The 57671-nt window shown below is 61.6% G+C and carries 52 protein-coding genes (1 of these 52 running past the window's edge); 36 read left to right on the top strand and 16 right to left on the bottom strand.

Features of this window, described 5'->3' with window-relative positions; genetic code table 11:
* The 3 genes from J2X53_RS17500 to J2X53_RS17490 form a co-directional block, all read left to right on the top strand.
* Positions 1-938: the 3' portion of an aspartate aminotransferase family protein gene (locus tag J2X53_RS17500; protein ID WP_349038787.1), read on the top strand. Its footprint begins 400 nt before the window's first position; the window shows 938 of its 1338 coding nt (coding positions 401-1338); its start codon lies off the left edge, out of view; it ends in the stop codon at positions 936-938.
* A 273-nt stretch (positions 939-1211) separates the two neighbouring features.
* On the top strand, positions 1212-2669 hold the full coding sequence (locus J2X53_RS17495; RefSeq protein WP_349038786.1) for an aldehyde dehydrogenase family protein: 1458 nt from the start codon (positions 1212-1214) through the stop codon (positions 2667-2669).
* 210 nt (positions 2670-2879) lie between these two features.
* On the top strand, positions 2880-3779 hold the full coding sequence (locus J2X53_RS17490) for a GNAT family N-acetyltransferase (RefSeq protein ID WP_349038785.1): 900 nt from the start codon (positions 2880-2882) through the stop codon (positions 3777-3779).
* Between the two features lie 38 nt (positions 3780-3817).
* Here J2X53_RS17490 and J2X53_RS17485 read toward each other — a convergent pair whose 3' ends face one another.
* The 8 genes from J2X53_RS17485 to J2X53_RS17450 all read right to left on the bottom strand — a co-directional run bounded on the left by J2X53_RS17485 (position 3818) and on the right by J2X53_RS17450 (position 14686).
* Positions 3818-4987, bottom strand: coding sequence for an alanine racemase (locus tag J2X53_RS17485; RefSeq protein WP_349038784.1), 1170 nt, complete (start codon positions 4985-4987; stop codon positions 3818-3820).
* Between the two features lie 41 nt (positions 4988-5028).
* Positions 5029-5907: an ABC transporter permease gene (locus J2X53_RS17480; RefSeq protein WP_349038783.1), complete on the bottom strand. Its 879-nt coding sequence runs from the start codon at positions 5905-5907 to the stop codon at positions 5029-5031.
* Positions 5908-5939: 32 nt separating this feature from the next.
* Positions 5940-6890, bottom strand: coding sequence for an ABC transporter permease (locus tag J2X53_RS17475; RefSeq protein ID WP_349038782.1), 951 nt, complete (start codon positions 6888-6890; stop codon positions 5940-5942).
* Between the two features lie 118 nt (positions 6891-7008).
* The gene (locus J2X53_RS17470) at positions 7009-8676 is read right to left on the bottom strand and encodes a peptide ABC transporter substrate-binding protein (RefSeq protein WP_349038781.1); all 1668 of its coding nucleotides are present in this window, start codon (positions 8674-8676) and stop codon (positions 7009-7011) included.
* Positions 8677-8712: 36 nt separating this feature from the next.
* Positions 8713-10377: an ABC transporter ATP-binding protein gene (locus tag J2X53_RS17465; RefSeq protein ID WP_349038780.1), complete on the bottom strand. Its 1665-nt coding sequence runs from the start codon at positions 10375-10377 to the stop codon at positions 8713-8715.
* 599 nt (positions 10378-10976) lie between these two features.
* On the bottom strand, positions 10977-12251 hold the full coding sequence (locus J2X53_RS17460) for an FAD-binding oxidoreductase (protein ID WP_349038779.1): 1275 nt from the start codon (positions 12249-12251) through the stop codon (positions 10977-10979).
* 79 nt (positions 12252-12330) lie between these two features.
* Positions 12331-13197: a GNAT family N-acetyltransferase gene (locus J2X53_RS17455; RefSeq protein WP_349038778.1), complete on the bottom strand. Its 867-nt coding sequence runs from the start codon at positions 13195-13197 to the stop codon at positions 12331-12333.
* Between the two features lie 178 nt (positions 13198-13375).
* A complete protein-coding gene (locus J2X53_RS17450; protein ID WP_349038777.1) occupies positions 13376-14686 on the bottom strand; it encodes an FAD-binding oxidoreductase in 1311 nt (436 codons plus the stop codon).
* Positions 14687-14953: 267 nt separating this feature from the next.
* On the opposite strand from J2X53_RS17450, the gene J2X53_RS17445 reads away from it, so the two are divergent.
* The 5 genes from J2X53_RS17445 (at position 14954) to J2X53_RS17425 (ending at position 19815) form a co-directional block, all read left to right on the top strand.
* Positions 14954-15409: a cupin domain-containing protein gene (locus tag J2X53_RS17445; RefSeq protein WP_349038776.1), complete on the top strand. Its 456-nt coding sequence runs from the start codon at positions 14954-14956 to the stop codon at positions 15407-15409.
* 7 nt (positions 15410-15416) lie between these two features.
* Entirely contained in the window at positions 15417-16541 is a 1125-nt protein-coding gene (gene argE / locus J2X53_RS17440; protein ID WP_349038775.1) for an acetylornithine deacetylase, read from the top strand.
* A 121-nt stretch (positions 16542-16662) separates the two neighbouring features.
* Entirely contained in the window at positions 16663-17493 is an 831-nt protein-coding gene (locus tag J2X53_RS17435) for a GNAT family N-acetyltransferase (protein ID WP_349038774.1), read from the top strand.
* Between the two features lie 16 nt (positions 17494-17509).
* Positions 17510-18898 carry an aminotransferase class III-fold pyridoxal phosphate-dependent enzyme gene (locus J2X53_RS17430; RefSeq protein ID WP_349038773.1) on the top strand — a complete coding sequence of 463 codons (1389 nt, stop codon included), beginning with the start codon at positions 17510-17512 and terminating at the stop codon, positions 18896-18898.
* Positions 18898-19815, top strand: a complete 918-nt coding sequence (locus tag J2X53_RS17425; RefSeq protein WP_349038772.1) for a glyoxylate/hydroxypyruvate reductase A — start codon at positions 18898-18900, stop codon at positions 19813-19815. The genes J2X53_RS17430 and J2X53_RS17425 overlap by 1 nt, the downstream gene beginning before the upstream one ends.
* 38 nt (positions 19816-19853) lie before the next feature.
* On the opposite strand, the gene J2X53_RS17420 is transcribed toward J2X53_RS17425, so the two are convergent.
* On the bottom strand, positions 19854-20348 hold the full coding sequence (locus J2X53_RS17420; RefSeq protein ID WP_349038771.1) for an Lrp/AsnC family transcriptional regulator: 495 nt from the start codon (positions 20346-20348) through the stop codon (positions 19854-19856).
* A 177-nt stretch (positions 20349-20525) separates the two neighbouring features.
* Between J2X53_RS17420 and J2X53_RS17415 the strand changes: the two genes are divergently transcribed.
* The 4 genes from J2X53_RS17415 to J2X53_RS17400 all read left to right on the top strand — a co-directional run bounded on the left by J2X53_RS17415 (position 20526) and on the right by J2X53_RS17400 (position 26472).
* Positions 20526-21851, top strand: coding sequence for an FAD-binding oxidoreductase (locus tag J2X53_RS17415; protein WP_349038770.1), 1326 nt, complete (start codon positions 20526-20528; stop codon positions 21849-21851).
* A gap of 33 nt (positions 21852-21884) precedes the next feature.
* Complete coding sequence (locus tag J2X53_RS17410) at positions 21885-22931, top strand: tartrate dehydrogenase (RefSeq protein ID WP_349038769.1); 1047 nt, start codon at positions 21885-21887, stop codon at positions 22929-22931.
* Entirely contained in the window at positions 22931-24370 is a 1440-nt protein-coding gene (locus J2X53_RS17405; protein ID WP_349038768.1) for an NAD-dependent succinate-semialdehyde dehydrogenase, read from the top strand. The genes J2X53_RS17410 and J2X53_RS17405 overlap by 1 nt, the downstream gene beginning before the upstream one ends.
* A 365-nt stretch (positions 24371-24735) precedes the next feature.
* Entirely contained in the window at positions 24736-26472 is a 1737-nt protein-coding gene (locus J2X53_RS17400) for a phosphoenolpyruvate hydrolase family protein (protein WP_349038767.1), read from the top strand.
* A gap of 3 nt (positions 26473-26475) precedes the next feature.
* On the opposite strand, the gene J2X53_RS17395 is transcribed toward J2X53_RS17400, so the two are convergent.
* A complete protein-coding gene (locus J2X53_RS17395) occupies positions 26476-27144 on the bottom strand; it encodes a phosphoenolpyruvate hydrolase family protein (RefSeq protein ID WP_349038766.1) in 669 nt (222 codons plus the stop codon).
* A gap of 170 nt (positions 27145-27314) precedes the next feature.
* Between J2X53_RS17395 and J2X53_RS17390 the strand changes: the two genes are divergently transcribed.
* The 13 genes from J2X53_RS17390 (at position 27315) to J2X53_RS17330 (ending at position 40346) form a co-directional block, all read left to right on the top strand.
* Positions 27315-28208 (top strand): branched-chain amino acid ABC transporter permease, encoded by an 894-nt coding sequence (locus tag J2X53_RS17390; protein WP_349038765.1) that lies wholly within the window; start codon positions 27315-27317, stop codon positions 28206-28208.
* On the top strand, positions 28205-29221 hold the full coding sequence (locus J2X53_RS17385; protein ID WP_349038764.1) for a branched-chain amino acid ABC transporter permease: 1017 nt from the start codon (positions 28205-28207) through the stop codon (positions 29219-29221). Before J2X53_RS17390 ends, J2X53_RS17385 begins: the two co-directional genes overlap by 4 nt.
* A 112-nt stretch (positions 29222-29333) precedes the next feature.
* A complete protein-coding gene (locus J2X53_RS17380) occupies positions 29334-30599 on the top strand; it encodes an ABC transporter substrate-binding protein (RefSeq protein WP_349038763.1) in 1266 nt (421 codons plus the stop codon).
* 58 nt (positions 30600-30657) lie between these two features.
* On the top strand, positions 30658-31428 hold the full coding sequence (locus J2X53_RS17375; protein ID WP_349038762.1) for an ABC transporter ATP-binding protein: 771 nt from the start codon (positions 30658-30660) through the stop codon (positions 31426-31428).
* The gene (locus J2X53_RS17370; RefSeq protein ID WP_349038761.1) at positions 31428-32135 is read left to right on the top strand and encodes an ABC transporter ATP-binding protein; all 708 of its coding nucleotides are present in this window, start codon (positions 31428-31430) and stop codon (positions 32133-32135) included. The genes J2X53_RS17375 and J2X53_RS17370 overlap by 1 nt, the downstream gene beginning before the upstream one ends.
* Entirely contained in the window at positions 32125-33327 is a 1203-nt protein-coding gene (locus J2X53_RS17365) for a Tm-1-like ATP-binding domain-containing protein (RefSeq protein ID WP_349038760.1), read from the top strand. Before J2X53_RS17370 ends, J2X53_RS17365 begins: the two co-directional genes overlap by 11 nt.
* Positions 33324-34169 carry a phosphoenolpyruvate hydrolase family protein gene (locus J2X53_RS17360; RefSeq protein WP_349038759.1) on the top strand — a complete coding sequence of 282 codons (846 nt, stop codon included), beginning with the start codon at positions 33324-33326 and terminating at the stop codon, positions 34167-34169. Before J2X53_RS17365 ends, J2X53_RS17360 begins: the two co-directional genes overlap by 4 nt.
* Positions 34170-34182: 13 nt before the next feature.
* Positions 34183-35097: an SRPBCC family protein gene (locus J2X53_RS17355; protein WP_349038758.1), complete on the top strand. Its 915-nt coding sequence runs from the start codon at positions 34183-34185 to the stop codon at positions 35095-35097.
* 267 nt (positions 35098-35364) lie between these two features.
* Complete coding sequence (locus J2X53_RS17350) at positions 35365-35817, top strand: MarR family transcriptional regulator (RefSeq protein WP_349038757.1); 453 nt, start codon at positions 35365-35367, stop codon at positions 35815-35817.
* Between the two features lie 285 nt (positions 35818-36102).
* The gene (locus J2X53_RS17345) at positions 36103-36282 is read left to right on the top strand and encodes a hypothetical protein (RefSeq protein WP_349038756.1); all 180 of its coding nucleotides are present in this window, start codon (positions 36103-36105) and stop codon (positions 36280-36282) included.
* A complete protein-coding gene (maiA, locus tag J2X53_RS17340; protein WP_349038755.1) occupies positions 36279-36938 on the top strand; it encodes a maleylacetoacetate isomerase in 660 nt (219 codons plus the stop codon). Before J2X53_RS17345 ends, maiA begins: the two co-directional genes overlap by 4 nt.
* Positions 36939-37342: 404 nt before the next feature.
* The gene (locus J2X53_RS17335) at positions 37343-37903 is read left to right on the top strand and encodes a type 1 glutamine amidotransferase domain-containing protein (protein ID WP_349038754.1); all 561 of its coding nucleotides are present in this window, start codon (positions 37343-37345) and stop codon (positions 37901-37903) included.
* Between the two features lie 136 nt (positions 37904-38039).
* Positions 38040-40346, top strand: coding sequence for an FdhF/YdeP family oxidoreductase (locus tag J2X53_RS17330; RefSeq protein WP_349038753.1), 2307 nt, complete (start codon positions 38040-38042; stop codon positions 40344-40346).
* A 126-nt stretch (positions 40347-40472) separates the two neighbouring features.
* On the opposite strand, the gene J2X53_RS17325 is transcribed toward J2X53_RS17330, so the two are convergent.
* Both J2X53_RS17325 and hppD read right to left on the bottom strand, forming a co-directional pair.
* Positions 40473-40829, bottom strand: a complete 357-nt coding sequence (locus J2X53_RS17325; protein WP_349038752.1) for a Rieske 2Fe-2S domain-containing protein — start codon at positions 40827-40829, stop codon at positions 40473-40475.
* A gap of 58 nt (positions 40830-40887) precedes the next feature.
* On the bottom strand, positions 40888-42000 hold the full coding sequence (hppD, locus tag J2X53_RS17320; protein WP_349038751.1) for a 4-hydroxyphenylpyruvate dioxygenase: 1113 nt from the start codon (positions 41998-42000) through the stop codon (positions 40888-40890).
* Positions 42001-42115: 115 nt separating this feature from the next.
* Here hppD and J2X53_RS17315 point away from each other — a divergent pair, with 115 nt between their 5' ends.
* Complete coding sequence (locus J2X53_RS17315; protein ID WP_349038750.1) at positions 42116-42610, top strand: Lrp/AsnC family transcriptional regulator; 495 nt, start codon at positions 42116-42118, stop codon at positions 42608-42610.
* 76 nt (positions 42611-42686) lie between these two features.
* Positions 42687-42824 (top strand): hypothetical protein, encoded by a 138-nt coding sequence (locus J2X53_RS17310; RefSeq protein WP_349038749.1) that lies wholly within the window; start codon positions 42687-42689, stop codon positions 42822-42824.
* Between the two features lie 65 nt (positions 42825-42889).
* Here the strand turns inward: J2X53_RS17310 and J2X53_RS17305 are convergent, their stop codons facing one another.
* From J2X53_RS17305 to J2X53_RS17290, 4 genes are read right to left on the bottom strand one after another with little or no spacing between them, the layout of a single operon-like run.
* On the bottom strand, positions 42890-44608 hold the full coding sequence (locus J2X53_RS17305) for a sulfotransferase (RefSeq protein ID WP_349038748.1): 1719 nt from the start codon (positions 44606-44608) through the stop codon (positions 42890-42892).
* Positions 44605-46839: a glycosyltransferase gene (locus J2X53_RS17300; RefSeq protein WP_349038747.1), complete on the bottom strand. Its 2235-nt coding sequence runs from the start codon at positions 46837-46839 to the stop codon at positions 44605-44607. The genes J2X53_RS17305 and J2X53_RS17300 overlap by 4 nt, the downstream gene beginning before the upstream one ends.
* Positions 46829-47263, bottom strand: coding sequence for a hypothetical protein (locus J2X53_RS17295; RefSeq protein WP_349038746.1), 435 nt, complete (start codon positions 47261-47263; stop codon positions 46829-46831). Before J2X53_RS17295 ends, J2X53_RS17300 begins: the two co-directional genes overlap by 11 nt.
* A 10-nt stretch (positions 47264-47273) precedes the next feature.
* Entirely contained in the window at positions 47274-47447 is a 174-nt protein-coding gene (locus tag J2X53_RS17290; protein ID WP_349038745.1) for a hypothetical protein, read from the bottom strand.
* Between the two features lie 301 nt (positions 47448-47748).
* On the opposite strand from J2X53_RS17290, the gene J2X53_RS17285 reads away from it, so the two are divergent.
* From J2X53_RS17285 to J2X53_RS17245, 9 genes are all read left to right on the top strand, one after another.
* Positions 47749-49587 (top strand): SUMF1/EgtB/PvdO family nonheme iron enzyme, encoded by a 1839-nt coding sequence (locus tag J2X53_RS17285; protein WP_349038744.1) that lies wholly within the window; start codon positions 47749-47751, stop codon positions 49585-49587.
* Between the two features lie 46 nt (positions 49588-49633).
* A complete protein-coding gene (locus tag J2X53_RS17280; RefSeq protein WP_349038743.1) occupies positions 49634-50896 on the top strand; it encodes an extracellular solute-binding protein in 1263 nt (420 codons plus the stop codon).
* A 395-nt stretch (positions 50897-51291) separates the two neighbouring features.
* Positions 51292-51414 carry a hypothetical protein gene (locus J2X53_RS17275; RefSeq protein WP_349038742.1) on the top strand — a complete coding sequence of 41 codons (123 nt, stop codon included), beginning with the start codon at positions 51292-51294 and terminating at the stop codon, positions 51412-51414.
* 202 nt (positions 51415-51616) lie between these two features.
* On the top strand, positions 51617-52603 hold the full coding sequence (locus tag J2X53_RS17270) for a hypothetical protein (RefSeq protein WP_349038741.1): 987 nt from the start codon (positions 51617-51619) through the stop codon (positions 52601-52603).
* Between the two features lie 82 nt (positions 52604-52685).
* Positions 52686-54230 (top strand): hypothetical protein, encoded by a 1545-nt coding sequence (locus J2X53_RS17265; RefSeq protein ID WP_349038740.1) that lies wholly within the window; start codon positions 52686-52688, stop codon positions 54228-54230.
* Positions 54227-54688: a hypothetical protein gene (locus tag J2X53_RS17260; protein ID WP_349038739.1), complete on the top strand. Its 462-nt coding sequence runs from the start codon at positions 54227-54229 to the stop codon at positions 54686-54688. The genes J2X53_RS17265 and J2X53_RS17260 overlap by 4 nt, the downstream gene beginning before the upstream one ends.
* A 312-nt stretch (positions 54689-55000) precedes the next feature.
* Complete coding sequence (locus J2X53_RS17255; RefSeq protein ID WP_349038738.1) at positions 55001-55447, top strand: N-acetylmuramoyl-L-alanine amidase; 447 nt, start codon at positions 55001-55003, stop codon at positions 55445-55447.
* Positions 55444-55635, top strand: a complete 192-nt coding sequence (locus tag J2X53_RS17250; protein ID WP_349038737.1) for a hypothetical protein — start codon at positions 55444-55446, stop codon at positions 55633-55635. Before J2X53_RS17255 ends, J2X53_RS17250 begins: the two co-directional genes overlap by 4 nt.
* 51 nt (positions 55636-55686) lie before the next feature.
* Entirely contained in the window at positions 55687-56955 is a 1269-nt protein-coding gene (locus J2X53_RS17245) for a hypothetical protein (protein WP_349038736.1), read from the top strand.
* Positions 56956-57671 lie beyond the last annotated feature (716 nt).

Raw genomic sequence — 57671 nt, 5'->3', positions numbered from 1 at the left:
GGATTGCGCGCCTTGTCAGCGGCAAGGAAGGGGTGATCGTCTCGGACTACGCCTATCATGGCACCAGCGCTGCCGTTGCCGCAGTCTCACCGAACCTTGGCGCTGCGGTCATGCTCAGCCCCAACGTGCGCATGGTTCCGCTGCCTGGCCCGGCCGGTATTCCCGACGCGCAGGCGGCGGATTTCTTCGAGGCGCAGGTGCGCGCCGCGATTGAGGATCTGAACCGGCGCGGCATCGGTGTGGCCGCGCTGTTGTTCGACAGCATCTTTTCCAGCGACGGTGTCTGCATTGACCCGCCCGGATTTATCGCCGGGGCGGTGGCTGCCGTGCGCGAAGCTGGCGGGCTGGTCATCGCCGATGAGGTTCAGCCGGGTTTCGGACGTACCGGCAGCCATATGTGGGGATTCCAGCGGCACGGAATCGTGCCGGATCTTGTCACCCTTGGCAAACCGATGGGCAACGGCTTTCCGATTGGCGCTGTCGTCTGTCGCCAGGTGCCGATGGACCGTTTTGGCAACACCGCCCGCTATTCGAACACCTTTGCCGGCAACACGGTCGGCATCGCAGCCGCCGACGCGGTTCTGTCGGTTCTGCAACGGGACCGGATCCCACAGAATGCACTTTCCATGGGTCTGCACCTGCGCGCCGGGCTGGACCAGCTGGCGCATCGGCAGCCGGGACTCCGGGCCATCCGCAACGCCGGGCTGTTCTTTGGCGTGGATATCGGCACCGATGGAATGGCCCCGGCGGCCCGCCGCGCCATGGCACTGGATGTGGTGAATGCGCTGCGCGACGACAGTGTGCTGATCAGCACCACCGGCGCCAATGAGGATGCGCTGAAAGTTCGTCCGCCTCTGATCTGCCAGGCCGAACATGCCGACCTTTTCCTTGCGGCGCTTGAACGGGCGCTGATCAAGGTGAGCCTGCCAAAGGCCTGACCAGCCATGGCGTAACTGTGCATAGCACCTGATCTTGTGCTCTCGGGTCACCGACTGAGGGTCTGCCATTCCTGCCATGCAGCGGGGTCAATTCACGCATTTATGCTGCAGACAGGGAGGCTTTCAGCAAGTTTCCCCGCTGTACCCTCGGTAACCTTGAGAGGATGGCACTTGCGCTGACGCACAGGCCCGGTCTGTCCGCGTGCCCCGGCCAGCAACTCTGTGACACCTGTCCCCATTTGGCCGCGAGGGCCAAAGCCGAAGGAAGCTCTCATGACCAATGGTACTCAAATCCATTCTGCGACCCTACGCATCCGACAGTTCTATATCAACGGGTCGTGGGTCGATGCGTCGGGCGGTGACCGGCTTGATATCATCAACCCGGCGACCGAAGAGGTCATCGGTCAGGTGGCGCTTGGCACCGTCGCCGAGACGGATGCCGCCGTTGCGGCGGCGCGCTCTGCCTTTCCGGGCTGGGCTGCAACACCACCCGGCGACCGCGCCGACCTGATCGACCGGCTGCGGGCGCTGATCCTTGAGCATCAGGATACTCTGGCGCATGCCATATCCGCCGAGATGGGGGCCGCGATCAGCTATGCGCAGGCGGCTCAGGTTCCGCTGGCCGCCGAGCATCTGCGGGTCGCAAGCGAGGTGCTGCGCAGCTACCCCTTTCTGAAGCGGCGGGGTCAGACCGCTGTTGTGCGCGAACCCATCGGTGTGTGCGGGCTGATCACCCCGTGGAACTGGCCCTTGTTCCAGATCACGGCCAAGGCGGGATCTGCCTTGGCAGCAGGCTGCACGGTGGTGCTGAAACCCAGCGAGGTGTCGCCGCTCAGCGCGGTGCTGTTTGCGGACCTGATCGACCGGGCCGGGTTTCCGCCCGGCGTGTTCAACCTGATCAACGGGACCGGTCCGGTGGTCGGGGCGCGGCTGGCCGAACACCCGGATGTCGACATGATCTCCATCACGGGCTCAACACGCGCCGGGGTTCAGGTGGCGCAGGTTGCCGCGCCCACGGTCAAACGGGTCTCGCAGGAGCTGGGTGGCAAATCCCCCAACGTGATCCTGCCCGATGCAGACCTGTCCCGCGCTGTTGCGCCGGGCGTTGCCGCGGCGATGCGCAATGTTGGCCAGTCGTGCAGCGCACCGACGCGGATGATCGTGCCCCGCGCCCGTCTGGCCGAGGTTGAAGCGCTGGCCATCGCAGCGGTGGAAGCGATCAGGGTAGGGGATCCGGCTGACCCGGCGACGACGCACGGGCCGTCCTCTAACCGGGCGCAATATGCCCGCGTGCAGGCCATGATCCGGACCGGCATGGATGAGGGGGCGAAACTTCTGACCGGTGGCCCCGGCCGCCCTGATGGCCTGTTGCGCGGCTTTTTCTCAAAGCCCACCATCTTTTCCGAGGTTGCCACAGGCATGGCGGTTGCACAGGAAGAAATCTTCGGCCCGGTTCTGGTCATCCTGCCCTATGATGACGTGGAAGAGGCGATCGCCATCGCCAATGACACAGTTTACGGCCTTGGCGCGCAGGTGCAGGGCACTGACCCCGCGCTGGTCAGGTACACCGCTGTGCGCATCCGTGCCGGTCAGGTGCATCTGAACTATCCCGCATGGGATCCGCATGCACCCTTTGGCGGTTACAAGCAGTCCGGCAATGGCCGCGAATACGGAACCGAGGGGTTGGAAGACTACCTTGAAACCAAGGCGATCCTTGGCTACTTCGACTGAGGATGCGCACCAGCGTCTGCACATCGGTGCGACGTGGGTCTGTGGTGTAGACTGCACCGGCGGATGGGCGTTTCAAAGCCAAAGATTGTGCCAAAGATGACCAGAGCAGCTGAAAATGCTGGCGTTACTATGTCACCCTCGGCAAAACACCTGTGGTAAGCATTCGTGCCCGCAACATGAGCAGCCGCACAATTGCGATAGGAACGATGCATGAATAGCGGATCAACTGGCTTGCACCGATCAGTACAACTGAAGTCTTTCGAATTGTTTGCCCGCGACATCACCGAGGTCGATGTCGAACTGCTGCACGCGCTGACTGTTGCCGTCCGGTGGCCCCATCGTCCCGCCGACTGGGAGTTTCTCAGACAAGTCGGGCAAGGTATTGTCGCCGTTGATGGCATCGGGCGGGTTTTCGGCAGTGCCATGTGGTTTCCGCAGGGAGACGACTTCGCCACCGTCGGTCTGGTGATCACCACGCCGCGCACCCAGGCGCAAGGCGCCGGAAGATGGCTTATGACTCAGGTGTTCGAGCGGTGCGGCAAGCGGCACCTTGCCCTGAATGCCACCCATGCCGCCTATCCGCTGTATGTGTCTCTGGGCTTTGCCAGCGAAGGTATTGTCTCCATGCGGCAGGGGAAGATCGGCAAAGACCTTCCGCCGCTGCCAGAGCTTGATGGCGAAGTGACCGAAATGCCAACGGACAGACTGGCTGACATCGTGACGTTGGACGCGCAGGCGTTTGGCGTAAACCGCGAAGGCCTGATCAGATCACTGGCCGGGATTGCCTCGGCCATGGTCTTGTGGCGGGGCGGCGCAATCGTGGGCTTTTCCATGTGCCGGGAGTTCGGGCGCGGTCACCTGATCGGCCCGACAATTGCCCGCAACGATCTGGACGCAGCCCATCTGACCGCAGCCCATCTGCAGAGTTTGCCGGGCTGTTTCGTGCGCGTCGACACCCGCGAAAACGACGGGCTGTATGCCGGGTTCCTGGACCAGAGCGGGTTGGGCGCTGCTGAAACCGTTACCACAATGTCGAAAGGCCGCCAATTTCTGAACCGCGAAAACGGTCAGCCTTGGGTCTATGGCCTGGCCGGGCACGCACTAGGCTGAATTTTGTCAATGCCCCGGCAAGGCTGTCAACCGCAAGTCTACCAGCCGCGGATTCTTTCCCACCGGGCAACAACCTCGGCGCTGTCACCGTTGACGACACTGTAAAACGCGTGCTGGGCCGCCATTGCGCAGGCATGGTTGGGCAGAATGCGGACCCGCGTGCCGACGGCAAGCTCTGGCATGGATTTGTCCGAACCGGGACGGATCGTCAGAATGCCGTGTTCCTGGCTGGCCTGAGACACGATCACATCTTCCAGCACCCGCAAAGCCTCGTCACAGACCATGCCGTAGCCCTGATCCACCGTCTGGCTTGCCGTGCCACGATCCCGCGAAAGCGCCATCCAGCCGGCATCGACCAGCACCCAGCCCTTTTCCGGCTTGGTGCCGATCACGGTCGCCAGCACCGACAGTGCCAGATCATCGACGCTGCAGACGCCAACGCCATGCTGCACCAGATCAAAGAACATGTAGACCCCGGCCCGCAATTCGGTAACGCCATCCAGATTCCGGGCGAAGTGGGCGGTGGGGGTAGACCCGATGCTGACAATCGGGCAGGCATGACCATGCGCGCGCAAAAGTTTCGCCGCGCGCACTGTGGCCAGCCGCTCGTTTTCGGCGGCCTGCTCCAGCGCCTCTGGCGTGCTGAGCCCGTAAGACTCTCCGGCATGTGCCAGCAGACCGGCAAGCGTGGCACCCGTCGCGACAATCCGGTCTGCCACTTCAGGCAGTCTCGGATCGTCCGGCTTCAGCCCGCCACGGTGGTCGTCGCAATCCAGCTCGATGAAGACGGAAGGGGTCACGCCGGTTGCAACCCGCACCTCTGTCAAAGCGTCGGCTTGTTCAACCGTATCAAGCAGCAGTTTCACCTCCGCCCCCGTGCGGGCGCTGATCTCCATCGCGCGCCGCGCCGATGCCGGTGACAGGCCGACCGCATAGGTCATGTCGCGGTAGCCGTGGCTGGCGAAGTATTCGGCTTCGGCGAGGGTGGAAACCGTGATTGGCCCCGGCCCGCCGGGGAAAACCCGCCGGGCAACATCAATGCTCTTGGCCGTCTTCATATGCGGGCGCAGCACAACGCCCAGATCTTTGGCATGCCGGGCAAGTCGCTGGATGTTGCGGTCAAGCCGTGTCTGGTCCAGCAGCAGCGCTGGGGTGATCAGTGCCTTAATCGTCCCGGTGGGTGCGCTTTCGGGCAGGTCTGTGGTCATGGCTTTCATGTTCCGGTTCAGTAACTGAGGTCTGATATTCATCAGACAGTATCAATCCGCACGTCCAGCGCGTCGCGCAACCCGTCGCCGATGAAGTTGAAGCTGGATACAGCTATGGTGATCGCAATGCCCGGAATGATCGCAAGCCAGGGGGCACTGGCCAGATACTGCTGCGCGCCGTTCAGCATATTGCCCCAGCTGGGCAGCGGCGGCTGAATGCCGAAGCCAAGAAAGCTGACATAGGCCTCCAGCAAAATTGCCCGCGCCACGGTCAGGGTGGCCGCGACGATGATCGGCCCCATGATATTGGGCAGAATCTCGCGGAACATGATATGTGCGCGGCTCAGACCCAGCATACGGCCGGCAAGAATGAACTCCCGCTCCTTGAGCGAGCGCACCTCGGCTTCGACGATGCGGGCCACCTCCATCCAGCCGGTCAGCGCGATGATGACGGTGATCATCATGGCACTGGGTTTCAAGGCCGCCGCAAGCGCCAGCAGCAGAAAGATCGACGGAAACGACAGGAACCCGTCAACCGTGCGCATCAGGATAATGTTGATCCAGCCGCCGCGATACCCCGCGATCACGCCCACGATCATTCCCACCACAATGGCCAGGATCATCGAGATGAACCCGACCAGCAAGGACACCCGCCCCGCCATCAGCAATCTGGCCGCGATGTCACGGCCAAGCGGATCGGTGCCCAGATAATGCTCGCCGGTCAGCGGCGGGGCAAAGCGCGCGCGCAGGTCAATGTAAAGCGAGTCGTAGGGCAGCAGGTAGGGGCCGAACGCGCAGGCCAGCGTCAGAAAAACGATCATGACAAGGCCAAGCAGCGCAAGCTTATGGCGGATGAAGCGCTGAACCACCCGGCTTTGCCACCAGCGGTTTGCAGTCGGTTGTACGGTAAGAGCAGTCATTTCGCGGCCTTCCTCTGTTCTTGCCGGCCGAGTCAGGCCAGGCGGATGCGCGGATCGACCAGCGCGACAATGATATCTGCGATGAGATTGGCGATGATTGTCAGGATGGCTGAAAACATCAGCAGGCCCATGACCACCGGGTAATCGCTGTAGCTCAGGCTATCCAGAAACAGCCGCCCCATTCCAGGCCATGTAAACACCGTTTCGGTCACCAGCGCGCCGGTCAAGAGTGACGGCAGCTGAACCCCGGCCAGCGTAATCATGGGCAACAACGCGTTGCCGACAACGTGTTTCATGATGACCCGCCGCTCACTGACGCCCTTGGCCCGCGCCGTTTTCACAAACTCCTGGCTGATCGCATCAAGCGTCGCCGCCCGCATGAACCGGCTCCAGATCGCGATATGGACCAGGGCAAGCACCACAGACGGCAGGATAAGATGGTGCAGGTAGTTCAGAACAGAGCCATCCCCGATGGTGTACATGTTCCCGGCTGGCAGCCAGCCCAGTTTCAGCGCAAAGACATAGATCCCGATCAGCCCGAACCAGAATGTGGGGATTGACAGGGCGACCATGGCTCCGATGGTTGCAACATAGTCAAAGATCGAATGGCGGTGGGTGGCACCGCGAATACCGATCCAGGTTCCGATGCCAACGGCAATGGCGGTTGAAGAACCCATCAGCAGAAGCGTCGCGAACATGTGCCGCCCGATAACGGTTGTCACCGGATTGCCGTCACGGAATGACGTTCCCCAATCCCCCTGCACAAGCCGTCCTGCCCAGTCGAAATACTGCACCCAGAGCGGCCGGTTCAGGCCGAGTTGTTCGGCGATCCGGTTTCTGTCGTCCTGGGTCATGCCAGGATCAAGGGCATATTGCGCCATTGGTCCGCCGGGCATCAGGTTCAGCACGACGAAGCCGATGATCGACACGATCACCAGCAAAAAGATGCTCTGAATAAGACGTTTGAGCAGGAATGCGGGCATCATCTTCTCCCTTCGGGGCAGTCGGCTTTGGGCAGTCGGCTTTGAGCAGTCGGCCCGGGTCAGCGGTGCGTCGGATTGTTGTCCGCGACCCCAAGGCCGCGGACAACAGGGTGTCAGATCAGGCCCAGTACCAGCCTGCCGCGTGCCAGGATTCGGTCCGGGTGTTGGCATTGGCGACAAAACCTTCGACACCTTGCTTGATGCCAAAAACCGAGGTGTTTGCGAACAACGGCAGGAACGGCAGATCCTGGCGGATGATCTCCTGCACTTTAACGTAAATTTCGCGCCGCTTTTCAGTGTCAAACGTGCGGCTGCCCTCTTCCAGCAGCGCATCAACCTCCGGGTTGGAATACTGCGCGTTGTTGGACCCGCTGCCGCCTTTGGCCGCAATCGCCTTGGTGTGGAACCGGTTGGTCACGTCAGGATCGGGACCGATCAGGAACGTGATCCCCACCATGGCAGAGTCGAACTGCGACAGGATCCAGAAATCGCCCCACATGACAGCCGCCGGCAGGTTCTCAATCTGCATTTCCACGCCGATCTCGGCCAGCGTCTGCTGAATGAACTGCTGTGCCTGTTCGCGCAGGTGGGCACCCGAGGTGGTCGAATTCTTGAACGACAGCCGCACCCCGTCTTTGGCGCGGATACCGTCAGCACCGGGCACCCAGCCCGCATCGTCCAGCAGTTTGCGCGCCTGGTCGAGATTGAATTCATGCTTCGGCAGATCCGGGTTAAAGAAGTAGGACTGCTTGGGCATGAAGGTTTCGGTTTCGGTCGGCACGCCATAGTTCAGGGCGTCGATGATGGCGTGCTTGTCTATCGCTGCATAGATCGCAGCGCGGACCGCTTGATCCTTGAACTGGGGCAGCTCCATGTTGAGGTATATCGCCTCGACCGATGCTTTCGGAACCAGCGTCACAACCCGTTCAGCAAGGGTGCTGGCCTCGGCGTAATTGTCCGGGGTAATGTAGGCCTGCCCCACGATGTCGATATCGCCGCTGCGGAACTGGGTATACAGCACCGTCATGTCGGGGATGTACTTGAAGATCAGATCCTGAATATACGGACCCTCGCCGTAATAATCCGGGTTGGCGACCAGTTCCAGCCGGTCGCCCGCAATGCGCTGCCCCCATTTGAAGGCGCCGGTTCCGATCGGCGCCTGATGGAAGGGGCCCGCGTTCAGATCGGCTTCCTTTTCCAGAATGTGCTTGGGCACAATAAAGGTTTCGGTCAGGAACGAGACATAGGGTGCAAACGCCTCTTCCATGCGCCAGGTGATCTCGGTCGGCGAAACCACGGTGATATCGCGGACCAGAGAATGCCCGCTTGTGCGCCATGCCCGGAAGTCGGGGTTGGTGATCAGGTCCAGCGTGAATTTGACGTCTTCGGCCGTGAAGGCCTCGCCATCATGCCAGCGCACGTCATCGCGCAGGCGGATACGCCAATTCAGCCCGTCTTCCGAAATCCCGCCATTGGTCTGGTCCGGCACTTCGACGGCCAGGTTCGGCACGATCATGCCATCAGGATTGACCCGGAACAGCGCATCGAACACCGAGAACATGACACCATCGTCGGTTTCGATATGCGCCATCAGCGGATGGAACACCGTCGGCTCCTGCGAGATGCCGACAATCATCCGGCCCGTGGGGGCGGCCGGCGGGGTCTGGGCGAAAGCAGGCTGCCCCAGCAGATTGGGCACCATTAGCCCCACAGCGCCACCTGCCATCATCAGGCGCAATGCGGCGCGGCGCGAATAACCTGACGTTTCAGTGCTATTCCTGTTCATTTTAGAACCTCCGTTGTTGATCTTCAGAATTGTAATTCAATGGCTCGCTGAAACCGGCTGCGGGCCACGGGCGCTTTCCCCCGGGATGGCGGCAACCAGTTCGCGCGTGTAGGGCGATTGCGGGTTGAGAAAGATCTGCGATGGCGGGCCCTGTTCCACGATCCTGCCCTTTTGCATCACTGCGATCTGGTCGCAGATCTGGCTGGCAACCCGCAGATCATGGGTGATGAAGATCATCGACACCCCGGTCTCGCGCTGGATCTTGTCCAGAAGCTGCAGGATCTGCGCCTGAATCGACACATCGAGCGCCGAGACAGCCTCGTCAGCGACAAGCAGCTTTGGCTTGAACATCAGCGCGCGGGCAATGCCGACACGCTGGCGCTGCCCCCCGGAAAATTCATGCGGAAAGCGGTCAAACGCCCCGGCATCAAGGCCGACAAGGTCAAGCAGCGACCGGGCCTCATGGCGCGCCTTTGCATGCGGCATCCCGTGCGCGACAGGTCCGACGGTCAGAATGCGGCCAATCGTCATGCGCGGATTCAGCGATGCGAACGGATCCTGAAAGATCATCTGGATCTTCTGGCGCAACGTGCGGAAATGAGGTTCCGGCATCGGTGCGATATCGGTGCCATCAAACAGGATACGGCCTCTGTCGGCTTCGGTCAGCTTGATCAGGAGCCGCCCCAGGGATGACTTGCCCGAACCGCTTTCGCCGACCACACCCAGCGTGCGGCCGGCCCCGACCTCGAATGAGACATCGTTCACCGCAGGCACAACGCGCAAGGTGCCGAACAGGGCGCTGCCACTGCGATAGGTTTTGACAAGGTTCTCGACCTTGATCACCGGCCTGGTATCCGTGACCTCCAGCGGGGTGCGGTCGATGCCTGTCAGATGCGGAACCGCCGCAATCAGCCGCCGGGTATAGGGATGATCGGGTGACTTGAGCACCTTTTCGGCGGTGCCTTCCTCGACCACCTTGCCCTTTTCCATCACCACGACACTGTCTGCAATCTCTGCCACGACGCCGAAATCATGGGTGATGAACATCACGCTCATGCCTTTGCGGCGCTGAATATCCCGGATCAGCTTCAGGATCTGGGCCTGTGTGGTCACGTCGAGCGCGGTGGTGGGCTCATCGGCGATCAGGATCGTCGGCTCCAGCGCCAGTGCCATCGCGATCATCACCCGCTGGCGCTGCCCGCCTGACAGGCGGAACGGGTATTGGTGATACATCAGTTCCGGCTCGGGCAGCCCAACTTCGGTCAAGAGTTCAATCGCCCGCTCGCGGCGGGATGTCGGGGTGCCGATGCCATGGGCATGCATCGCTTCGTCAACCTGCGCCCCGACGGTCATCAACGGGTTCAGCGCCGAAAGCGGGTCCTGAAAGATCATCGACACCACACGCCCGCGCAGACTGCGCAGGGCTTCGGGGCCCATGCCGACGATCTCGCGTTCTTCCAGCTGAATAGAGCCACGGGTGATCTTGATGGCCTTTGGCAGCAGCCCCATGATCGTGTTTGCCGTCACAGACTTGCCCGAGCCGGATTCGCCGATAACGCACAGGATCTGACCTTTGCGCAGATCGAACGAGATGTCTTCAACGGCGTGAACACGCTCCATTCCCGGCGGCAGGCTGATGGTCAGCCCGCGCACAGACACTGCGACATCAGAGGCAGCTGGAATGTGCGTGTTTGCGGTCATCAGATCACCCTGCTTGTTCAACGCTGTTCGTCTTGTGCTGCACATGCATCTGCGTCCGCCTGCGCCGGGCCGTCAGCGTGATGACAGGATGGATTTCGATGGCTTTGGCCCGGAAACCACGGTCATTTCGGCTGGGTTCTGTCTGCAAGCACAGAGGTGGATATCTGCAATGGTACAGCAATTCAGATGAGTGTGACGGATCATCCGCTGGACGGGCTGCCGAAACCCGCCGGTTCCGCAGCACGAGAAACTGTAGTTCAGGCTGCCTCAGGCATAAAATTCCGGGGCTTTTCGGTCTTGCTGAACTGCTGAGCAGTGCGCGTCTTCCTTGAGCGGCAATGGCCAGCCTGACGGAACACAGGGGAAAACCACCGAATCCTCCAAGGTTTGGTCCTCTGGCACCGGAAATGGGCACGCTGCGGCCGGACAGATCCTGCATTCGGCTCGCGCTCTCCCGCAGACAAAGGCACAGGGGCATCCCGGCGACAGAAGGAAATGCTGCACCGGAACGGCGCCACCTTTGAACGCCCGCAAACGCAAATGCCCCTCAGGTCAGACGACCAGAGGGGCATGGCAAGCACGGCGTTCATCAGCCAGGGTCAGCTCAGATAATCTTTCATCCGGTACCAGGCCCCAAGCACCGGCAAAAACCACGGTCGCCCGAAATAGCCGGGGATCGCAGGCCAGTCAAAATCCTTCCACGGGTTCAGATCCGGGCGTCCGTCCATCACATCGGCCATGATGCTGCCCATCAAGGTCGACATATGGGTGCCATGCCCGCTGTAGCCCATGGAATAGAACACCCCGTCACGCTCTCCGGCACGGGGCAGGCGGTCACGGGTCATGTCCACCAGACCGCCCCAGCAGTAATCCACCCGGACATCGGCCAGTTCGGGATAAACCTCGACCATCGCCGCTTGCAGGATTTCACCGCTTTTCTGGTCAGACTGCGGATTGCTGCCGGCAAACCGCGCCCGGCCCCCGAACAGCAGGCGATTGTCCGGGGTCAGCCGCCAATAGACGACCAGATTGCGGGTATCGACAACATTGCGCCGGGTCGGCATCAGCCGCGCGAGCAGCTCCGGCGACAACGGCTCGGTCACGATCAGAAACGCCCCGACCGGCACGATGCGGCGGCGGACCCAACCCAGCGGCCCGACCTGAGAAATGCCGCTGGCCAGCAAGACCTGACGTGCCTCAAAATTCCCCTTGGGCGTTTCGATGGCGTGGCCTTGCGCCACCCTGCGCATCCGCATCATCGGCGCATGTTCATAAACATCAGCCCCGTGCCGCGCCGCTGCGGTCGCCAGACCGCGCACAAAGCGGCCAACATGCATGTTCGCGCTATTGGGAAACAGCAGGCCGCCATGATAGCGGTCGGTTCCGACTTCATTGTGAAGCTCGCTGCGGGGGATCAGGCGCGTTTCCGGGTCGGCATGGGCCGCCAGCAGCTCCTGGCTGCGGGCAAGCATGTAGTAATGCTCAGGCTTGGCAGCCAGTTTCAGCTTGCCGACACGTGCGAAACTGCACTCAATCTGCTCTTCCTGCACCAGCCGCTCGACCAGATCGACACCCGAGTCAAACGCCTTGTACAGCACGTTTGCTGCGTCCCTGCCATATTTGCCCGACATGGCCGCATAGTTCTGGGCAAAGCCGTTGTTGCACATGCCGCCGTTCCGGCCCGATGCAGCGTTGCCGATCGTATCGGCCTCCAGCACCGCAACACGGGCGCCTTTTTTGGCCAAAGCCAGCGCGGCCGAGGCCCCGGTCAGCCCGCCGCCGACGACGGCCACATCATACTGGCCCTCCAGCGGTCTGGTCGCACCATCCGCGAAGGGCGTGGATGTCTCGAGCCAATAAGACGCCAGCTTCATGTCCGCACCATCAGAGCATTGGTCTGCATGTTCATACCTTTTGTCTTTCGTTCCGCATCATCCGCCAAAGCCCCGCACATCATCCGAAGGACTGGTTTGCCAGCGCAAAAACCCGGTGTTCCGTGTCCGTGACGGGCAACTGCCCTTTGACCATCGCAACCGCCCGGCCGGTTTCCGGCAGGCCAAGGTCTGTCAGCCAGTCGCCCAGCCCGTCTTTGGCATAGACATCAATCCGCACAAACTGCCCCTGAAGTGCGCCCAGCTGCGCAAGGATCAGCGCACGCGCATCATCTGCCGTTCCGGCCACAACCGGCCCGACCACATGGCCGCGCCCGAACTGTCTGGCAATGGAATAGCCGAGGATCTGCCCCGCGCGGTCGATCACGGCCACTTTGCCCATACCGGCAAGGGCCGCCAGCATCTGCGCTCTGTTCATCCCCGCAGCCCGCGCGTCAAGCTGTTCGATTGCGGGCAGGTCAGCCATCGACGCCGGACGTATATCCTCCCGGTCCGGTGCCTCTGCCCGCGCGCCCAGCAGCCCCTGATGCTGCAATACGGTGCCCCATCGGGTGAACCCGCGCCGCTGATACAGCGCGAGGCCTTCTTCGGTCGCATTCAGCAGAACGCTGCGCTCCCCGGTGGCCTGAAGCAATGCATCGAAAAGCTTTGACCCATAGCCGCTGCCTTGCTCTGATGCGGTCACGATGATCATGCCCGCCGTCGCAAAGCTCTGGCCATAGCCCCACCACAAGGCGGTGCCGATGACTTTGCCTGCGCGCTCCAGCACCACGCCCTGACCCAGCTGGGCGGCGATATCCCAATCCTCGCGCCGATAGGGCCAGCCCATTTCCTGCGACAGCAGCAACGCACCGGCAATATGGCGCGCTTCAAACGCCCTCAGTTTGGCCGGCACGCTGCTGCTGGACTTCGCCGCTTGAGTGGTCATGGGAAAACTCTGCTTCGGGATTTGAACGAAAGGCCGTCTTTCCCCCAGACTGGCGCTTGCCGGACAGTTTTCGCTGCTGTTTCCCGCCATGTTCCCGGCGGGTTTATTCGTTTCCATGCGATGATCAGCACATAAAGCGGCGCCACCCACGCAACGAACGGGCCTGCCGCGCCCCCCCTCAGCGGCGGGTGCGCCACCAGGAAATCTGGTCCTGCACCGCATAGCCCTTGATGATGGCAGGCATGAACCACGGGTTGCCCCGGTACAAGGGTACCGCCGCCGGGGGCCGGAAATCAAACGCGCTGGGTGACTCTGCTGTATGCCCCATCAGCTTGTGCGCAGCGCGCATGCCCACCCACGGAGCCCAGACCACACCCGAGCCGCAGAAGCCGGTCGCATAGAGCACCCCGTCCTTCTCAAAGATACGGGGGATCATGTCACGGTTCATCGCAACATTGCCGAACCAGCTGTGCGACAGGCGCACACCTTCCAGCTCTGGAAAGATCTGGGCCAGCCCCGCGCGCAGGCGCAGCGTCGGAGCGGCCGGATCGCCCCTGCGGGAACTGTCGCGTCCCCCCAGCAGGATACGGGTGCCATCCGGCGAAGGGCGGTAGTAAAAGCCCAGCTGGCGGTTCTCTCCCATCATCATCCGCTTAGGCATCAGCCGCGCCATCACCTCGGGGGCAAGGCCCTCGGTTGCGATCATCCGGGACCGGACCGGAACCAGCCGCCGCCGCAGATAGGGCGCGGCGCCGTCGGTATAGCCATTGGTGCAGACCAGCACCTGGCGCGCCTGAACCGTTCCGGCCGAAGTTGTGACCTGAAACCCATCGCCCTCGCGCCGGATCGAGGCAACAGGCGTGTTCGCATGCACCGTCAGCCCCGATGTCAGCGCCACCCGCAGCAGTTCAGCATGAAACTTCGCCGGATGCAGACCGCCGATATCCATGCGGACCGCGCCACCCCGGTAGAAATCAGTCCCGATGTATGTGCGCTGCTCTGCATGCGGAACCGCATAGGACTCGACCCCCAGCGCTTTCGCCAGCCGGTCGGCGCTGCGGGCCATCCTGTCGTACTGGTCAAACCCCAGAGCACCCTTGAACTGGCCGGTCAGTTGGAAGTCGCAGTCGAGCCCTTCGCTGCGGATAAAGTCGTACAGAAACGCGCGGGCCGCCTTGCCCTCCTGCTCGACCGCCAACGCCTTGTCTTCGCCGAAACGCTTCGTCATCGTGGCAAAGTCCGGGCGGATGGTTCCGCTGGTAATACCGCCATTCCGGCTCGATGCCCCCTCGCCGGGACGCATCGCGTCAAAGGCCGCCACCGAGCGCCCGGCACGCGCCAGCATCAGACCGGCGGCCAGACCGGCAAATCCGGCGCCGACGATTGCGACATCAAGGCGCCGTGCAACCGGCTGTTCGGGCAGCGGCCTGACGGGGGCAGCTTCCCACCAATACGGCGTATTCTTGTCAGAAACATCGGAGGCGTTCACGGCAATGGCTTTCTGTTAAAGGCCTGCAGGAGCGGGCCGATGCGGGGCAAACCGCACCAATCCGGCCCTCATAATGATAGGTTTTTCAATGCAGTGCTGTCGAAGCCTGGTGCTGAAACAGCACGATGTTGCGTAGTGACTGCCTGTCCTGGCATATCGCTCTGCCCGCGCCATTCGGATTGGCGATCTCGGCAGCCTGTCCTTGCCGCTTTGCCGGTCATGGCGCAGCAAATTGTGAATCGCCGGGCAGGTTCGGCACAGCCTGCCGTGACGCTGCAAATTTCGGGGCGGATTGCGGCAGGGTCCGGGGCAGGGTCTTCTGACCCGATCCTCAGCAAGGACTTCAAAGAGATGACCACCATTGTTCCGATCAACCCGAACCCCGATTTCGCACCGCGCCCCGGCGCGCCTGCGCCAGACCGTCTGATCGAAGGCAATCCGCTGTTCAGCACCTGGGCCTATGACGATACGCCCGCCGGAGATACGAGCTGGTCGAACGTCCTGACCGGCGTGTGGGAGGCCACTCCGGGCCTGACCCATTCGATAAAGGGCACCACGCTGGAATTCTGCCACATCCTCAAGGGCCGCGCCGAAATCACCTCTGTGACCGGCGAGTCCTGGACCTTTGGCCCCGGCGACAGTTTTGTGATGAAGCCGGGGTTTGTCGGCACCTGGCGCACGATAGAGACCGTGCGCAAGATCTACGTCGTCGCGCAGGCGTGATCTGCTGATGACGCCGGAGTCCTTTTCCCCCGAGGCCATGCTGGAACGGCTGGTCAGTTTTCCCAGCGTGGTCGGTCGCCCCAATGGCGGCATCATCGGCTTCGTGCAGGATTATCTGACCCGTCAGGGCGTGACCTGCCATGTGCTGCCGGGACCAGAGGGCGACAGATCAAACCTGTTCGCCACCATCGGCCCGGCGGACAGGCCCGGCTATATCCTGTCAGGTCACCTTGACGTTGTGCCCGCGACCGAACCCGGCTGGCAGGCCGATCCGTTTGTGCTGCGGACAGGCGGCGACAGGCTGATCGGGCGGGGGGCCTGTGACATGAAGGGCTTTGTCGCAGCGGCGCTTGCCATGGTGCCCGAGCTGCTCCGCATGACCCTGACGGCACCTGTCCATCTGGCACTGTCATATGACGAGGAAGCGGGATGTCGCGGCGTTCCGCATCTTCTGGCGGTGTTGCCCGACCTTTGCGCCGCACCCGCCGGGGCAATCATCGGCGAGCCTTCGGGGCTGAGGCCGGTTCTGGCCCACAAGGGCAAGGCAGCCATCCGGCTGCGGGCAAAGGGTGTGGCGGGGCATTCGTCGCGCCCCGATCTTGGCGTGAATGCCATTCACGCGCTGGTGCCGGTGCTGGCAGCGGCGGTGGCGCAGGCCAGCGCCTTGCAGGCCGGGCCGCAGGACCAGCGGTTCGCGCCACCGTGGTCAAGTCTGCAGATCGGGACCGTCGACGGCGGTCTGGCGCTGAACGTCATCCCCGATGCGGCAGAAGCTGATATCGAGGCCCGCGCCATTGCCGGGGTTGACCCGGCCGGGCTGCTCGCTCCGGTGGTTGCTGCGGCACTTGCTACGGGGATCACGGTTGAAACCCTGTCAACCTATCCGGCGCTGGCCTTGCCCCCGGACCATCCCCTGGCCGGGCTGATTGCTGATCTGTCCGGGCAGATACCGCTTGGCGCTGTCAGTTACGGCACCGAAGCCGGGCTGTATCAGGCTGCCGGTGTTCCGGCGGTGATCTGCGGCCCGGGCGATATTGGCCGGGCCCACAAGCCCGAAGAATATCTGACGAAAGCGGAGTTGCAGGCCACCTGTGCCATGATCCGCAGGCTGGGGACGCGGCTGTGCGCCTGACGGCATTTTCTGCGGCCCCTTCTGCAGCGATTGGCAAATCCTGCCGGGCACTTGCGGGAACAGATCAAAAATGCTGCACCGGCTGGCCTAGTGTCACGGAAAACAGACAAGGCACGCTTTCATGATCCGACCTGACCCCGCTGCTGCGCCCGTATCTGATCTGGTGCCGATGACACCGGATCATCTGCCGCAGGCTCTGGCGCTGTCACAGGCCGCTGGGTGGCCGCACCGGCTTGAAGACTGGGCGTTGACCCTTTCGGTGTCCAAAGGGGTGTCGGCATTTGAGGGCGGGCGGCTGGTCGGCACGGCCATCTGCTCGGCCTTCGGGCCAGTGGCGACGCTGAACATGATCATCGTCGCCGAAGACAGGCGTGGCATGGGCCTGGGCCGCCGCCTGATGCAACATGTCATTGCGCTGGCCGGGGGGTGCGAGATGCGGCTGACGGCGACCGAAGATGGTCTGCCGCTGTACCGCAGGATGGGCTTCATCGAACGGGGCCGCATTGTCCAGCATCAGGGGCTGGCGCGTGCCATGAAACCGGAACGCCCGGTCCGCTTTGGCCCGGCCGATACCGATATGCTGGCGGCACTCGACACTGCCGCCAGCGGGATGCAGCGCAAGGCCCTGCTGGCGCGCATCGCCGCGACAGGCGACACATTGCGCACCGAGGGCGGATTTGCCCTGCTGCGCGCCTTTGGCCGTGGTCATGTTCTGGGGCCCGTCGTCGCACGCGATGCGGGCGCAGCCCGGGCGCTGATGTCTGCGGCGGCAGAACAGCTGGCCGGGCAATTCCTGCGCGTCGACCTGTCCGCAGCGGACCCCCTTGCGCCCCATGCAGAGGCGCTTGGCCTGGCCCATGTTGGTGGCGGCACTGCGATGGTGCATTCCGCCCGGCCCTGCGCCCCTTCAGACCATCACAGCTACGCCCTTGCCTCACAGGCACTGGGCTGAACATCCGGAGCAAACAATGCTGACCAAGACACCGCTTGCCAATTCGCTGGCCGAACTGGACCGCCTGCATCTGATCCATCCCGTCTCCTCCTTCCGGGGGCATGAGGCGCGGGGCGTTCGCGTCATCGCCTCGGCCAAAGGGGCCACCATCACCGATTCCACGGGACGGCAGTTGATTGACGGGTTCGCCGGTCTCTGGTGCGTCAATGCGGGCTATGGGCAGGAAAGCGTGATCGAGGCCGCAACACGGCAGATGCGCGACCTGCCGTATGCCACCAGCTATTTCGATCTGGGCGCTGAGGCGCCGATCCGTCTGGCGGCGGCCCTTGCCGAACGCGCGCCCGGCGATCTGAATCATGTGTATTTCACCCTTGGCGGGTCAGATGCGGTGGACAGCACGATCCGCTTCATCCGCTATTACTGGCATGCAAAGGGCCAGCCGGGCCGCGATCAGTTCATTTCGGTGACCTCGGGCTATCACGGCTCTACCACCATGGGGGCGGGGCTGACGGCGCTGCCGCTGTTCCATGACGGGTTTGGCGTGCCCTATGACTGGCAGCACAAGATTGCGTCGCATGATCTGTACCGCAATCCGCTGGCCCACGATCCGCAGGCAGTGATCGACGCTTCGGTCGCGGAACTGCGTGCCAAGGTGGAAGCGATCGGTGCCGAACGTGTGGCCGCGTTTTATCTGGAGCCGATCCAGGGCTCGGGTGGGGTGCTGGTGCCGCCGCCCGGTTGGGTCAGGGCGATGCGCGACACCTGCACGGAATGCGGGATCCTGTTTGTGGCCGACGAGGTTATCACCGGCTTTGGCCGCACCGGCCCGCTGTTCGCCTGCGAAGACGAAGGCATCGTCCCCGATCTGATGACGGTCGCAAAGGGCCTGACCTCGGGCTATGTGCCGATGGGGGCCGTGCTGATGGCAGATCACGTCTATCAGACCATTGCCGACAGTGCGGGGGCCAAGGCGGTGGGTCATGGGTTCACCTATTCCGCACACCCGGTCTCGGCCGCCGTGGCGCTGGAGGTGCTGTCGCTGTATGAGGGCGGGCTGCTGGGCAACGGCCGCCAGATGGGCGCGCGCCTGCAAGCCGGGCTGATGGGTCTGTCGGATCACCCCCTGGTCGGCGACGTGCGGGGCAGGGGGATGCTGGCGGCGGTCGAGCTTGTCACCGACAAGGCCGCAAAAACCCCGTTGCCCGCCGCGCTTCAGGCCGCAACCCGGCTGTTTGACCGCGCGTGGGAGCAGGGTCTGGTCATCCGGTCGTTTGCACAGGGGGTTTTTGGCTATGCCCCGCCGCTGTGCTGCACGGCGGACGAGATTGACGCCATTGTCGAGCGCACCCGCAAAGTGCTGGACCTGACACTGGAAGACCCCGAGATCCGCGCGGTGCTGCGCTGATGGCCCTGCTGTTTCTGTCCACGCCCGCACGGGCGCCTGTGTGGCGGCAGATCCTGTCTGATGCCGGGGAAACGATGATCGACGGCGAAGGCGCCGTCACCGACCCGGCGCTGGTGACGGAAATCGCCTGCTGGACCCCGCCCGAAGACCTTGGCCGCTATCCCAACCTGCGCGTGGTCATTTCGGTGGGGGCCGGGGTGGACCACCTGCCGCCGATGCCGCCGGGCGTTGCCTTGTCGCGCACGCTTGCGCCGGGGATCGAGGCGATGGTGCGCGACTGGGTGGTGATGGCGACGCTGATGCTGCACCGGGACATGCCGGTCTATCTGGATCAGGCCCGGAGCAGGCTTTGGCGCACCCATCCGGTCCGGGCCGCCAGCGCCCGCCGGGTGGGCATTCTGGGCATGGGGCGGATCGGCGGTCTGGTGGCAGGCAGCCTGACCGCTCTGGGCTTCGATGTGGCCGGACTGTCACGGTCGGGTGCCGGCGCGGATATGGACAGCGTGCCGGTGTTCGGCATGGATCAGCGCGATGCATTTCTTGCCCGCAGCGATCTGCTGGTCTGTCTGCTGCCCCTGACCGGTGAGACGGAAGGCATCCTTGATGCCAGCCTTTTCGCCGCCCTTCCCAAAGGCGCGGGGCTGATCCATGCAGGGCGCGGCAAGCACCTGAACATGCCTGACCTGCAGGCCGCCCTCACCTCCGGTCAGCTGTCGGCCGCCGTTCTTGATGTGACCGAGCCCGAGCCGCTGCCACCCGGACACTGGCTCTGGCACGATCCGCGCGTCATCATCACACCGCATATCGCGGCGCAGACCGATGCTGCAGAAGGGGCCCGGCACGCGCTCGCCGTCATCCGCGCCATGCGGCAGGGGCTCCCGGTTCCCGGTCTTGTCAATCAGGACAAAGGCTACTGAGCCGCCGCTGACCTGATCCGGTGGTTTCAGCCGCCGGATCAGTCGCGGTTGGCGAACAGCCGTGTCAGCGGGATCTGTTGTTTGACGAAAGGCGTCTTCATCACGACAAAGCTGAAATACTTGTCGATGCCGACATTCCGCTCGATCAGCCCCTCAACCATCGTCTGATAGTCGGTGATGCTGGATGTCACGAACTTGGCCAGATAATCATATCCACCTGACACAAGATGGCATTCGACACAGCTGTCGATCTTTTCCAGAGCTTCCTGAAAACGGGCAAAGTCGATCTGCCGGTGGTTCTTCAGCGTGAATTCGGTGAAAACGGTCAGCGTCTCGCCCAGCCGGGCCAGATCAATCTGCGCGGAATAGCCGGTGATGTAACCCGCCTGCTGCAGCTTCTTGACCCGCATCAGGCAGGGGGAGGGCGAAAGGTTGACCTCATCCGCAAGTTCAACATTGGTGATCCGGCCGTTGCCTTGCAGGACCGCCAGTATCTTGATGTCGATCCTGTCCAGCTTGTACGGAGGGGTCATGGCAATATCCTGAAAAAGCGCAGTATTTCGCGCTATTGGCAATTATAGCGCGCGGGCCAGTCCTACATCATTCGAAATCCTGCGCGCATTCAACAGAAAATGCCGACACAGGGGCACAATGCGGAATATCGCGCGGTAAGGCCCCGGCTAATCTGACCATGGCCACAGGAGCCCCGCATGCCAGCACCCCTACACCTCATCGACACACCCAACATTCTGCCACCCGCAGCCGATTGCGTTGTGATCGGCGGGGGCATTGTGGGCGTCTGCGCTGCATACTGGCTGGCCCGGGCGGGGCAAAAGGTTGTCCTGCTTGAAAAAGGCGCTGTCGGGGCCGAACAGTCCAGCCGAAACTGGGGCTGGTGCCGCCAGCAGAACCGCGATGCCCGCGAACTGCCCCTGGCAACGCGCAGCCTTGGCCTGTGGGAAGAGATGGCGGCCGACATCGGGGATTCACTGGGATTTTCCCGTTGCGGGCTGCTCTACCTGTCAAACAACGAGGCCGAGCTTGAGGGCTGGGCAAAATGGGGCCGCTTTGCCAAGGGCACTGGGGTTGAGACGCATATGCTGACCCCGGATCAGGCTAACGCGCGTGGCGGTGTGACCGGGCAGCGCTGGAAGGGCGGGGTCTGGTCCCCGACCGATGGCACCGCAGACCCATCCCGCGCAGCGCCGATGATCGCGCTTGGCGTTGAAAAGCACGGTGGCCATATCGTGCAGACCTGTGCTTCCCGCGGGCTGGAGCTTGAAGCCGGCCGCGTGGCCGGTGTGATCACAGAAATGGGAGTCATCCGCACATCGTCTGTCGTTGTTGCCGGCGGGGCCTGGGCCGGCAGTTTTCTGCACCAGCTGGGCCTTTTCTTTCCGCAGGCCGCGATCCGCAGCTCGATCCTGGCGCTTCAGCCCGGCGCTGCCCCGCTGCCAGCCGCTTTGTACACGACCGGGGTTTCGGTCACGCGGCGCGGAGATGGCGGGCACACGCTGGCGATTTCGGGGCGGGCCAATCTGGACCCCACCCAACGCGCCTTGGCCGGATTGCGGCATTTTCTGCCGATGTTTGCCAGACGCTGGCGGTCCTTGCGCCCCGGCGGCTTGCAGGCATGGCAGGCCGGGTTTGAGACGCGCAGCCGGTGGGCGATGGACCAGCCAACCCCGATGGAGCATATGCGTATCCTTGATCCGCGCCCCTCGGCCCGGACCATCGCGGAAACGCTGGCCCGTGCCCGCGCGCTGGTGCCTGCGCTGCGGGATGTGCCGGTGCAGGCCGCATGGGCCGGTTACATCGACAGCACGCCGGATGGCGTGCCTGTCATCGACGCCGATATCGGCATTCCCGGTCTGGTGCTGGCAGCCGGGCTGTCGGGCCACGGTTTTGGCATCGGTCCGGGCGTCGGCCATCTGATTGCCGACATGCTGCTGGGCCGCCAGCCCATCGCCGAGACCAAGGCCTATCGCCTGTCCCGGTTCAGTCAGAGCCAATGGGGCAAGGTTTCAGATTTCTGACCCACCCCGCCCGGACCACGCAAGGAGACTGCCATGAAGACCCACAATCTGGCCCTGATCCCCGGAGACGGGATCGGCGTGGACGTGACCGATGCCGCAATGGCCGTGGTGCAGGCCGCCGCCCGCGTTCATGGCTTTGCCATCCGGTCGCAGTCCTTTCCCTGGTCGTGCAACCACTATCTGCAGACCGGCGCCATGATGCCAGCGGATGGCATCGAAACCCTGCGTGGCTTTGATGCCATCTTTCTGGGGGCGGTCGGCTGGCCGGATACGGTGCCCGACTCGGTGTCGCTGCACGGGCTGCTGCTGCCGATCCGCAAGGCGTTCAACCAATATGCCAACATCCGCCCGCACCGGCTGCTGCCGGGGGTCGAGGGGCCGCTGAAAGCGACCGCATTCGACATCCTGTGCATCCGCGAAAATACCGAAGGCGAATACTCCGGTGCGGGCGGGCGGGTCCATCAGGGGCGGGAGAACGAAGTCGCAGTGGAAACCTCGGTCTTTACCCGGGCTGGGGTGGAACGCATCCTGCGCTTTGCCTTTGATCAGGCGATGACACGCAGGCGGCACGTCACCTCTGTCACCAAATCGAATGCGCAGAAATTCACCATGGTGTTCTGGGATGAAATGACCCGCAGGGTGGCGGCGGATTATCCCGATGTCATCGTTTCGCACATGCACATTGACGCAATGGCGGCGCGGATGGTGATGGCACCGGCTTCACTGGATGTCATTGTCGCCTCGAACCTGTTCGGCGACATTCTGACCGATCTGGGGGCCGCCATTCAGGGCGGGCTTGGCTTTGCGGCCTCGGCCAATATCTGCCCCGACGGATCGGGGCCGTCGATGTTCGAGCCGGTGCACGGCTCTGCGCCCGATATCGCCGGGCGCAACATTGCCAATCCGGTTGCGGCCATCTGGTCCGCCGCGATGATGCTGGACCATCTGGGCGAACAGGCCGCCGCGCAGTCGGTCATGGCGGCGGTCGAGGCAACCACCGCCAGGGGCATCGGCGCGATCCCCGGCCGACAGTCTACCGATGAAATCACGGCGGCAATTCTGGCCGCGCTGGAGGAATGATGATCAAGCTGCATGACCCCGACCTGTTCCGCAACGCTGCGCTGATTGACGGCCAATGGCTGGCCCGGTCAGAGCTGGATGTGACCAATCCGGCCACGGGCGATGTGCTGGGCCAGCTGCCGGACTGCACCGCCGAAGAGACAACCGCCGCCATCGCCGCCGCCGAACGTGCCATGGCAGGCTGGCGTGCCCGGACCCATGTACAACGCGCCGATATCCTGATGCGCTGGTATCAGCTGATGTTGGAGAACACCGAAGACCTCGCGCAGATCCTGACGGCGGAACAGGGCAAGCCGCTGTCTGAATCGCGCACCGAGGTGGCTTACGGCGCCAGCTTCGTCCGCTGGTTTGCCGAAGAGGCGCGGCGGATCAATGGCAAGATCATCCCGTCGCCGGTGGCGGGAAAGAAGATCTTTGCGATGAAAGAGCCGGTCGGCGTCTGCGCCATCATCACACCCTGGAACTTCCCGATTGCCATGATCACCCGCAAGGTGGCGCCGGGGCTGGCGGCGGGCTGTACGATGGTCGTCAAGCCGTCAGACTTCACGCCCTATTCCGCGCTGGCGCTTGCCGTGCTTGCGGCACGCGCCGGTATTCCTGCGGGCGTGCTCAACATTCTGACCGGGCGACCCGAGGTCATCGGTGCGACGCTGACCGCAAGCTCCGTCGTGCGCAAACTCAGCTTTACCGGATCCACCCGGGTGGGTGCCCTGCTGGCCGAGCAATGCGCGCCGACGCTGAAGCGGATGAGCCTTGAGCTGGGCGGCAACGCGCCCTTTGTTGTCTTTGATGATGCCGATCTGGACGCGGCAGTCGAAGGCGCGATGGTGTCGAAGTTCCGCAACGGCGGGCAGACCTGCGTCTGCGCCAACCGGATCATGGTGCAGTCCGGCATCCACGATGCCTTTGTGGCCGCGCTGGCGGCAAAAGTGGATGCGCTGAAAGTTGGCCCCGGGACCCAGGCCGATGTGTCCGTCGGACCGATGATCAACACCGCCGCGACCGACAAGATCAACGCCCATGTGGCCGATGCCCTTGCGAAAGGTGCCACCCGCGTTACGCAACCCCGCAGCTTGCCTGCGCAATATGCCGATCCTGTGGTTCTGACAGGGGCACATCCCGCCATGCGTCTGGCGGGCGAAGAAACCTTTGGGCCGGTTGCCCCGATCTTTCGCTTTGAAACCGAAGCCGAAGCGCTGGCACTGGCGAATGGCACACCCTTTGGTCTGGCCGCCTATTTCTACACGCGCGACATGGCCCGTGCCTTCCGTTTTGGAGAAGCACTGGAATTTGGCATGGTCGGCCTGAACACCGGCGCATTGAGCCATGAGGTTTCGCCTTTTGGAGGCGTCAAATCCTCTGGCCTCGGCCGTGAGGGCGCGCAGGAGGGGATTGAAGAATATCTCGAAACCAAGGCCTTCCATTTCGGCGGCCTGTAGAGCGGAAATCCGGCCCGTTGGACCGGCGGGCGGCAGAGACTTGCGACTTCGCCCGGGGCGGCGCGCGGCAACTGCCGCGCGCCGTTTGCCTGCGCCTCAAGCGGCGGCTGGCAATCCGGGATGCGCCGCTTGCCACCCCGCACCTTCAGGCAACCGGCGCGCCATGGCTGAACGCACCTGTGAGCAGTGGCAGCACTTTGACCCAGAGATCCGCGCGGGCCTTGGCACGAGATGAAGCTCTGCGCGTCGGGCGATTTCCTAACCTGCGCCGAACCGCGCATAGAACCACCGGACTCTGATCGCAACCGGGTGAAAGATCAGTGTCAAAGCAGGACGGGGCAGCTTTCTTCTGCTATTGGTTTTCCATGACATCTGCACCAAAAGACCTGTTCCCAAAATCTGGCGGAGGCGGCGCGCTTCTGGTGGGCGGGGCCATTGGTATCGGTATGACGGCAGAGGCGGCAGTGCGCGGCGGTGCTGATTTTCTGCTGGCGCTGAACGCCGGGCGATACCGGGTGATGGGCGCGGCTTCGGTTGCGGCACTTTTGCCGATCGGCGATGCCAACAGTTTTACCGACACCTTTGCCCGACGTGAGATCCTGGATCGTGTTTCAGTGCCGGTGCTGTTCGGCGCATCCTGCTTTGACCCGGCGATGAGCCCGGAACGGTTGGTGGAGCAGACTGTTGCGGCGGGCTATCATGGCATCGCAAATTTCCCCTCAGCCATCCACTTTGACGGGCGCTTCCGCCAGTTGCTGGAACAGGCGGGCATCGGCTTTGCGCGCGAGGCACAGATGCTGGCACTGGCGCAACAGGCCGGTCTGATGACGTTTGGCTATGGCAAAACCCGGAACGAGATCGCCCAGCTTGTTGATGCCGGGGTCGGTATGATCTGCCTGAACTTTGGCTGGAATGCCGGCGGCGTCCTTTCGGTCGCGCAGAGTTTCACCATATCCGAGGCCGCCGACCGGGCGAGGCGGATCTTTGCCTCGGTCCGCAGCCGTGCGCCGGAGACACTTTGCTTTGTCGAAGGCGGGCCGATCATCAGCCCGGACGACATGTTCCGCGTGTGTGAAGAGGCACGGGCCGATGGCTACGTCGGCGGCTCCACGCTTGACCGCGTACCGCTGGAGCATTCGGTGACGGAGCGGACATCGGCGTTCAAGGCGTTCAACCTGCTACGGCAATCCGACAGCGCGCAATCACGTGAATTGCTGCGCGCAGCCAGGATCACCGGCGTTGTGGGGCAATCGGAATTTGTGCTCTCTGTTCTGGATCAGGCGTTGCGGCTGGCGCGGACCAGCATGCCGGTCCTGATCAGCGGTGCCGCCGGGCTGGGGCGCGGGGCACTGGCGCGCGGTTTGCATGCCTTGTCAGAACGGCAGGGGCCGCTGCTGACCCTGCGCGCGACCGGAGTGGGTGACGAGGCAGAGGCCATGCTGTTCGGCGCGGGTCCGACCCGTCGGGCAATGCTTGCGAGGCTGGGCGCAACTGTGGTGATCGATCGCGCCGACGCGCTGCCGGTTGCAGTACAACGCCGACTGGCCGATTGGCTGGAGCAGGCGACGCACCAGCCAACAAGCGCAGGCGGGGCAGAGGCGGCGCGGGTGGTGCTGATCAAGCAGCCGCCGGGCAATGGCGGGATGACACTGGACCCGGCGCTGGCACAGCGGATGGAGCCAGGACGCATCGACATTGCCCCACTGCGCGACCGGCCCGAGGATATTCCGGCACTGGCGCGCCATATCCTTTCCTTGCTGGGGGCCGGACGGGCGCAGCAGCGTCGGATATCGGCGGCTGGCTACCGGCTGTTGCTGGCGCAGGGCTGGCCGGGGAACATCCCCGAATTGCGTGCCGTGATTGAGCGGGCGGCGGTGAATACCAAGGGCCTGGTTATCGGATCAGCGGCGATGGCAGCCGCGATAGGGTCATCTGCCGCTGGCGTGGCAGAACAAGAGATTCCGCAGGCGATGACGGAACGCGATTGGCTGCTGGATGCCCTGCGACGCAACCGGTTCCGCCGGGGCGATACAGCGGCGTTTCTGGGGGTGTCGCGCAAGACGCTTTACAACAAGATGCGGCGGGCGGGCCTGCTGGAATAGCGGTCAGGCATACCTGACCCGGCCATCAGCCAGCGCAAGCGCGGCATCAAGTTCCGGACCGTAGCCATCAGGCCACATCAGCCGCACCGGCAGATCGGTCAGGTGTCGCAACGAGCGCAGCGCGCCTGCGGCCTCATGCCCCGCAGCGGCCCGCATCCGCCAGTCAGTCGCGGCGGGTCCGGGGTGCAGCACCAGCGCAGTGACACCCTGCCGTGCCAGAAGCGCGCCGGCTTCGGCAGATGTGCAAAAACCGGTCACCTCAAACCCCGCCCGCACGCATTCCCCCAGCACATCTGCCTCGCGTTGTACGCCCAGCCCGGCGCTGTCAAAGCCATGTGCCGCCGTGCCGTCGATGATCTGGATCGTGGGGAAGTTCGTCACCCGGCGGATGCCTGCGGCCCGCAGGATCTGCACCGCATCGCGGACCCGCAGGAACGGGTCGGCGCAGAACAGGGCGGCAATCGCCTGCGGTTCTGATCCGGCGGGCAAGGCCCGCAAAGCGGCAAAGCTCAGCGTGTTCACATCCAGCACCGGCAACAGGGCCAGCAGGTCGCGTCCCTGCACCGGCAGCGCGGTCAGCCAGGGGGCCAGAACCCAGGCTGGCGACGATTCGCCGGGGTTCGGGCGGGGAAGGGGTGCAGTGCGGATCAGCAGGTCATCCCTGACGGACACGGGTGTTCACCTTTTCAAAGATTACCCGATTTTACCCAAACCGGCCCGGATTAGCCAGTGGCCGTCGCGCGCTATGGCTGCAATGATCTGATGACAACGACGACAGCACTGGCCATCGCCGCGCGGGGAGAGAGAGACCACAAGCGCCGGGGATGCCACGGGAGGAACCATTGTCGCTTCAGTTCATACTTACCGTCACGCTCAACGGGCTGACGCTGGCCGCGCTTTACTTCATCGTGGCGAGTGGCTTTTCGCTGATCTTCGGGCTTATGCGCACCGTCAACATGGCGCATGGCGCGCTGTATATGGTGGGGGCCTATGTCGGTTTCGCCGTGTTCGAGCCGCTTTATGCCTCGGACAGCTGGTTTCCCTATGCATGGTTCATCGCAATTCTGGCCGGGATTGTGGCGGTTGCAGTGCTGGGCGTGGCGATGCAGGTGGTCTTTCTGGGCTGGATGCAGGGGCAGGAGCTGCGGCAGGCGCTGGTGACAATCGGCCTGTCAATCATCTTTGCAGATCAGCTGCTGGCGCATTTCGGCGGCAGCCCGTTTCAGTTCTTTGCCCCCGATATCCTGTTCGGTCCGGTTCAGGTGCCCGGCATCGGGCGCTATCCGGTGTTCCGGCTGTTTCAGGTGGCGCTGGCCATTGCGGTGGGCGTGGGGCTGTGGCTGCTGCTGAACAAGACGCGACTGGGCATCATGGTGCGCGCCGGGGTGGATGACCGGCAGATGCTGGCCGCTTGTGGCGTGAATGTTCCGCTGATCGCCGTCACGGTGTTTGCGCTCGGGGCCGGTCTGGCCGGTCTGGGTGGCGTGATCGGTGCCACGGCTCAGCCGATGGCGCTGGGGGTGGATGCGCGGTTTCTGCTGATCTCGCTGGTGGTGGTCATTGTCGGCGGCATGGGGTCGATTGGTGGCACCGCACTGGGGGCCATCCTGATCGGGCTGGCCGAACAATGGGGGCAGGTGCTGTTCCCGACCTATTCGGTGATCCTGACCTTTGTGATCATGGCTGCCGTGCTGGCCGTGCGCCCTCAGGGTCTGATGGGAAGGAAGCCGGTATGATCATGATGAGCAGGCGGCACTGGCTGATGACCGGGGCAGGGGTGCTGCTGCTGCTGGCATTGCCGCTGATTGTGCCGCAATTCTGGCTGGCGAACATCCTGGGCCGCGCTTTGGCCTATGGCATTGTGGCGCTGTCGCTGACGTTTCTGGCGCAATATGGCGGCTTTGTTTCGCTGGCGCAGACCATGCTGGCGGGGGTGGCGGGCTATGCCGTTGCCATGATGGCCCCCACGGCCATTCCGTTGGGGCCGTTGGCAATGCCTTACGGCGTTGCGATCCCGCTTGCCGTGCTGATGGCCACGCTGACCGGCGCGCTGGTCGGGCTGATCGCGGTAAACACACGCGAGATTTACCTGCTGATGATCACGCTGGCGCTGGCCGTGGGGTTCAGCCTGTTTGCGCAATCGAACTCCGAATGGTTCCGCGGCTATGAAGGCATCCGCAACATCGTCGGGCCCGAGATCTTCGGTATGCCATTCCGCACCCATACCGTGTTCTATCTGGTGACGCTGACCGTGGCGGTGCTGCTGTATCTGCTGGTGCTGTATGTGGTGCGCACCCCGTTCGGGCTGGCGTTGCAGGCGATCCGCGACTCGGCGCGCCGGACCTCGGCCATCGGGTTCAACGTGGCGCTGCACCGGATTGCGGCTTTTGCGCTGGCAGGGTTCATCGCGGGGTGCGGCGGGGTTCTGATCACCTTTTACAACATCGGCATCACGCCCAGCTCCATCGGGCTATGGCCCACCGTGGCGGTGCTGGTCATGGCAGTGATCGGCGGTCTGGGGCATCCGCTGGGCGCCTTCATCGGTGCGCTGATTTATGCGGTGATGGATACCTTCGCCGCGTCGATCATCGGGCATGACCGCTTTAACACACTGATCGGCATGGTGTTTCTGATCATCGTCGTGATCTCGCCAGACGGGATCCTGGGATTGGCAAACCGGCTGGTCACACGGGCGGGCGGCAAATCGCGCACCGCTAAAGCAGCCAGTATTCCGGCCGGGGAAAGCTGACACCCGCGCCGACGCCGGGTGGGGGTGCCGCGACCTTGCCCCCGGTCCCGCATCAAGGGTCGCACACAGAACGGAAGGCGCGGAGGAGCGCCGGACCAAAAGGGAGAGAACAATGACATCACCACACAAGAGAAAGACCGCCTGGGCGATGGGCACAACGGCGCTGTTTCTTGCGCTGTCCGGCACACAGGCCATGGCGCAGGACGTTATCCGCATCGGGTCGATCACCACGCTGGAAGGCCCGTTTGCCACCGGCGGGCAGGACGCCTATCGCACCATGGAAATGGCGTTTGAAGAGATCGACTACACCGTCGGGGGCAAGAAGATCGAGTGGATCCGCGAATCTTCGGATGCCACGCCCGATGTTGCCCTTGCCCGCGCCCGCAAGCTGATCGAACAGGACAATGTCGACATCATCATCGGCCCGCTGTCCGGGGCTGAGGGCATTGCACTGCGCGACTATTCCCGCACGTTGCAAGGCAAGACCATCATCAACGGCTCGTCGGGTGCGGCGGATACCACCTTGCGCGACCCGTCGCCGAACTTCTTCCGGTTCAGCACCGAAGGCACGCAGTGGATGGCCGGTCTTGGCACCCATGCCTATACCGACATGGGCGCAGAGCATGTGGCGCTGGTCGCCGCCGACTACGCCTTTCCCTATGCGCAGGTGTTCGGCTTCATGCATGAATACTGCGCCTTGGGCGGAGCGGTGACCAAGCTGTGGTCGCCGCTGAACACCACCGATTTTTCGTCGATCATCGCGCAGATTCCCGAAGATGCCGATGCAGTTCTGCTGATTCAGGGCGGCACCGATGCGTTGGCGTTTCTGACGCAATATGCCGAAGTCGGGGGCGATCTGCCGATCATCGGCGGCTCTATCACGGCCGACCAGACGCTTTTGTCGGCGCGCGGCCCGCACCAGCGGCTGATGGAGGGTATGGTGGCCGCTGGCCCGATTGCCGACATGAATGACGATCCGGCATGGGTCGCCTTTGTTGACGCCTACCGCACCCGCTGGCCCGACGGCTTTGACTCGCCGTCGATCCATGCGTTCAACTACTACACCAACACCATCGCAGCCCTGAAAGCGCTGGAAGAGGTGGGCGGCGATCTGTCGGACAATCAGGCGGCGTTCCAGACTGCCCTGGCCAATATCGAGTTCACCAACCCGATGGGCGCCAATGTGAAGCTGGATGAAAACCGTCAGGCGATTTCCGACATCTACCTGACCCGCATCGTGGACGACGGCGGCACCATGCGCACGCAGGCCTTTGGCCGGACCGAAGGCGTCAGCCAGACCATGGGCATGCCGACTGAGGAATTCCTCGCCCTTGGGTCGCCGTCGCGTGACAACCCTGACTGCCCGCCGGTCAACTGATCCGGGCCTTGCCCGCCCCGGTTTGTCCGGGGCGGGGATTTTGCGAATGGAAGTTCTGATGACACCACATTCCCCCATGGCCGCTGATACGGATGCCCTGGTGCTGACGGGCGTCGGCCGCAGCTTTGGCGCGCTGGCGGCGGTCAGCGATGTGACACTGCGGATCCGTCAGGGCGAGCGGCGGGCGGTTCTTGGCCCCAACGGAGCGGGCAAGACCACGCTGTTCAACACGATCTGCGGGGATTACCCGCCCACCTCGGGCAGCATCCAGCTGTTCGGGCAGGATATCTCGCGCCTGAAGCCGCATCAGCGCGCACGGCTGGGGATCGGGCGGACCTATCAGACCTCGCTTTTGTTTTCCGGGCTGACGGTGCTGGAAAATCTGTATCTGGCGGTACGCGGTGCAAGAAAGGGGCGGTTTTCGTTGCTCAAAGCCGGGAAAAACGATGCTGATGTGGCGCGCGCCCGCACGTTGGCCGAACGGGTCCGGGTGTCCGCGCTGCTGGATACGCAGGTTGATGCCATATCGCACGGTCAACGCCGCCAGCTGGAAATCGGGATGGCATTGGCGGGCGCGCCGCGCTTGCTGATGCTGGATGAACCCGCGGCGGGGCTTTCGGCTGCTGAACGGCCCGAGCTGATTGCGCTGATCCGGTCCTTGCCGCGCGATCTGACGTTGGTGCTGATCGAACATGACATGGATGTGGCGCTGGCCAATGCCGATATGGTCACCGTGATGAAGGATGGCAAAGTGGTGGTCGAAAACACCCCCGACCGCATTGCCGATGACCCGGTGGTTCAGGCGATCTATCTGGGCGGGGGGCACTGATGGCCGCGCAGCTTGATATCCGTGATCTAAGGGTCAGCCTCGGGCGGGCCACCATTCTGCAAGGCATCGACCTTGCGGTGGCGGGAAAGCCGCTTTCGGTTGTGGGCCGCAACGGCATGGGCAAAACCACGATGTGTTCAGCGCTGATGGGCATGGTGGCGGCCAGCGGCAGCGTAAAACTGGACGGGGCCGAGGTGATGGGCTTGGGCACCGGGCGCATCGCCCGCAGCGGCATCGCGCTGGTGCCACAGGGGCGGCGGATGTTTCCATCGCTGTCGGTGCATGAACATCTGCTGCTGGTGGCGCAAAACGGCAGCCCGGCCTGGACCATCGACCGGATCTACGACACCTTCCCGCGACTGGCCGAGCGGCGGCGCAATGGCGGTGACCAGCTTTCGGGCGGTGAGCAGCAGATGCTGGCCATCTCGCGCGCGCTGCTGATGAACCCGAAAGTGGTGATCATGGACGAGCCGTCCGAAGGGCTGGCCCCGGTGATCGTCGATCACCTGATCGAGGTGCTGCGCGGTATCGCTGCCGAAGGCATGGGCCTGTTGCTGATCGAACAGAACCTGCGGGTGGCGACCGCCGTGTCGGATCAGGTGGCGATCATGGTGACGGGCCGGATCGCCGCCACGGTTGCCAGCACCGATCTGGCCGCTGACCGTACGATGCAAAACCGTTATCTGGGGGTGAGCCATGGGCACTAGAGCTGTCTACGTCATCGGAACCTGCGACATCAAAGAGGCCGAACTGACCTATGCCTGCGACCGCATCCGTGCCGTGGGCGCGCAGGCGGTGCTGGTCGATGTCGGCACCGGTGTGCCGGGAATTGCCCCAGATGTGAGCGCCGCCGAGGTGGCGGCCTGCCATCCCGACGGGGTCGGGGCGGTGCTGGGCGGAACCGATCGTGGGCAAGCGGTGGCCGCGATGGCCGAGGCCCTGAGCCATTGGCTGTTGGCGCGCGCAGATATCGGCGCGGTGCTGGGACTGGGCGGGTCGGGCAATACCGCGCTTGTCACCCAGGCCATGCGGGCGCTGCCGGTTGGGGTGCCGAAGCTGATGGTGTCGACCGTCGCCTCGGGGCAGGTGGCCCCCTATGTCGGTGCCAGCGATCTGGGCATGGTCTATTCCGTCACCGATATTGCCGGGCTGAACGCGATCAGCCGCCGGGTGATCGGGAATGCCGCTCATGCCGCCGCCGGAATGGCGCTGAACCCGGTGCCAGAGGCCGGGTCTGATCCGCCGGGGCTGGGCATCACCATGTTTGGGGTGACGACGGAATGCGTAACCCATTTGCGCAAGCTGCTGGGCGATGATTTCGAGCCCTATGTGTTCCATGCTACCGGCACCGGCGGTGCGGCGATGGAAAAGCTGGCCGAATCCGGTCTGCTGTCCGCGCTGCTGGATGTCACGGCGACCGAGGCAGCGGATTATCTGGTCGGCGGCGTCATGCCCTGCACCGCCGACCGTTATGGCGCCCCCGCCCGCACCGGCTTGCCATGGGTCGGGTCGGTCGGCGCGGTGGATATGGTGAATTTCGGCGCGCGCGACACAGTGCCCGAGACGTTCGCCGGGCGGCAGTTTCTGGTCCACAATCCGCAGGTCACGCTGATGCGCACCACGCCAGAGGAAAACACCGCCATCGGCACATTCATCGCAGAGCGGCTGAACCTGTGCGATGGCCCGGTGTCGCTGTTCCTGCCGCTTGGGGGTGTTTCCGCCATCGCCGTGCCGGGAATGCCGTTTCACGACCCCAAGGCCGATGCCGCCTTGTTCGAAGCCATCCGCAAGACCTATCGCGTGACCGGCCACCGACGCCTGACAGAACTTCCCCTTCCTATCAACGACCCGGCCTTTGCCGCAGCTATGGCCGCCGAAATCCGCAGGATGACCGCATGACACACGCCGTTCACAACCACCGCGACCGCGGCACCATCATGGCGAAATTCCGCACCATGGCCGAGAACCGCATCCCGATCATCGGTGGCGGTGCGGGCACCGGCCTGTCGGCGAAAAGCGAAGAGGTGGGGGGCATTGACCTGATCGTCATCTACAACTCCGGCCGCTACCGCATGGCCGGACGCGGATCGCTGGCCGGGCTGCTGGCCTATGGCAACGCGAACGAGATTGTGCTTGATATGGCGCGCGAGGTGCTGCCGGTGGTGCGGCACACCCCGGTTCTGGCCGGGGTGAACGGCACCGACCCGTTTCTGCTTATGGGGCCGCACCTGGACAAGCTGAAGGCGATGGGTTTTGCCGGGGTGCAGAACTTTCCCACTGTTGGTCTGATCGACGGGATCTTCCGGCAGAACCTCGAAGAAACCGGAATGAGCTTCAGCCTTGAGATTGACATGATCCGCATGGCCCACGCCCGCGATCTGCTGACCACGCCTTATGTGTTCAGCGCCGATGAGGCGCATGAAATGGCGCTGGCCGGGGCAGATGTTCTGGTGATGCACATGGGCCTGACCTCGGGCGGGGCAATCGGGGCGGAAACCGTCCGCTCACTGGAAGATTGCGTGCGCGACATCGACCTTTGGGCCGAAGCGGCGCGCAAGGTGCGGCCCGATGTCCTGGTGATCTGTCACGGCGGGCCGATTGCCACACCCCAGGATGCGGAATACGTTCTGCGCCAGACCAAGTTGTGCCACGGTTTTTACGGCGCAAGCTCGATGGAGCGGCTGCCGACCGAGACGGCTTTGGCCGAAACCACCCGCGCCTTCAAGGCGCTGACGTTCTGACAGGAGCATGACCATGGCCGAGGCCCTTGCCACCACCATTATCGACGCGCCGGTTGAAACCCTCTGGGCGGTGCTGCGCGATTTCAACGGTCTGCCGGTCTGGAACCCCGGCGTGCGTGACAGCGCCATCGAAGACGGGCGCGATGCCGACAGCGTCGGCTGCATCCGCGCCTTTACACTTGGGGATGGCACCTTTGTCCGCGAACGGCTGCTGGAGCTGGACGACAGCCGCTATCGACTGGCCTACAATTTTGAAACGCCTGCCTTTCCGGTCGAAAACTATCTTGCCACACTGGACCTGATCCCCGTTACCAACGGTGACAAAACCTTTGTGCGCTGGTGGGCCTCGTTTGATGAGGCCGCGGCGGACAAGGGCAAATACTCGGCGTTGATTTCAGAGGCGGTCTTTGCCGGTGGGCTGAAGGCCTTGGCAGGACATGTCGCAAAGCACGGTGCGCAGCCTGCCTATGTGCACCGCTGGCAGGGCCTGCGCCCGGCCAAGGTGTTCACCTCCAGTGTGATCCACGCCCCCTTGCCGGCGGTCTGGGAAAGGATGCGCGATTTCGCCGGGATGAAGCATTGGCACGACGACATTCCGCAGATGGAGATGATCGGCGGTGTCCGGCCCGACAAAGTGTCGGGTGTGCGTGATTTCATCTTCGGGGAGGGGCAGCTGCACGAACAGCTGACCTGGCTCTCGGACCGGGACCACGCCTTTCGCTACCGCATTCTCAAAAGCCCGATGCCCTGGCTGAACTATCACGCGGGCGCGCAGCTTTATCCGGTGACCGACACTGGCCATACCTTCGCAGTCTGGACGGCAGACTGGGTTGCCGCGCCGCAGGATGATCTGGAACTGATTCCGAATGTGCATGGCAATGTTTTCCAGAAGGCTTTTGACACGCTGGATCAACAACTTGGGGTGTAGTGCACAGGCGCTGGCGAGTGATCTGCAAGGCGCTAGGTCGCCTGTGACTGAATCCCCGTGTTCACATCGCCCGCCGTGGTTATTGTGCGCATGCCGGTGATACAGGTCAGCGGTTCCGGCAGATCCTGGGGCGGGGCATCAGCGTGAACGCGACACCAAGCTGCAATTCAGGCTGCTCCTCCTGACTGCATGACGCCTCCGGGGTGACTTGTCCGGATGTCTTGTGTCATACTGGACACCCGTGCTGAACAAGGCCTTTCGCAGACAATGACAGACCCGAACGCCGATTTTGATCTTGAGCAGTTCCTGCCCTATCTGCTGAATCAGGCCGCAGAGGCCACGTCACACGGGTTTCAGTCTGCCTATCGTGACCGCTATGGGTTTACCCGTACACAATGGCGGGTGCTTGCCAATCTGGGCAAGTTTGGCGCAATGACCGCGCGTGACATCTGCGTGATCAGCCATGTCGAGAAAACCAAGGTCAGCCGCGCCGTCGCCGCGCTGGAACAGGACGCGCTGCTGACCCGCATCCCAAGCCAGACTGACCGGAGGGCCGAAGTCCTGTCGCTGACAGAAAAAGGGCGGGACATTTTCGCCGAACTGGGGGGGCTTGCCGTCAGCTTTGACCGTCAGCTGCGCGCGGCGCTTGGCCGTGACGATGCGGACACGCTGGTCGCCCTGTTGCGCAAGCTGAGTAAAGCCGCACCGCAGGGCGACTGACCCAGCAGTGCTGCAATCGGCTCGGTCTGCCCCTGCAACGCGGCCCTGCCTTATCCGTCACAGCTGCTGGTGACTGTCTTCCCTTTCAGCGCACTGTGACTTCGCATGGCCATGCGCGGAATTGATGTCACAAAGGAGGACCACGGTTCTCGTATGGCGGAGGGGTGAAACGAAGGGGTGGGCCCGACGGCCTCTGATTTTTTGTTGCAAACGTAACAATATCGGCTATTCGTTTCATCTGACCGTTCAACTTTTCAACCTTTGCATATGATGAGCGAGGCTTAGATGACGCATCACCGCCCGCGCAGCCGGATGGCTGACGCAGTGCCGGTCGCCGTGAACGGCGCACCCCTCACTTTAATCTGGAACGGCGGTGAGCTCGATCTTTGCGGCTTTGCGCAGGGCTTTGGGTTCCGGGTTGGGTCCCGTCCCAGCATGGCGCGCATCCTGGCCACCCGGCCATGACCGTGCGGCTGCATGACTACTGGCGGTCTTCGGCTTCGTGGCGCGTGCGGATCGCTCTGGCGCTGAAGGGCATCGCCTATGATCGTGTGCCGGTCGATCTGGTGGCGGGCCATCAGAACGGCCCGGATCATCTGGCTGTGAACCCGCAAGGACTGGTGCCGGTGCTGGAGATTGACGGGGTGCGCCTGACTCAATCGCTGGCAATCTTGGAATATCTTGATGACACGCGTCCGGTGCCGCGCCTGCTGCCAGAGGGTGTCTTTGCGCGTGCGCAGGCCCGTGCCGTGGCGCTGGCTATCGCCTGCGAGATCCATCCGGTGTCAAATCTGGCCGTTCTGGCCCGGGTCGAGGCGCTGGCCGGACCGGAGGCGCGCGCCGTCTGGAACCGCGACAACATCGCCCGTGGCCTGACTGCGGTCGAGGCGATGCTGGCATCAACACCGGGCCCCTTCTGCCACGGCGGCTCCCCCGGCATGGCCGACTGCGTCCTGATCCCGCAGCTTTACAACGCCGCGCGGTGGGGGGTGGCAACTGACCACTTGCCGCGCATCTCAGCCGTTTGTGCAGTTTGCGCCGATCACCCCGCCTTTGCGGCGGCACATGCGGACAATTTCAATCCCGCGCGGGAGGCGAGGCTCATCGAGGAGCAAAGCTGAAAACCCTGAGACATTTGCTGACCTGCCTGCTGCAGCCCTTCATTCGAGGCGCGCAGATTTTCAGGCATGCTCTTGTCGGGGGGCGGGGCAGGGCGCGATAATCGCGGCCATCCCGGTCTGCTGGCGTGAAGGCTGTCGCAGAGTCCAGCGACCGGACCGCCTCTTTGCTTTTCGCGACCTCGGCGCTGTGTTCGGACAGACGGCTGATCGGCGCGATGAAGCCGGCCACGTCCCCCCTGCCGCCCAAGTTGTCTTGTGGCTGGAACCTTAGGGCTTCTGCCTTGTTCTTTTGGAGTCACAGAACGGTTTGTGCTGCGGGCGACGGGCAGATGGCCAGTCACGGCCTTCAATGACCTGCGTGAATGCCGGTGGCACGATTCCGGACATCAGAAAAGGAAAAAACCATGACCGATATTTCGCAAGCAAAGATCGCAATTCTGGCCACTGACGGATTTGAGCAGTCAGAGTTGATGGAGCCGTTGCGCCAGCTGCGTGCGGCGGGCGCGCGTGTCAGCGTGGTGTCGCTGAAAAGCGGCAGCATCAAGGGATGGGACAAAAAAGACTGGGGGCAACCGGTCGACGTGGACCAGACGCTTGCCGAAACGCAGGTCGATGATTTCGACGCGCTGGTCCTGCCCGGTGGCCAGATAAACCCGGATATCCTGCGCGCTGACGAAACTGCGGTCAGCTTTGTGCGCGACTTCTTCAACTCTGGCAAGGTCGTGGCGGCGATCTGCCATGCGCCATGGCTGCTGATCGAGGCGGGCGTCATCAAGGGGCGCAAGGTCACCTCTTATAACTCGATCCGTACCGATGTGCAGAATGCCGGGGGCGTGTGGGAGGACAGCGCGGTCGTGACAGATCAGGGCCTGATCACATCCCGCAACCCGTCAGACCTTGACGCCTTTTGCGCCAAGATCATCGAAGAGGTGAAAGAGGGCCGCCACAACCGCCGCGCGGCCTGATGCGCCCCGTCAGGCGATAGCGCCGGGCATTTCCGGAGATTGGCGGTGGCGGCTTGCCGAAATGGCTATGTTGGTTTGCCGCTGCCGCCAGCCCCTTGGCCAGTATCCGGGGGTCTGGCAACAACAGGAGGATCATATGGCGGAAAAGCTGCGTTACACACCCTATCGAAGCCCGACCGGAGGATGGGGGTCCGTCAAATCGCTGGTCAGTCATGCAACCGGACAGGGTGCAGTTCACGCCAGTGCAAGCCTGATGCGGGATCACAACAAGACCGGCGGCTATATGTGCACCAGTTGTGCCTGGGCCAAACCAGCAAAGCCACATGCCGCCGAGTTTTGTGAAAATGGGGCCAAAGCCACATTCTGGGATCTGACATCAAAGCGGGTGACGCCAGCATTTTTCGCGCAACATTCCGTTTCAGACCTGCTGGAATGGTCGGATTTCGATCTGGAAGATCAGGGCCGCCTGACCCAGCCGATGCGCTATGATCCGGCAAGTGACAGATACCTGCCCATCAGCTGGGAAGCGGCTTTTTCCGAAATCGGGCAGCGGCTGCAGGGCTATGACCCCGCCAGCGTTGTTTTCTATGCCTCTGGCCGTGCTGCGCTGGAAACCTCGTTCATGTATCAGCTTTTTGCGCGCCTTTACGGCACCAACAACCTGCCAGACAGTTCCAACATGTGCCACGAGACCACTTCGGTCGCCCTGCCGCAAAGCATTGGCACCCCGGTGGGGACGGTTTTGCTGGAGGATTACGAGAAGACCGACTGCATTCTGTCGTTTGGTCAGAACGTGGGCACCAACTCGCCCCGGTTGCTGCACAATCTGCAAAAGGTGCGGGAGCGGGATGTGCCGATCATTGTGTTCAACCCGTTGCGGGAACGGGGATGGGAAGAGTTCGTCAACCCCCAGCGGCCCGGCCAGATGGTGACGAACAGGCCGACGCGGATTGCCACGCAATACTATCAGCCACGCGCCGGTGCTGACATCGCGGTGATGATGGGCATCGCGAAACTGCTGCTTGAGTGGGATGACGCGGCCAAGGCCAAAGGTGGGGCGCCGATACTCGACCACGCTTTCATTGCGGAACACACGCACGGCTTTGAGGCGTTCGAGGCCAATGTGCGCGACACCGGGTGGGAGGAAATTCTGGCCGCCTGTGGCCTGCCCCGTGCAGATCTCGAAAATGCGGCCCGTGTCTACGGCCATGCAAGATCTGTGATTGCGATTTACGGAATGGGTCTCACCCAGCACAAGCTGGGCGTTGATACCGTGCAGATGCTGATCAACCTTTTGCTGATGCGCGGCAATATCGGGCGGCCTGGCGCGGGCATCTGTCCGATCCGCGGGCATTCAAATGTTCAGGGGCAGCGCACGGTCGGCATTGCGGAAAAGGTGGCGCTGGTGCCGCTGGACCAGATGGCGGAGCGGTACAGATTTCAGCCGCCACGCGAGGACGGGATGAACACAGTGGAAGCCTGCGAAGCGATTGTCGCGGGCAAGGTGCGGGCCTTTATCGGGCTGGGCGGCAACTTTGTGCGGGCCATTCCTGAACGCCGTCTGATGGAAGAGAAATGGCGGGATCTGGATCTTTCGGTTCAGATTGCAACAAAACTCAACCGCGCCCATCTTGTGACGGGCAAATGCACCTATCTTTTGCCCACGATGGTCCGGTCAGAGATTGATACTCAGGCAAGCGGGCCGCAGATCGTGACAATGGAGGATTCGACGACCTGCATCCACGCCTCGCGCGGCAAGCACAAACCGGCCAGTGAAGATCTGCTTTCGGAACCCGCGATTGTGGCTGGCATCGCAAAAGCCACCTTGCCAGCAAATCCGGCAGTGCCGTGGGATACCTGGGTGGCGGACTATGCCCTTGTCCGCGATGAAATCGAAGCCTGCTTTCCCAAAGATTTCCGCGACTTCAATCAACGGCTGGATCAGCCGGGAGGCTTTCCGCGCCCGGTCGCTGCCCGCGACCGCCGGTGGGAGACGGAGTCTGGCAAGGCAAACTTCAAAATCCCCAAGGCATTGCACGCCAGCTTTGATGACGGAACCGACCCGAATGTGTTGCGGCTGATCACGCTGCGATCCAACGATCAGTTCAATACCACTGTCTATGGCTACGCCGACCGGCTGCGCGGCATCCACGGGTCGCGCATGGTTGTGATGATGAACCGGCAGGACCGTGAGCGTGCCGGGGTCGGCGAAGGCGGTTTCGCGCGGATCACCACAGCCGTTGACGATGGAATCACGCGCAGCATGGCGGGGTTTCAGGTGATCGACTACGACATTCCGCCCGGCACGATTGCCGCCTATTTTCCCGAGTGCAATCCGCTGATCCCGCTTTGGCACTATGCCGAGGAAAGCAAGACGCCAGCGGCCAAGTCGGTGCCGGTGAAGATTGAGCGTGATGAAACCACGGGCGCTTCGGTCGCCTAGTCGCACCTCGCGCAGGATCGTCTGGCCGGGGGGCCGGATGGTCGCATCGTGCAGGATCACACCCAGTCAGCGGCGGTCAGGCAGGCCACAAGCGACGGAACCTGGCCCGGCACATCGCGGCTGTGATTACGGCTGCCCGATGACGATCATGCCGTCCGACAGGGTGATGGGCACCGGGTCCAGACCACAATCGGCACCATCGACCGCCGCCCCGGTGACGGCATCGAAACGCGCGCCATGCGCGCTGCACATCAGCATGGTCCCGTCTGCCGACATCAGCCGGTCGCTGCGATAGTCGAGCGGCAGATACTGATGCGGGCAGGCGTTGACAAACGCGCGCAACTGGCCCCCGGACCTAAGGATCAACAGGGGAAAACTGCCGCTGCCTGTCTGAACCTTCGTGGAGAGAACGCCGGTAATCGCGTCAGCGGGGCAGACGGCCGTGCCCGGTGCGGGGGCGGTGGAATAGTCGGTCCAGGCCATCGGCGGCTCCTGTCGGGTGGTGCCCCGGCCACCCTTGTGCGGCCGGGGCAGGGGTGGGTCATTCCGCGGGTGAAGCGGACAACACGCCGCGCCGGACCTGATCTTCCTCGATCGATTCGAACAAGGCGCGGAAGTTGCCCTCTCCGAACCCGTCATCGCCTTTGCGCTGGATAAACTCGAAGAAAATCGGACCGATGACGGTTTTCGAGAAGATCTGCAGCAGGATGCGGGTCTCGCCGCCGCCGACCACACCTTCGCCGTCGATCAGAATGCCGCGTTTCTGCATCCGCTCGATGGGTTCATCGTGATCCTTCACGCGCTTGCGCGACATCTCGTAATAGGTGGCGGGGGGGCCGGGCATGAAGGCCATCCCGGCCTCGGCGATCTTGTCAGTCCCCGCATAGATGTCGTTGCTGGCAATGGCGATGTGCTGGATGCCCTCACCTTTGTATTCGCGCAGGTATTCCTCGATCTGGCTGTGATCGTCGGTGGATTCGTTGATCGGAATGCGGATCTTGCCGCAGGGTGAGGTCAGGGCCCGGCTGACCAGCCCGGTCTGCTTGCCCTTGATGTCAAAATACTTGATCTCGCGGAAATTGAAGGTCTGGTGATAGAACTTGTACCAGGTGTCCATGTTCCCGCGGATCACGTTATGGGTCAGGTGGTCCAGATAATAAAATCCAAAGCCTTCGGGGTTCGGATTGGCTTCGCCCAGCCAGTTGTAGTCAGCCTCATAGGCGCTGCCCGCGTCTGCATAGCGATCGACGAAATACAGCAACGACCCGCCGATGCCATGCACCGCCGGCACATCAATGGATTTGCCCGGCCCGGTATACTCGGTTGCACCCAGCTCGACGGCGCGTTTCAGAGCGACCTGTGCATCGACCACCCGCCAGGCCATCGCAGGCGCGCAGGGGCCGTGTTCGGCCACAAAGTGCGACGCCTGGCTGTCCGGCTCGGCGTTCAGCAGATAATTGATGTCGCCCTGACGATACAGGGTGATGTCCTTTGACTTGTGCCGTGCAACCGGAACAAAACCCATCTGCCGGAAAATGCGGTCCAGAACTGCCGGATCGGGATGAGCGTATTCAACGAATTCAAAGCCATCGGTGCCTGCGGGGTTTGCCGCGCTGATCGTGGCCTTTGGTCCATGATGCGGAAATGGTCCCATGATATCCTCCTGCGGGTGCGTGTTGGTGAAATTCTGCCATGGGTGCGGTGCGAGCGGCTTGCATAATGACGCTAAACCGGGTGTTATTTGCATCGGATGCGCAGATATTATAGAAATGATGCACGGTATGATCCTGGACAGCTTCGATGTTGCAATTTTGGTGGCTCTGCAGAAAGACGGGGCAATGACCAATGCTGCACTGTCCGAGGTGGTCAACCTGTCGGCGTCTCAGTGCTCTCGCAGACGGGCCGCGCTGGAGCAGGCCGGAGTGATCGAGGGCTATACCGCGCGGCTGAGCGCAACCAGGCTGGGCTATGGGATGCGGGCCATCGTCAGGGTCAACCTGTCCAGCCACGGCCAGACCAAAGAGACCGATTTCGCCCGGTTCCTGACCCGCTATCCGCAGATCCGGTCGGCGTTCTCGGTGTCGGGCGATGCGGATTACATCCTTGACATCCGGGTGCGCGATCTGGACGAATTCGCCGAGTTTTTGCACCGCCAACTGCTGCCTAACCCGCATGTCTCGCAGGTCCGGTCCGAGATCGTTCTGCGAACCCTCAAGGATGAGGGCGGCGTCCTGCCGGTTCAGGGCGCGGCCGGCGCATCTTGACCAAACTGCAACAAGGACCGGGTAGCGCTGTGCCGGTGACGCACCGGACGGCGATCAGACAGAAGGCGTCAGCGTGGTGTCTCTGCGCCGTGTCGTCAGAGCACAGACGCAGACCGATGCTTTTATCGACCACCGCATCCTGTCTGCTGCCAAGTGGGAATTCACGCCCGAGGGCAAGCACATCGAACCGGGCATCCCCGAGATGAACCTGTGAATGTTGCCGGGGGCGGCTGGTCTGTCGCCCTGGACCTGGGGTCAGTTCAGGCCGTCCGAAAGACCTCATGCAGGTACATCCCCGGCAAGTCTCAGATCGTAGCCCAAAACCTCCCATGTGCGAAACGGCAGGGACAAATGCACGTCCTTTGGAAACCTCGCCAGATAGGCGGCATTTGTGCTTTTGATTTCAGGCAACCCTCTGGCGCTTTGATCCGTGCGCGGGACCATGCCACAAAAGGCGGCAGCTTGATCCGTGGCAGCAATCGGGTCGGCACAAAACCCCTCGTAGCTCAGCACGAGGCAGTCATCATCAAGGGCGCGCAAGGCAGCCCAGTGCGCGGCGTTCCAATGCAGGAGCAGCGTTTCCACCGGCAGGCGTTGCCATTTTCGGGTCGCAATCACCACGGCGCGCGGGTCACGGACCAACACAAGGAACCGCGCGTTTGGGAAAAGGCTGCGCAACCAGGCGATCCGGGTCAGATTTGGCGGTGATTTTTCCAGCAGGTGCGGATGCTGCGGATCGGTCGCATAGCCGGCCCATGTCCTCAACATCCGGTCGGCCAGGACCTGGGCTTCGGCAGGGTCTTCGACCGGACCCGGGCACATCGGTGCATGAAAGGCAAAACTGCCGGGGCCACCAAAGGGCCGTTCCTGCGGGGCGACATCCTGAAGGAACTGGCCTTCATGGCGTGGCACGTCAGCAGAAATCAGATGGGCCACGTCAAACCGCGCCGCCAGAGCATCATGAAGCAGCGTTGTGCCAGAGCGGTGCAAGCCGCAGATGAATGTCAGGTGGCGAAAGCTGTGGTCCGCATCGCGCAGCGGCGCTGGCACCCGTGGATCGCCCTCAATGTCGAACCCCACCTTGTCCAGCAAGCTGCGCAGCTGACCGAACCGCCGCGCCGCCAGATGCGTCGCCATGTCTGCCGACGCTTCGCGGTTGCGCCGTTGCATCGGGCCCGGCTCTGTCCGGTCAAACGGCGTCTGCATGGCGCTCAGCGCCTGATCCAATACCCCATTGGCGTTGAGGTCCTCTTTCAGACGGGTGCCATCAGCCACTTTGACGAAGGGATCGTCAGAAATGTCCTGACGACGAAAGAATGATTTCCTGCGAATGGTTTGAGGGGTGAAGCCGCAGGGCAGCGCCGCCAGTCGCGCCGCGAGGGCGTGGGCACGGCTTTCAGGATCCGGGTCGAGAAGGTCACGCTCGTACCGCAGGCTGGCAACCGGCAGCCCGAGCTGCTGGCAGGCTCTGGCGGTCTGTCTGATCCATTCATCCATCACCGCCGTCCAGCGCAGATACTGTTCGGTGTCGATGGCAGGGCGCAGGTCGGTGGTCTCGGCGCTATGCCACAGGTCCTGCGACATGGCCTTGTGCAACGAAATGAACTGATCCAACCGGCGTCGGACCAGAAAGATCGCACCGGCCCCGTGCCTGGCCAGAATGGCGCGCAAAGCGGCACCGTGAACCTGATTTGGAAACACCTTGATCATGACCTGACGGGCAGTTGCTGTCTCTGCCATCAGCGCGTCAGCTGCCAGTTCCGGCGTCATGCGAAAGGCGTGATGCAGCTTTTCCTCTGACCCGAACCGATCCAGCAGACGCTGGTGCAGGGCAGGGTGGTTGTTCAGGCCAAAAATATCGCGCGGGTTGAACACTTCGGAAAGAGACAGCATTCCCGGCGCGCCATCGAGAATGCTGCACAAGAAATTCGATCCGCTGCGCGGTCCGGCAAGCACGACCAGCAGACGACGATCCAGAGGGCGGTTGTCGGTCGTCATCTGGGGTAGGCGTCCTTTGGCCAGCGATCGGTGCGGATCATGCTGCTGTAATCCGCCACGAATTCAGCAATCTCGCGCGCGCCCTGTGCCGCGCCTTGTGCTGCTGGCAGGTCCGACATGCGCAGGGCGCAGGCGGCGCGGAAGTCGTCATCCAGAAGGCGCGCCACCTGTGTTCTGATCGCCCCCACCCCATGGCGCGCGCGCAGGCACAGGCCAAGGCCATGCACCTCGGCCCAATGGGCGCGGGTCAACTGACTGTCCATTTCCGGGGCCTCGTTCGGGATGAAAAGCGTCGGGATGCCGCCCAGAACCTGTTCGTGAAAGCTGTTATACCCCGCCACCCCGACCGCCGCATCAAAGGCGCGGCTGAAGTGAAAGCTGGGATATTCGCGCAGTTGCGTCATGCGACCGGCGGTTCCGTCCACCGGCGGGGGCATCGGCGCAAGTGGCGAGACGATTTCGAGGATCTGCACCCGCGGATCCTGCATCAGACAGTTTACCACCGAACGGCGCAGGTTCTGCAATTCGTAATTTGCGCCGGACCCCAGTTGCAGGGCGACTGCGATCTGGCTGTCTTCCAGTCCATAATGCTTTCGCGCCCCGGCCCGGTCCAGTCGGGCCGCCGGATCGATGTGGAGCACGGGTTGCGACACATGCACATAGGGTCTTGCGTCACGGGTGGGGCCATGATCCAGCGCGCCAGCCAGTTCACCGGGCTCGATCACGGCTGTAAAAAGTCCGCCGTGGTTCATGAACGGCTGATGCACATCGCGCCACATGGCACGCCGTACCCACAGCGTGATCAGGTCGGGAAATTCGCCCAGTGCATCGGCCAGACCGCCAAAAACGGCCGTGCCGTCATATGCCAGCAGTGCCGGTTGCAAATGGCGGATCAGATCGAAAAGCTCTTCGGCAAACACGGTATTCCACTGGCCCGGATCTGCGTGCAAATGCTTGTGATGGGGCAGGTAGAATACCGGATAGCCTGCATTGCGCGCGACGCTGAGCGACAGGCTCATAGAGGCGAAAACAGGCTGGAACTCTGCGGGCAGCCGGTCTGCGATGGCCATCTGCTGGGTCAGGTGCCCGACTCCGATGCCATTGGTCGAGACAAACAGAACAGGCAGCTTGCGTCTTGGTGGCCTGCTGCGTGGCGTCGTCCTGCGGTTCAGCCCGAATGTGTTCAGACGGTCCTGCGCCAGGGCAGCGGAATGATGAACCTGCACCCAGGTGCGCGCCTTGTTTCTTTGCTGATGCCACGCCGCAGGGTCGGCCAGAAAACCGTCAATTGTGGCGCGGACTTCGTCGGGGCTCGCGTAAACGGCGGCAGGACCGAAGGTCGCTTCGAACTCTGGCGGCAGGATCGTGACAATCCCGCAGGCGAGAGCTTCGAGGATGTTGCGGCCAAATGCTTCCAGCCATGAACTGGAGTGGTAGAACACAAAAAAATCCAGACCGGCAAGAAACTCTGGCACTCCCCCCGGATCAAACGGCAGTTGCACCCAGTTGGACGGCAAGGGAGAGCCATATATCTCATCGAGATAATCGCCACCACCAAGGATGCGTACCTCAACGCCGGGATCGTCGGCGAGGTGTGCGGCAAAGGCCAGCGCCCGGTCTTCCGGCCATTTCAGCGAATCGGGTCTGGCATGGCGTCCGATGACAATCCGGTCAGACGGCGGTGGCGGTCGCCGTGGATCATAGGGCCAATCCTCAAGGTGCAGAAGATTGACCCACTCCTCGTCCGTTACCCGGCCAAGGATGGGCCGGTAATGGCGCAGAGCGGCCCGTACGACCGGACTTACCGGCGCGATCAGCAGCGACCCGGTCAACGTCGCGACAATATTGGTTGCGACCGCATCCAGATCGTACTGCCGTTTGCCGACGGCATTGAACATCGGGTGATGCAGGATCAGGAGTGCCGTTTCAGCCCGCAAGGGCAGGGCCATGCGTGGCAGGTTTTCGAAAACCACCGGATGATGGATCAGCGCCAGCTGACATGTCCAGTGCTCACCGGGGCGCAGCACCGTTACATCGCCATCGGTTATGAACCGGCGGATCGCGGGATGAACAGGCCAGGCGATGCCTAACAGATGTGCCTTGACCATCAGCAAGCCGACCCGCAGCGACTTGTCCTTGCACAGGGCTTGCATCTCTGTTGCGACGGCGGTGGACACGCCGCCTTCAAAACGCGCGTCAACGATAAAGACCACGTCCAGATCAGCCGGCATCTCTGCCCCCGGACCACAAGCTGGCGGCGCTGGCGGAGTATTCTTCCAGATCAATGCCGTAGCGGATGATCCGTTCGGGACGCCACTTGGCAAACAACAGTGCCTGACGGTCGGCGAGAAAGGCCGGCCAATCCAGCAGATCAGGAAACTGCCCGATTTCGTTCAAAGCTGGCAACCGCTCGAAAACAGCATGCGCATCCATAAAGGGGCGAAAGTCGATCATCGTATGCAAAAATACGACGCGAAATTTTGGAAAGCGTGCAATCAGCTTTTCAACTGCAGGACGCAGGTTTTCGGGTTCGATTTCCAGCATCAGGACGAGCAGGGTCTTGTCTGTCGGCGCAATGATCGACAAGTCATCTGAGCGCGCAGTCACGGCCTCTGCGCGCAATCGTCTGGCCAGTCTGGCAAACAAGCCGGGCATCCCGGGGGCGTCAGTAGTTCGCCTGACCACCTGAACCTGCGGTGGTCTTTACGCCCGTCTTGGTCTGAACCATCTTGCACCGTTCACCACTGGCATCGCCATAGGGGCGGGCATTCGGGCTGGCGCATATCTTCGGCGCTTCCCCTTCGATCGGGACACAGCCGGCCAATGCAACGACAGTCATTAGCGATGTTGCTCTAAAGGTTAGACCGCGTGAGAAGGACTTAAAAATACCCATGATGCGACCCGAAAATAAATTTTCTGATAATAAAGAGGTTACATATGTCGGATGACATTCGCAACAATTTCATCGGCGGTAGACTGGCTGCAACAAATTCATGGTCAACTGCTTCAGTTTTAGGGCATAATCAGTCCCATGTGCCGCATGAATAGTGGCGGACGCGCTTTGCGGGGTGCTGCCCATGATCCGAATCCGTTTGATTCTTTTATGTTTGCCCTTTCTCGCCTTGGCCCTCTCCCCGCCAGTGAACGCACAAACTGCACCTGTCGATGCCGGTGAACGCAAGGTTGCTCTGGTGATCGGGAATGGCGCCTATACCGACATTCCCGCTCTGCGCAACGCCTCCAACGATGCCAGGCTGATCGCCGAGCGATTGCGTTCGATCGGCTTCGAGGTGACGCTCGAAGTCGACCTTGACCGGCGGGGTTTCGTGCGGACACTCAGCGCTTTCCGCCGGTCGCTGGACGGTGCGACCACGGGGCTGTTCTTTTTTGCCGGCCACGGGGTGCAGGCGGATGGCAGCAATTACCTGATCCCCACAGACGCGACACTTGACGCCGCAGATGTGCTGAGCCTTGAGGCAATCAATCTGGATCAGGTTACCGAGATTCTGAATGAGACAACCAAAACTGTTCTGATCTTTCTGGATGCCTGTCGCAATAATCCTTTTGAGAACGGCACCTCCCGAAGTGCTGCGACCACGACGCGCGGGCTTGCCCGGGTTTCGGCAGAAAGCAACACCCTGATCTCGTTTGCGGCTGCCCCCGGCAATGTGGCTCTGGACCGGGTGGAAGGGGTGTCAAACGATAACAGCCCGTTTACCACAGCGCTTTCACGCCACCTTGGCACGCCGGGTGACACGATCAACCGGACCATGATCAAAGTGCGCCGCGATGTGTTGGAAATGACCGAAGGAAAGCAGGTGCCGTGGGAGCATTCCTCTTTGGTTGACGAGGTCACCTTGCGCTTCGGACAGCCCGGAGCTGACGGCGGCATCACGCAGGACGAGGGCGATTGGGAACTGGTACTCGGGTCCACTGACCCGGCAGTGTTCGAGCGCTTCATCACCCGAAACCCGGACAGCCGATTTGTTCCGGTAGCGCAGGAGCGGATTGTGACACTGCGCGCGGCGCAAGAGGCGGCCCGGACCGACGTAGAACGAGCGGCTCTTGCAGCCGAGGCCGAACGCCAGGCCGAAGCACAAAGGGACCTTGCGCTTGCCGCGTTTTATGCGCCGCCAGCGCCACCCGACGTGCGCGGGACGTTCAAGGATTGTGACTCCTGCCCCGAAATGGTGGACATAAAGGGGACGGAGTTTCTGTTCGGCGCACCTGACCCCATCAAGCGTGCCCAGCCGGATGAGCGTCCGGCGCGGCGGGTGGCAATGTCGACGCCCTTTGCGGTGGCCATTACAGCCACGACACGCGCCGATTTTGATCTGTTTGTGCGGGAAACCGGCCACCTCTGGCCCGATGCCTGCATGATCACGGCATCGGATGACACTTTGCCCGTCCTCGGGTCACGCAAGGCGTCGGTTTCGGACTCGCCGGACCTTCCGGTGGTTTGTGTCAGCTGGGAGGATGCGAAAGCCTATGTCGAATGGCTGAGCCAAAAGACAGGCCAGAGCTATCGGCTGCTTACGGAGCTGGAATTCGAATATCTGGCAGAGGCGTTCCGCTTTCTGCAAGATCAGGATGAGATTTTTGACGGGCGCAACATTTGCGACGTGGTCAACATCGCCGATCTGAGTGCCCCTTTCAGCTGGCGCAACTTCAGCTGCACCAACGCACATGGGTTTGGCATCATGCCCGCAGCGTCGATGCCGCCGGATCAGTTCGGCCTGCACCATTTGCTGGGCAACGTGTGGGAATGGACGCAGGACTGCTATGCCGATACGCCGGAAGCCGCCGAACAGCGTGCCATCGCGCCTCAGGAAGGCCCATGTGACCGCAAATCCATGCGTGGCGGCAGTTGGGCGGACCCGCTGTCTGTTGTCCGCACATCAAACCGAAACTGGGACAGGCCGTCTTTCCGGGCCGACACCGTCGGTTTCCGGGTGGCCCGTGCGGCAGGTAACCAATGATTTGTGACGACAAGATGGGCGTTTTCGACATAGCAGGAGAATGACGATGATGCGTTCCGCTCTGACCACATTTGTCCTGGCGCTGCTTGCTGCCTGGCCTGTCATCGCTGAAGACGTTGTATTGTCCTGCGGCACATACGGGTCCGAGAGCAACATCTGCGAGAGCTCGGTTCAACGGTGGGAGCGCAAAACCGGACACAGGGTAAGCTATGTTCAGGTGCCAAAGAAAACGAACGATCAGCTTGATTTTTTTCGTATGGCACTGGCTCAGCCAAAACCGGATGAACCCCTTGATGTGGTGATGGTGGATGCGATCTGGATCAATTTCATTGAGCAATATCTTATCAACCTTGCGCCGCTGTCGAACGGGACCGAGGGGGAGCATTTCCGGGCCCTGATCGACAACGCCACGTTTGAGGATGAGCTCAAGGCCATGCCGCTGTGGACCGGGGTTGGCCTGATGTATTACCGCGCCGATCTGCTGGAAAAACATGGTGAGCCGGTTCCGCACACCTGGGAGGAGCTTGAACAGATCGCCGCGCGTGTGCAGGAAAAGGAGCGCAAAGCGAACCCTGATTTCTGGGGCCTTGTCTTTGAGGCAACCAGCGGCGAAGGGCTGACCTGCAACGCCCTTGAGTGGCTGAGCGCTCTGGGCGGGCCGCCTATTCTGGATGAAAATGGCAAGGTGTCGGTGGATGCGCCCGAGGCCATGGCCACCTATCGGCGGGTCAAAAGCTGGCTTGGTAACATTGCACCGCCGTCTGTGGTTGACATGAACAACGAGCAGGCGCGGATGGTTTTTCAAAATGGCAATGCCCTGTTCATGCGCAACTGGCCTTATGCCTGGGCCCCGCTGCAACGCGCAGAGAGCCCGCTGAGGGGCAAGGTCGGTGTCATGTCCATGTTGGCAGGGTCTGCCGGAACCGGACAGGGCGTGCATGGCGGCTGGTATCTGGGGGTGTCAAGGACTGCGAAAAATCCTGCCCTCGCGGCTGATCTCGTTTTGCACATGACCAGCCGGGACGAGCAGTTGCAGCGTGCCCTGTTCCACAGCCAGAACCCGACCCGGCCCGCCTTGTACGCCGACCCGGATGTCCGCGCAGTGTCGAGCTTTTTTGAAGTGGTTTATGATGGCCTGCAAACTGCGGTCAACCGCCCGAATGCCCAGATGCGCGGCAGTTATATCTATGTTTCCAATGCTTATTCCGACACTCTCAGCCGGTACCTGGCAAGCAAGGATGATGATCCGATACCATTGTTTGTCGAACTGCAGGACCACCTTTCCCGGCTGCAAAGACGAGACTGGTAGGATCAACCGCGCGCTGGCGCAGGTCTCGATTGTTCTTGCAAAATCGTGAGGTCAGGACGGTGCTGCTTTGCCATTTAAAGTGATGTCTTGCTTTTAAATCCGCCATTCCTGCCGTCTAAGCTCAGACAGGGTTCCCGGGATTGGACGGTTCGCAGTGATACAAGGCAATGACGAAGAAAGTGACGATGTTGACCTTTATCGCCACATAGAGGCTTCGACCTAGAGTGATCTGCATGTTTTTGGTCCAGACCGGACAAGCGTCGTTCTGAAGCACCTGCGCAGATGAGTCGGTTGCGCCATCGGAGATTAAATTACATAATCTTCATTATCGGATACTTGTTTATCTCCGGTTGAAAGTCTGCGTGTTTGCCTCCCTTAGCTGTGAGGTAAAAACTATGCTCGAAACTGCTATCCGCATCATCGTTGGCCGCATTCTTCCGGCCTTCGTTGGCGCTGTCGGTGCGTTTGTCGCCGTCAACTACGCCACTCTGCATACCGCTTTCTGCGCGGTGCAGTGATGCCCTACGACGCAAATCCAATTCTGTCGTACGATCAGTCCCTTTATTGGCTGATTAAAAAACTCCCGGAGGCTGACCTTTTCGCGCTCTGCGAGGAAAGTGAACCTTTGCCGCTTGTCGTGCAGTTCATGTGCGATTTGCATTGGTGCAATCCGTCGAGCATCCGTAAGGATATTCGCAAAAAAATCAGGGAGTTGTCATAATGGCTTCGCCTCCTTCCATCGCCGCAAGCGCAATCGCCGCTGGCGCTCAACTTCTTGGCGGTCTTATTTCCGGTGATGGTTCGCGCAAGTCCGATCTGCGCGCCCAGACTTACAACAACATTATGTATGATAAGTCTGTCAGGGATGGTCGCGAAAACTATGAGCGCGATGTTCTTGTAAATCGTGAAAATTATGCAACGCAAGTTGCCACGCAAACCGCCCGTGATGATCATGTCTTGTCTGATCAACGCTGGTATGACAGCCCCACCGAAGTGCGCAAGCGCGCCGAAGACGCGGGTTTTAACCCTCTCGCCTATGCTGGCAATTTCTCGTCCAGCGGCGTGTCGTCGGCCTTCCCCTCCATCGGCGGCTCGTCCGGCGCTGGAACCTCTGCCCCCATGATGGCTGCCTCTGGCGGCGGCGCATACATGGGCGCAGCTGTGGCGGACGCCGGTATGATCTTGGCTGACGGCATGGCGCGGCGCGAAGACCTCGCCCGCGCTTCTGCTCTTGAGCAACAAAACAAGGAACTTGCTTCTAAGGTAACGTCCTTGACACTTCGCCCGGAAGTCGGTGGTGTGTACGAAAGGCGGGCGTCTATCCCGTCCATCTCTCAAGCTCTTGGTGTTCGTGATGCTCAAGATGTTCGTAGCGCTCGTCATAATGGCCCATATTCTGGGCCTTCTCATAGTGGCAGCATTGATTCAGTAGAGCCTAACGTTCGGGCCGTAACTGAAAGCTACACGTCGCACGGTTCTTCTACTCCTGTGCCGCTCGGCCCCGATTTTGATGAAATCATGTCGGGCGCGTTGTTTGACGCAAACAATAAGGCAAAGGCTCGCGCTCGTTTCGAGAACTCGAAAGAGGCGCGGGCGGGCCGTTCACAACGGTTCCCTCCATCCCGTCCTCAAAAAGGTAAGGGTGGCGCGTCTGGTTCTTCGGCGAATAACGGTCCGTTCCCCGGTTATCCGTTGCTGCGCCCATGAAAAAACCCTGCAAAACCTGCTCAAAACTCCGCTCCGCAATCAAGCGGGTCGGCAAAAAACTTGTCCTGAAAGTGAAGTCAAAATGAGCTACCAAACTGCACGTAACACGCGGCGCGAAGCCCGCACCCTTACTGGCCGCTTTCGCGGCGGCAAACTCGCCCCTGTGATGGCAACTGCCATCCGTGGCAATGAAGCCGGTATGCTTTCGCAAAGCATTACCTTGGAGCTCGACCCTATTGCGGGCCGCATGATCACCCCCATTACGGGTGAAATTTACTGCGTCTTCGTTCCTGTTCAGGCTGTTGACGCCCTGCGCTTCCCGGATACCGACTACGCAGGCATGACTGAAGTCGTCCGTGAAAAGCTTCTGTCCGGCAATCCTTTGTTTGAGCTTTCCGCTGGCGAAACTGAAATCTCAAAGCGCTGCGGCGTCAATCCGCGCTCTGTCGGCGGTGCCAAAAGGGTTTGTTCCATTGTTCATGCCGGACACAATGCCGCTGTGAATTTTCTGCGTCTGCGCAAATATCACAAGGCAACCTTGCTGCCTTACAACAACTACGGCATGACCCCGGCAATCATCTCGCAAACCGTTCTCGAGCGTTTCAACGCTGTGCTTGATCCGGATGACCGGATCAACGGTTCTGTTGAACTCGAACTTTCCGGCCAAGCGCCCGTTCGCGGTATTCGCCGCGACGGCGTTGCGACCTTCTCCAACCCCGGCACATTGCAAGGCTTCGCCAACTCGGCGGTCATTGGTGATGCGACCAACAAGCTTTCTTTTGACATTGTGTCGGGGCAGACAAATATCACGGCTGACCTCGATAACATCTTTGGCGGCGGTATCTCGCTGACCGATTTCTACAACGCCGAAACCAAGGACAAACTCACCCGCTACATGCAAAAAATGGCGGAAGACAATCCGCAATATGGTGAGGAAATGGTTCTGCGCTATGCGCACGGCCTGTCGGTCGATACCGGGAAAACCCCTATTCTTATCCATCATGAGACCCGGCAATTCGGGCGCTCTATCGTTCCCGCCACTGATACAGGCGGCGTTCAGAACGATATTATGCGCTCCGACATGATGCTTGTTCTCAATTTCAATGCCATGGTGCCGAAAACTGAGCTGGGCGGCGTCGTTTATACTTTCGCCGTTCTGAAACCTGACGAAAACATTTCTTCTCAGCCGCACCCTTTCTTGGCCGAAGCGTGGGGTGCTGACAATTTCGTTGCCGACGAATTGGCGCTTGATCCTGTTCCGGTCACAATTCGTGACCTTAACTCCGACTGTACGTCGGCGCAGGAAAGCACTGTGACGATGTTCACGGGGCTGAATGCACTCAAATCCACATACGTCCATTATGGTCTGTCGCGGCAACTCAACCCTACCACGATTGCCAACAAAACTGCGCTCTGGCAGCTCAATATTCCGCTGTCGGTGACGCCGAATACCATTCTCTACCCTGACACCCTCGATCATTACCCGTTCGCGGATCAATTGGCCGAAGTCTGTACTTATACGATTTCCTCCAACCTTACCCTGCGTACTCCTCTGATCTTCGGGCCTACCCCTGTTGAAACCCTCGCCATTCTTGATGGTGCTGACATCTTCGGAGAAGACGAATGAACCCCGAACTCCGCGCGACCTCGCGCATCGTCTCCGCCAAAGGCGGAACCCTTGATTTCGTCTCTCTCGAGGGCGAACTCTTGGCCTCCATCGCCATTCCCGCTGGCATGCATTATGCCAAAGACTATCTGGAACTTGTTCCAGCGGGCGCGACTGTCGAACTGTCAGAGGGCCTTGTGGCCCTCGACCCTCCCCACCGCTGCGCCTCTCAACCCTATTCGCCTGATGGCGAAGAGGTTTCCGGCGCAAATCCCGATTTCCAGCCTACTTCCGCTCGTCGGAATGAATTGGAAATGCGCCTCCTTCTGTCTCGTATGGGTGCCTCTACTAAGCGCCTTGAGGCGCGCGAAAAGGCTTTGGCCGTTATTGAGCGCATCCCGTCTCCTGAACCCGTTGCGGCCGTCCCTGAGGCCGCTCCGGTCGTCCCTGATGAAGATGTGAAGCCTGTTGTCAAATAGGCAATATCTCAAGCGAGTGTGGCGCGTCCCCAAAGATCGGGGCGCGTCCCATTACCTCGCTGCACTTCTCTGTAAGGCACTGCGAAAACACGGCTGGCCCGCGAATATCGCGGAACCTATTAAGCCTTCCTCTTTTCAGGTGCTTTACCATTCTTCGTTTGATCTTCCGCAAGACTTTGCGGACGCGGTGTCAATCGCGTCTCGTATCATAGCCCGCACATATCGCCTTGATATTACTGAGGGCTTTGGCTCTGTCCAGCTTAACCGCTACTACCGGATAACGTCCGGTGGGCAATTCTCTGAGGCCAAAGAATGAACATTCTCCAAGGCTCTGCCAAATACCCCGTAACTGAGGTGATCCTTCATTGTGCCGCCATTCGTGCGGGGCAATTCGACGGCTACACCGCTTTTGCGGCTTTCTCTGCCGTCAACCGATGGCACCGCGAACGCGGTTTCTCCGGGTTCGGCTATCACGGCCTTTTCATGCCTGATGGGCAATTCTACCAAGGCCGTCCTGAAACCATGATCGGCGCTCACTGTATTGAGCGTAATCGTGGCTCTCTCGGCTATCTCTTGATTGAGTCAGCTGAAATCAAGACAATCGGGAAATTCTCCGATTACTTCACCGAACAACAGCGCCAAGCTGTTGGTCTCAAAATCTCCACCCTGCCGGGCATTAAAACCGTTTCTGGGCACAATGACTATGCCAAGAAACTTTGCCCCGGCTTCAAAGTCATCACAAAGGATTGGCTCAAATGACAAAACTTCAAAACATCACAAATGTTCTCGCCCTGCGTGAATTGTCGCTCGAAGAGCGCGAATACAAAGCTTACAAGCTTCGTGAAGTTCGTACACTTTTGAGCGCCAAAATCAAGGCGCTCGAAAATGTTGCCGTAGAACCTACGCTCCCGTTGGCTGCGCCCACTACGCCTAACGCCGTTAAATAACGGCCAGCCCCGCCCCCCTCTACTGAGTGGGGCGGGGCGTCTGCATGAACCTTGTTCCTTATGCACTTAAAGACAGAAAATCAGATCATGTGTACTGCTCCGATCACTCAAGACGACAAAATCTTTGCCTGCCGGGTCTGCAATGAATGCGTTGCAGCTCGTCGCTTCGGATGGGTCGCAAGAGCGATGGCCGAAAAGGCCATGACCTCGCATTCTGCCTGTGTCACCCTCACTTATTCCGATGCAACACAAATCGGGCGCGATGGCGCTCGTATGTTCTGCTATGCAGATGTGGCTGCCTTCCTCAAGCGGCTGCGCTCCGCGGCCCGCTATGAAGCAAAAAAACACAAATGGAACCTCGTCCCTCAAGTGCGCTTTCTCTGCGCCGGGGAGCAGGGCGACCGTAACGGGCGCTGCCATTGGCATCTTATCCTATTCACAAACTTTGACCTTGCCTCGCTCGGTCAATACACGCTGCGCGGAAATCAGATCACAGATCGCCGCGACATGCTGACCATTGGCAAGCAAAAACGCCGCCTCAACTGGTCACTCTGGCCGCATGGGTTCATGACCCTGCAAGAGCCAGATCAAGGGGCTATGAACTATGTTCTGAGTTACTGTCTTAAAGACCAGTTCACACAAGAAAAGTCTCAAGGGACTATGCGCGAAGCCAAGTCCGAAAACTTTGCTACTGGTCTATTCCGAATGAGCAAGCGCCCGGCGATTGGTGAAACTTTTCTCATTCAAAAAATGGAACGCCTCGATGCCTCCGGCTCGGTGCTTCCTAATCTACACCTCCAAGTTCCCGACCTCTCCACCCATTGGGAACCCACGGGCAGTTTCCGCAAAAAGCTGCTCTGGCACCTCGTCGCGCTTAACAAGCGCGCTCTATGGGCCACAGGCGCTAATGCGCCGCAGTGGTCCTCTCTGCTCTCGGCCTGTGCCGATAACCTGTCAGATATGGAGGTACTCCTTGGCATCCCGCAAGAACCGCAAAACGACCCAAAAAGCGACGACTACCGTTCAATCGAAACCGAGTTCGCGCTCCGTGGTCGTGAAACCGCAGCCCGTCAAAGTACGGCAAGTTTTGCTCGAAGCTGTGCCCAGAGCCTCCCCTGTCGTAACTGCCTCGACGGTTTCGACCAAGAAACCCTCAAGGCTCTCAACCTTTATCGCGACAACCACGCCACCCGTGGTCACATCTACGCCTATCAAGACGGTAGCGAAGCGCAGTCCGTCCCTACGGGGCGTGTCCACCCTTACTGCCAGCGTAAAGGCTCAAAAACCGCTCGTCTCGCCGCCCCCCTCACGGGTAGGTGAGGCGACGGTCCAAAACACCCTGGACGAAAACAGGTGCAAGTCTCGCCCTGAGCGCACCTCTGGCGACGGTTCCTCTCGCCCCTTCGTTCCATGGTGTAAATAGCAACCCGAATTCCCCCCGCAACATTCACACAGTGAAGGGGGGAATTCGCTGCGCTCCCTCTCAGAATTATTCCCGGTCTGATGCATCGTTTTATTCGGGCTTTGCCGTAACGGTCTCACTCGATCAGATCATTCCCCCTTCCCTTTCCCCCGCACTCTCCCCCCCCCCTATTCTTGGGGGATGGGAGAGGGGGTCCGGGGGAGAGGGAAGGGGGTTCCCCCCTTCTCTTTCCCCCGGTGCTACACTTGCCCCACGCACTCCCCTTGCAGTCAGCAGGCCCCTTGCCTTCGCTTGCGCGCGCTGCTTTGCTGGCGCAATATCGCACCCCTATTTCCGCAACTCTCGGTTGCACAAACACGTAATATTCTGAAACTGTAAACTTTCCAACGTTTCCCTTTCTGTTCACGCTAATTCTGCTGTGAACCCTCTTGACCGCCACCAAATACTGTGGCTTTGTCAAACTCTGGTAAATCCGCAGGCCATCTTACACTTTCTTCATTATGAGAAATTACAGTGTAAGCGCAAAGTAGACTTGTCGCACCTGAGCAAAGTTAGAATGTCGCCCTGTCCTTCAGGCTAAGGAGTAAGGCGTCATGGGATGGGTGCTGATGAG

Source organism: Pseudotabrizicola sp. 4114 (assembly GCF_031457365.1).
Lineage (GTDB): Bacteria > Pseudomonadota > Alphaproteobacteria > Rhodobacterales > Rhodobacteraceae > Pseudotabrizicola.
The sequence above is the reverse complement of the archived record's forward strand: the minus strand, read 5'-3'. Positions and strand labels throughout refer to the sequence as shown.

What these genes read in the sequence shown, in the direction of transcription:
- J2X53_RS17465 (WP_349038780.1), bottom strand. Translation starts at nt 10,377, where the DNA reads ATGACCGCAAACACGCACATTCCAGCTGCCTCTGATGTCGCAGTGTCT.
- J2X53_RS17400 (WP_349038767.1), top strand. Translation starts at nt 24,736, where the DNA reads ATGACATCTGCACCAAAAGACCTGTTCCCAAAATCTGGCGGAGGCGGC.
- J2X53_RS17350 (WP_349038757.1), top strand. Translation starts at nt 35,365, where the DNA reads ATGACAGACCCGAACGCCGATTTTGATCTTGAGCAGTTCCTGCCCTAT.
- J2X53_RS17260 (WP_349038739.1), top strand. Translation starts at nt 54,227, where the DNA reads ATGAACCCCGAACTCCGCGCGACCTCGCGCATCGTCTCCGCCAAAGGC.
- J2X53_RS17460 (WP_349038779.1), bottom strand. Translation starts at nt 12,251, where the DNA reads ATGAAGCTGGCGTCTTATTGGCTCGAGACATCCACGCCCTTCGCGGAT.
- J2X53_RS17335 (WP_349038754.1), top strand. Translation starts at nt 37,343, where the DNA reads ATGACCGATATTTCGCAAGCAAAGATCGCAATTCTGGCCACTGACGGA.
- J2X53_RS17315 (WP_349038750.1), top strand. Translation starts at nt 42,116, where the DNA reads ATGATGCACGGTATGATCCTGGACAGCTTCGATGTTGCAATTTTGGTG.
- J2X53_RS17250 (WP_349038737.1), top strand. Translation starts at nt 55,444, where the DNA reads ATGACAAAACTTCAAAACATCACAAATGTTCTCGCCCTGCGTGAATTG.
- J2X53_RS17345 (WP_349038756.1), top strand. Translation starts at nt 36,103, where the DNA reads ATGACGCATCACCGCCCGCGCAGCCGGATGGCTGACGCAGTGCCGGTC.
- J2X53_RS17480 (WP_349038783.1), bottom strand. Translation starts at nt 5,907, where the DNA reads ATGACTGCTCTTACCGTACAACCGACTGCAAACCGCTGGTGGCAAAGC.
- J2X53_RS17255 (WP_349038738.1), top strand. Translation starts at nt 55,001, where the DNA reads ATGAACATTCTCCAAGGCTCTGCCAAATACCCCGTAACTGAGGTGATC.
- J2X53_RS17275 (WP_349038742.1), top strand. Translation starts at nt 51,292, where the DNA reads ATGCTCGAAACTGCTATCCGCATCATCGTTGGCCGCATTCTTCCGGCC.
- hppD (WP_349038751.1), bottom strand. Translation starts at nt 42,000, where the DNA reads ATGGGACCATTTCCGCATCATGGACCAAAGGCCACGATCAGCGCGGCA.
- J2X53_RS17280 (WP_349038743.1), top strand. Translation starts at nt 49,634, where the DNA reads ATGATGCGTTCCGCTCTGACCACATTTGTCCTGGCGCTGCTTGCTGCC.
- J2X53_RS17300 (WP_349038747.1), bottom strand. Translation starts at nt 46,839, where the DNA reads ATGCCGGCTGATCTGGACGTGGTCTTTATCGTTGACGCGCGTTTTGAA.
- J2X53_RS17385 (WP_349038764.1), top strand. Translation starts at nt 28,205, where the DNA reads ATGATCATGATGAGCAGGCGGCACTGGCTGATGACCGGGGCAGGGGTG.
- J2X53_RS17360 (WP_349038759.1), top strand. Translation starts at nt 33,324, where the DNA reads ATGACACACGCCGTTCACAACCACCGCGACCGCGGCACCATCATGGCG.
- J2X53_RS17270 (WP_349038741.1), top strand. Translation starts at nt 51,617, where the DNA reads ATGGCTTCGCCTCCTTCCATCGCCGCAAGCGCAATCGCCGCTGGCGCT.
- J2X53_RS17485 (WP_349038784.1), bottom strand. Translation starts at nt 4,987, where the DNA reads ATGACCACAGACCTGCCCGAAAGCGCACCCACCGGGACGATTAAGGCA.
- J2X53_RS17475 (WP_349038782.1), bottom strand. Translation starts at nt 6,890, where the DNA reads ATGCCCGCATTCCTGCTCAAACGTCTTATTCAGAGCATCTTTTTGCTG.
- J2X53_RS17455 (WP_349038778.1), bottom strand. Translation starts at nt 13,197, where the DNA reads ATGACCACTCAAGCGGCGAAGTCCAGCAGCAGCGTGCCGGCCAAACTG.
- J2X53_RS17365 (WP_349038760.1), top strand. Translation starts at nt 32,125, where the DNA reads ATGGGCACTAGAGCTGTCTACGTCATCGGAACCTGCGACATCAAAGAG.
- J2X53_RS17380 (WP_349038763.1), top strand. Translation starts at nt 29,334, where the DNA reads ATGACATCACCACACAAGAGAAAGACCGCCTGGGCGATGGGCACAACG.
- J2X53_RS17330 (WP_349038753.1), top strand. Translation starts at nt 38,040, where the DNA reads ATGGCGGAAAAGCTGCGTTACACACCCTATCGAAGCCCGACCGGAGGA.
- J2X53_RS17410 (WP_349038769.1), top strand. Translation starts at nt 21,885, where the DNA reads ATGAAGACCCACAATCTGGCCCTGATCCCCGGAGACGGGATCGGCGTG.
- maiA (WP_349038755.1), top strand. Translation starts at nt 36,279, where the DNA reads ATGACCGTGCGGCTGCATGACTACTGGCGGTCTTCGGCTTCGTGGCGC.
- J2X53_RS17375 (WP_349038762.1), top strand. Translation starts at nt 30,658, where the DNA reads ATGACACCACATTCCCCCATGGCCGCTGATACGGATGCCCTGGTGCTG.
- J2X53_RS17430 (WP_349038773.1), top strand. Translation starts at nt 17,510, where the DNA reads ATGCTGACCAAGACACCGCTTGCCAATTCGCTGGCCGAACTGGACCGC.
- J2X53_RS17495 (WP_349038786.1), top strand. Translation starts at nt 1,212, where the DNA reads ATGACCAATGGTACTCAAATCCATTCTGCGACCCTACGCATCCGACAG.
- J2X53_RS17420 (WP_349038771.1), bottom strand. Translation starts at nt 20,348, where the DNA reads ATGACCCCTCCGTACAAGCTGGACAGGATCGACATCAAGATACTGGCG.
- argE (WP_349038775.1), top strand. Translation starts at nt 15,417, where the DNA reads ATGACGCCGGAGTCCTTTTCCCCCGAGGCCATGCTGGAACGGCTGGTC.
- J2X53_RS17325 (WP_349038752.1), bottom strand. Translation starts at nt 40,829, where the DNA reads ATGGCCTGGACCGACTATTCCACCGCCCCCGCACCGGGCACGGCCGTC.
- J2X53_RS17415 (WP_349038770.1), top strand. Translation starts at nt 20,526, where the DNA reads ATGCCAGCACCCCTACACCTCATCGACACACCCAACATTCTGCCACCC.
- J2X53_RS17370 (WP_349038761.1), top strand. Translation starts at nt 31,428, where the DNA reads ATGGCCGCGCAGCTTGATATCCGTGATCTAAGGGTCAGCCTCGGGCGG.
- J2X53_RS17265 (WP_349038740.1), top strand. Translation starts at nt 52,686, where the DNA reads ATGAGCTACCAAACTGCACGTAACACGCGGCGCGAAGCCCGCACCCTT.
- J2X53_RS17470 (WP_349038781.1), bottom strand. Translation starts at nt 8,676, where the DNA reads ATGAACAGGAATAGCACTGAAACGTCAGGTTATTCGCGCCGCGCCGCA.
- J2X53_RS17405 (WP_349038768.1), top strand. Translation starts at nt 22,931, where the DNA reads ATGATCAAGCTGCATGACCCCGACCTGTTCCGCAACGCTGCGCTGATT.
- J2X53_RS17425 (WP_349038772.1), top strand. Translation starts at nt 18,898, where the DNA reads ATGGCCCTGCTGTTTCTGTCCACGCCCGCACGGGCGCCTGTGTGGCGG.
- J2X53_RS17490 (WP_349038785.1), top strand. Translation starts at nt 2,880, where the DNA reads ATGAATAGCGGATCAACTGGCTTGCACCGATCAGTACAACTGAAGTCT.
- J2X53_RS17290 (WP_349038745.1), bottom strand. Translation starts at nt 47,447, where the DNA reads ATGACTGTCGTTGCATTGGCCGGCTGTGTCCCGATCGAAGGGGAAGCG.
- J2X53_RS17355 (WP_349038758.1), top strand. Translation starts at nt 34,183, where the DNA reads ATGGCCGAGGCCCTTGCCACCACCATTATCGACGCGCCGGTTGAAACC.
- J2X53_RS17305 (WP_349038748.1), bottom strand. Translation starts at nt 44,608, where the DNA reads ATGACGACCGACAACCGCCCTCTGGATCGTCGTCTGCTGGTCGTGCTT.
- J2X53_RS17435 (WP_349038774.1), top strand. Translation starts at nt 16,663, where the DNA reads ATGATCCGACCTGACCCCGCTGCTGCGCCCGTATCTGATCTGGTGCCG.
- J2X53_RS17295 (WP_349038746.1), bottom strand. Translation starts at nt 47,263, where the DNA reads ATGCCCGGCTTGTTTGCCAGACTGGCCAGACGATTGCGCGCAGAGGCC.